Raw genomic sequence first — 40,981 nt, 5'->3', positions numbered from 1 at the left:
AAACTGTCTCGTGGGCTCGGAGATGTGTATAAGAGACAGATGTAATTGGTTACAAATCATGGATGTAAAATTTCAAAACAAAACAATCAATTACGAACTTGCAACGTTTGATGAATTCCAGTTGGATGAGGACCTTGAATTTTGCTGTTACAGACTTCGTATAATGGATTCAAAATCGCCTCTATGGAATAAGAAATCTGCAAAATTATGTTGGGCTGATGTAATGTCCCAAGATGATGTAGTGTATTACCCAATAGATTTTTGTCCTTTCTGTGGTGAACGTTTTGAATATGTTGAAATAAAAGATTAGAATCCTTTATGAGCTACATACTATTTAATTTCAATATCTTATGGTTTGGTATTTGATAGCAATTCCAATTGTTATTGCAGTGATTATCAAACTAGTCATTCCCTATGTCAAGAAAAATTATCTTGATGATACAATGATTTGTGGGATTTGTTGTAGTAAATATAACAAAAAACTATCAGGTTGTCCTAATTGTGGTGTGGGTAGTAAATGAAAAAGATTTGGAGAATTAGAAAATGAAAAGTAGACTTTTGATAATTATTGGAATTATTTTAGTATCTGTAGTGCTGATGAGCTCAGTTTATGCCATGTCTATTCAAAATAGATGTGAATCTATACTTGGAGAAACCCACTATCCACGTCCACTGACTTTTTGGAATTGTTTGGATTATTTGAATATGGTTGATCATCCTCCGCCAAAATTTTCTAGTGTAATGCCTGATTCTGATGTTTCAATAGAACCCGAGCCAGAACCCGACCCAATACCTGACTCTGAATCATTGCAAAGACAAAAACAGAAACAAGCAAAGATTCAAACTCAGAAAGAAATAATGATGGATTACCAGGGAAATCAACATCAGTAGATGCAATTAACAAATATCAAGAAGAGTTTGAGTTAAGTTATTTCTTAGAACAATTTGTAATTCCAAATAAGCAGAATTTTGAAAAAGATGAGGGGATAAATTTTATTGTTGGGCAATGGGGATACCAACCTGAAAAATGTATTTCCTATAATGTCAAGAGCTACTTCAAACCATATGAAAATTATGATCCTTTTTATGTAGAAAAACTCTCTGAATGGGAAGACTCACAGGAATGTGACAGTGTAATCAGCTCTGATTCAAACGGATATGTGATTATGAATACGAATCCTCTGCCGGGCATACTTGAGGAACATCTGACATGTAACAACCCAGGAGAATACAGAATTCTTGTAAGAAATCTCAATGATGAACCTCAAGTGGAATGGGGTTACTATACATGTCAAAGAGACAAGCTTGTTGGAGAACCACAACCATGGATGGAGATTCCAGAATAGAAGATGAAAACTAGACTTTGTGAAAAATGTGGAGCGTTATGGAAAAACTTGATGTAGATCCACCAACAAATATGATTGGTTTTAGATGTCCAAACAGAAATGATCATGATCTTTAAATTCAATATTTTTATTTTAAAAAATATTTGTTAAATTAATAATTCGTGCCTAGAGGGGCTGAAATAGTGTGTAAAATGGTTGACAACTAGTCGGCTCTCCTGTATTTCACTTACTAAAATATATCATCTTAATTGAATACCGTCATTCTACTAGTAAATTCAAGATAATGTATATAGTTAATTTCTAAATATTCTCCATGGAGTTAGTTTTTAATTTTTTGTTGGTAGCAACTGGACTAGCTATGCTTTACTTTGGAGCAGAGTGGTTAGTCAAAGGATCCATCGCCATCTCAAACAAACTAGGAGTAAGCCAGTTGGTAATTGGTTTGACAGTTGTTGCTTTTGGAACATCAACTCCAGAACTTGCAGTGAGTATTTCATCTGCAATGCAAGGATTATCTGATGTATCTTTAGGAAATGTAGTTGGCAGTAATATTGTAAACATTGGAGCAATTTTAGGAATTTCAGCTATAATTAGTCCAATCATGGTCTCAAAATCTGTAATAAGAAAAGAAGTTCCAATAATGATTGGGATTTCATTTCTATTACTTGCTATAGTTTTAGATGGAAAAATTGATTTTATTGATGGTATATTGCTAGTCATTGGAATTATTGTTTTTACATGGTATAGTTATCGTAGTTCAAAAAAAGATACAGACATTGATGAGATTCCAGTTTCTCAAGTACTACAGAAAAATATTTTTTCAAAATCAATTATTTTTATGATTGCAGGACTGTTACTCTTAACTGGAGGATCTTTCCTTACCGTGGAGAATGCAGTAGCAATAGGAGTAAGTTTTGGTATTTCAGAATTATTCATGGGATTGACGATAGTGGCTATTGGAACTTCCCTTCCAGAGTTGATCACATCAATAGTTGCGGCAAGAAAAGGTCATGCAGATCTTAGTATTGGAAATATTGTTGGAAGTAATATATTCAATATCCTGGCAATACTGGGAATTTCATCACTCGTTTCAGGTATTACCGTTAGTGAGAAAATCTTAGTAGACGTTGGAATAATGCTGGCATTTAGTCTTGTATTGATTCCAATAATGCGTAGTGGCTTTTCCATATCTCGAAAAGAAGGAATATTCTTAATCGCAGGCTACATAGGATACGTGATATTTTTGTTGTATAGACAATAAAACAATATAGACGCATCTCTATCAAAATTCATGATTAGTGTTTTCAATGGAATCTATTTGCAAATCACTTCCTCTCCAATAGAGATTCCACTTTTGGCAGTGATGATCAGTTGTGTAACTATGACTATTTTTGCAATTACTTTATGGATAACTTGGAAATCTACAAAGGAAAATACAAGGGCAACTCATGCACAACTATTAAGATCATTTCATGAAGACTTGACAAAGAGATTAGAAAAAAACACAATTCTAAAAACAACAGAGGATTGTGAGAGATACGCCAATGACTATCTAAATACGCTTGATGAAATTGCTTTTCTTACATTGAAAAATAAAATTCCTCTGGAGATAGGAACGTATCTGCGACGTTTCTTTGGTTACGGATTAATCATCATTGATTGGTATGATAAAATGGTTAGTGCTGATTTTGGAAGAATTGCAAAAGCAAATTGGCCAAACAACTTTGAGTATTGTAAGAAATATGGTGTAAAGAAGAACCCTGATGATAAATTACCAAAAATCATGCAGGACTATAATAAAATCAAATAAATTTTAGATAATACTTTCTAAACCAAATATTATTAATGATTGTTAAAAAATAATACCATGTTTAATTTAGAAAAATTTGAAAAATCTTTCCAAACTACCAAGAATAAAAAATTTTCAGAATCTAAAAAAGGAATGGTTTCTTCAGCATTTCCTGATGGTACAAAGGCAGGCGTTGAAATACTCAAAAAAGGTGGTAATGCAATTGATGCCGCATGTGCCACTGCTTTAGCATTAGGCGTGTGTGAACCTCAGGCATCAGGAATTGGAGGACAATCAATGGGGATTATTCACTTTGAAGGGAAAACAATTTGCATAGATGGTTCCACAAGGGCACCTTCTTTGGCACACCCTAGAAAATTTCGAAATGAACTTGAAAGATCATTGGGATACAAGTCAACAACTGTCCCAAGCACTATTGCAGTGATGGGCGTTTTAAATGAAAAATATGGCGTTCTTGAATGGGCACAAATACTAAAACCTGCAATACGAATTGCAAAAAATGGTTATAGAATTACTCAACTTCAACATGATTTACAACAACGAGAGTTAGGAAATTTTGAAAAAATAGAATCAAAATCAGGGGCAAAATATTTTCTTAAAGATGGCATTACTCCATATGATAAGAAAGACCTTTTCATTCAAGATGATCTTGCGGAATTTTTATCATATCTTTCTGAAAATGGATACAAGTCTTTCTATCATGGAAAAATTCCAAAAATTATTGATGCAGACATGAGACAAAATAAGGGATTGCTAAGAGAAGATGACTTGGTTTTAATTCCAAAAATAATTGAACGTGAACCACTAGTTGGAAAATATAGAAACATTACAGTCAAAACATTCCCGCCGCCTGCAGTAGGTAGAATTTTACTTTTGATTTTGATGTTGTTAAATCAACTTCCACAACAAACAATCAAAAATAATAATTTGGATTTTTATCAGTATCTTGTAGAAACATTCAGGAGATCACTTGCATTTAGAACTCAACGTCCATACAATATGGATACCTATAGACAATTTGATGACAAATTATTATTTGATAAAACATTTCTCAAACATTTATCCGAATCTATACTAGATGGAATAAATCTCAATTCAAATCAGGATGTAAAATTTCATGATGAAGATACAACACATCTTTCAGTGATGGATAGTGAGGGAAATGCTGTTGGAATTACTCAGTCTATTGAATTGGTGTATGGTTCAAAGGCAGCAGCAAATGGATTAGGATTTCTGTATAATTGTTACATGTCGTCTTTTGAATATGAAAATATCAATTATCCTCATTATTTACGTCCAAATTCAAGTCCTTGGACTTCAGTCGCACCCACAATTCTATTTAATAAAAATAAACCCTGGATGACACTTGGAACCCCTGGGAGTGATAGAATTCCAACGGTGACTGCCCAATTCATATCATCAATCATTGATTCAGATTTGAGTCCAAATGATGCTATGAACAAAGCTCGAATACATTGCTCTGTTGATGGAAAAGTTACAATCGAAGGTGAAAGATTTGATGATCGTATCATCCCATATTTAGCAGATCTAGGATATGATATAGAATTAAAAGAACCATTTTCATACTATCATGGCGCGATTCATGCCGTAATTAAAAAACAAGGTTCTAAAGGATTTCAAGGGATGGCAGAAATCAGACGAGATGGTATTGCGGAAGGAATGGATTAAAAATACTTCAATCGTTTGTAATTCCAAAGATCATTCTACAAGTGAATTCAATGAAAGCAGACCTACTTTCGAGAATAAGATGAAACAACAATACATTATAGCTGTCTTATCATGAATTCACTGGTAAGTAATGGCGATTCAAATTATTAAGATGAATCCTAGTTGATTTGATTGAGAATAAAATCAATTGGTTGTGTTATTTTAAATTTTGAACAATTTTCATCTGCCTAAATAACTACTTTACATCTAATATCTTCATGAATCAAATCGCATTAGATGTTCAAAGTCAGCAATCTGAAATGGTTGGAAGTGAGTCCAAAAAACCTTTCTCAACTAGTGTTCTTGCTATGGATTTGATTGGTTTATCATAGATCTTCAAAAAAGATGAAGACTTACTTGAAGAACTCAAGTAATCATACTTAATACAAACGGTAACCCTATACTGTGATGTCAAAATTAATATTTGAAAAAACACCAAATTGGGAATCTACAAGTAATTTCATTTAAGTTTTCCATGAGTTATACCAAAAATATCTGGATGAGTTTTAATAAATCTGAGTCTATTACTCTGGAATTTTTATTTTAAATTCAAAACTTTCTTCATCTGATTTAAAATCAGATGTAGTATGTTTTGCATCATTAAACATTTTAAAATAAATCATCCCATTGACATATAGCCAATTATACCCCATGTCGCTGTTTGCACATGTAATTGTCCTTACTCCGTCTCTATCATCATAATACAAGTGATGACCATTTTGTTTAAACCACCTTGACATAGTTTCAGTCATTTCTTCAAATTTTAACATTGGAGAAAATAATTGCATACAAGAAACAGTTGGCTCATATTTTGTTTCTATCCAAGGATCTAATTCTTTTTTGGAAAATCTGTTGTATAATTTCTTCATCTCACCCCGTTGTATTATCATGTCTTGTCGTTTGAAGCACTTTTCAAGAACATCTAGATGATTGGTAATGATATTTTCTGCAGCTTTTGTAGGTGAAATATTATTTTCTTGTGCTAATTTTTTAATTGATTTTATATGATCTCTGGTAAATCGTAAACTGACAACTTCATCTTTAGTTTTAAGAGCCATATTTCAAAATGGGCTTTTTTTGAATAAATACTCTTCTCTGAAAATTATATTTGACGACCAAAATAGTCTGAGATATTTGATATTTGCTTACTTTGTAAGTAAAAGATTACAATTACCGATTTAGATAAATTTGAGTATATTTTCAAATATGTGGTGTAAAATTGGGGGCTCAAACGATGGTTTCTGAAAAAATATGTAAACATTGCAAGAAAGAATTCTCTAATCGAAATAGTGACTACTGTTCTTCAGAATGTGCGGCTGAATCATCTTGAAATTGATTTGTATGCATTGTGGCAAAGCATTTGAAGGCAATACTGAAAAATTTTGCTCTGATTCTTGTTTTAAATCACACATTTCAGATATTTCAAGAAGAACTACAGAAGCAGTAGAGAGTGATCCTGGTCACACTCAAAATCTTTCTAAAGACTGACTTTAAACATTATTCCTGGATACAATAAATTCAATGATTATACAATTAATCATAAGATAAAATTACAATCAAATCGGTATCTTTACAGTTAGTATTACCTAACAATGTGGATGTTAAAATAATACCTTTACACTAAAACTTTGTACATCAATAACATGGTCGAGAAAAAAGAAAAATCACAAAATTCTAGAGAAACTCTAAAGGAAAAACAAGATGGCATTTTAGAAGATGTGACAAAGAATTACACTCAAACTGTTGAACATGGAAAGCAATTGGGAAAGGAATCTTTGGAAAAGTTAAATCAAGTTACTGATAATGCTACTGATTTTCTGAAATCTCAAGATTATCTAAAAACATTAAAAATTAATTCACTAAAACTTAGAGAAAAAGGTTTAGAGCAAAAAAATATACTAAAAAAGAAAAGCCCTAAATTTTATAAAAAAATCTATAATGCATTCTTTTACTTTTTTGAATTAATTGTAGGTAGAATAAAACTTGGTACTCAATATGGTGCATCAAGTCTTGAACTTTTAGAAAAACTAGCTAAACTCAAAGAATTAGGAATCATCACTGAGAAAGAATTCAATGAGAAAAAGAAAAAGATCTTAGATAGAATTTGAATGAATAGTTTGGGTTTGAGATAAAATTGACAGATAAAACAAATCTAACTCCTAGCAACACCCCTACAAAAGACACTATTGTACTTCGAACTCAATTTTTACCTCAAGATATAATGGATGTTTTAGATAAAAAGAAAACATCTTTTTTCGGATCTGCATTACGACGACCAAAATCTGATGAAATAAAAGTTGATATTCCGCAATTGTATTTGGAGCAATTTATTTTTATTTTGGGTCATTATGAAATTGACTTTGATCGTAATGTGTCATACATGATTAAAGTAGATCCTGATGTTGTTGAAGTTTCAATTGGAGATGAAAAATTTCCAATCTCAAATGAATCTGGGACGTGGAAAAAATTTGGCAAAAAAATGAAACAAGGAGTTGGAATTTCAAAACAAGATCTGGAACTTAATGTAGTTGAAAATGCACTCAAAAGTATGACTGATTCAATGTACTTTGATCACAATGGATTGGAAACTACTTTTGCTTACAGTACCCACTCTGATGCAGTAGAAAATTATGTTCAAAGGGTACTTGATGTAAATAAAGACCACATCAGAAGAACTGAAATGACTGATGATGAAATATTTTCAAAACTATCTCAGAAACTCAAAGAAAGTCTAAGACATGATCTGAAAATTAATCGTGAGGAATACGTTGTAACTGAATTTCGTGAGATACTTGTACCAATTTATGAGACAAAGTGTTATGATAAGAAAAACAAGGTTGTAATTGCCAGAATAGATGCTGTAACTGGAAAAATTATCTAGAGTTATGACTGTTGAAGTAACTGATTTTCTAGCATTATTGGCACTGTTGCTTGGAGGTGGGATGATTGGTGCTGGAATTATGAAAAAAATAAAATTTCCTACAATTATTGGTTTTATCTTAATTGGAATGATTGCAGGTCCGTACGGACTGGGTATTGTTGATGATGTGGAACTGATTAATCTGCTGGCAGAACTTGGAATTATTATTCTTCTTTTTGTTGTGGGGTTGGAATTTAGTTTACAGAAATTACGCAAAGCTGGAATCAAACCTATTGTTGTGGGAATGTCTGAATTATCAATAATGTTTTTCCTGGCATATATCGGGGCTTTTTCTTTTGGTTGGACTCATTTGGAGGCACTGTATCTGGCAGGAATTTTATCAATCAGTAGTACTGCAATTTCTCTTCGAATACTGAGGGATCTTAAACTAGTCAAAACAAAAGAATTCAACACTGTCATAACGATTTTGATAGTAGAGGATCTTGCAGCCGTACTACTTTTAGTAATTTTAGGAAATGCATCAGCTGGTGCAGATCTTGATTTCACTGGAGTTGGAATTTTAGTTTTACAGAGTTTAACATTCTTTGTAATAGCGTTGGGCTTGGGCATTAAACTAATTCCAAAATTGCTGGAAAAAATTCATGATTTAGATATTCCTGAAGCGCCATTCATCACTGCATTAGCGCTGGGCTTTGGTTTGGCAGTTGTTGCTCATTTTCTAGGACAGAGTTCTGCAATTGGCGCGTTTATCATGGGAATGATTATTGCATCATCGAAGCATTCTGAACAAATTACTAAAAAAATTCTCCCGCTACGTGATTTCTTTGGAGTGATATTCTTTGTGTCAATTGGAATGCTTGTAAATATAATGGCAATTCCTGAAGTTGCACTGATCTCAATACCTATCATTATTTTAGCAATTATTGGAAAATTTGTAGGCAATTTCTTTGGATCATCTATTGGTGGTCATGACATTCATGGTGCATCTACTATTGGCACAGTGATGGTTCCTAGAGGGGAATTCTCATTTATCATGGCAAAACAGGCAGTAGATGGAGGTTCTGTTCGAGATACATTATATCCAGTTACAATGCTTGTGACATTAGCTACAATGCTGTGTATTCCACTATTGTTGAAGGCATTACCCACCATTGCAAACAGAAAAAGTTACGTTCCAATGAAATTATTAAATCCAATTTTCATTGTAGGTAGATTCTTCAACAAATTAATGAATTCATCAGATGGTGATACTCAATTTAATAAATTACTCAAAGAACATGGTCCAAAATTCTTTGTAAATTTGATGATAGTGATTGCAATTTTAGCAGTTATTGATTACTTTAATGATGATATAGTGAATATTATCAATCAAACTGGAGTTCCTTTGGCCATTGATCCTGAAATATTATTAACTATTGTGAGTATACTGCTAATTGTTTATCCAGTTATTGCAATGCTTGGTAAAATTGAGAAACTAGTTACAAACATATCTGATATTTTATCTACAAAACTAATTCCTGCTGACACTAAACAGTTAGAAGAAAAACCTCTGCATAGATTACTGCGAAATATTTTCTTTACTGGATTTATTTTGGTATTAATTGCTGTAATCCAGCCATACATTGCAGACTTGGAATTGCTACCATTTTTACCATTTATTATTTCAGGTATTGGTCTTGCTATAGCGGTTCTACTAATTGCAGACTCTGTATTTGTATTTCAGAAATTGTCCCATGGTCATATCATGGACAGCTTGATGAAAGATGATGAAGAATTAGAATCTGAATAAATAATAAAATTTTAGGTTACTTTACAGAGAGATTGTACAATAAAATGTCTTTTCTATGACATTCTCTATGGCAATAATCTCCAAAACCCCCTTCAACAAATGTGGTAAATTTTGAGCCTGATTTTACAAATTTATGTAATTTGGGGCGTGATCTTTATCTATCATAAATGGGATTGAATGTATGCAAGCATACATCCTCATAAATTGTAAAACTGGCCGTGAGATAAGCGTAATTACAGAACTCAAAGAATTACGTGAAATAATTGAAATTAACGGTATATGGGGCAAGTATGATATTTTTATTAAAATTAAAACACCGGATCCTAACGGCGTAGAAAAAATTATCCAAAGATTAAGAAATCACCCTGATGTCACTGATACGTTTACCATGCATGTGTTGTATGGTCAAGGTGGAAGTATTGACCAAGAAATTTAATTTTTAATTATTGTAATTTTAATATGTTAAAATTATGGATACATTCTTTTAAAAAATTAGCAATACATGTTAATCACTAATTTTGCCATTGGAACTTTTTTAACAAATGATACTATAGTAAATTATAGGAATAATATTGAAAGCTTCTGATTTATTTGTAAAATGTCTGGAAACTGAAGGTGTAGAATACATTTTTGGTATCCCTGGTGAGGAGAATGCTGATTTTATGATGTCGTTATCTGAGTCTAAAATTAAATTCATTTTGACTCGGCATGAGCAAGGCGCTGCATTCATGGCAGATGTGTATGGGAGACTAACTGGTAAAGTTGGAGTGTGTTTGGCTACTTTGGGCCCTGGTGCAACAAATCTAGTTACTGGTGTTGCAAATGCAAACATGGATAGATCAAGATTACTTGCAATTACTGGACAGACTGATTCTCATCTGTTACACAAAGAATCCCATCAAAATATGGATGCTATTACAATGTTCAAACCAATTACAAAATGGAATTGGTCTATACGTAATCCACAAAACATTCCAGAAATTGTAAGACGTGCATTTAAAATTTCATTAGAGGAAAAACCAGGGGCTGTACATATTGAACTACCTCAAGATATTGCAAAAAAAGATACAGACATTCCCCCAATAGAACCTCAACCTATCTTTAGATCTGGTGCAAATGAAGAATTGATTAAACAGGCTGCACAGCTTATTCTTCACGCAAAAAATCCTATAATTTTTCTAGGAAATGGATGTGTTAGAGAAAACGCTAGTACTCACATTCGTAAATTTGTAGAAAAAACTGGCATTATTGCAATGAATACGTTTATGGGAAAAGGAGTTGTATCTGATGATTCCCCACTTCATTTGCATACTATTGGAATCAAAGACGCAGACCATGCATTACTTGCAATGAAATCTGCAGATGTTGTAATTGCAGTGGGTGTTGATCTTGTAGAGTATAGCCCTAAAAATTGGAATCAGGATTTGAATAAAAAAATCATCCATATTGATTTCACGCCTTCTGAAGTGTATACATATTATCGACCCAAAGTGGAAATAGTTTCAGATATTGAATATGCAATTGATGATATTTTATCTGAATTAGAATCTCAAAAAGAAATACATCCTGAATTAGATATTTTCCCACGAAAAGAAATTCCTGAAATTTTTAAGAAAATTTTACGCGAAGTTGATGAGCGACGTGATTCATTTAATGATGACTTGGCTTTTCCAATAAAACCTGAAAAATTAGTGATAGATGTTAGAAATGCCATGGGCGAACATGACATTGTTTTGTCAGATGTTGGAGCACACAAACTTTGGATTGCTAAAATTTACAAAACATATCAGCCAAACACTTGCATTATTCCAAATGGATTTTGTTCTATGGGGTTTGCATTCCCAGGTGCAATGGCTGCCAAACTAGTTTACCCTGAAAGAAATGTGGTTGCAATGTGTGGTGATGCCGGGTTTTTGATGAACGTGCAGGAACTTGAAACTGCAGTTAGACTAAAGATTTCAATTATTACTGTGGTGTGGTGTGATCGTGACTTGGGTATGATATCTATGAAGCAAAAAAATGAATTTGGAAAAAGTGTCTTTACAAAATTTACCAATCCTGATTTTATTAAACTGGCTGAAAGTTTTGGAGCAGTAGGGTATGTAGTTAAATCCACAGAAGAGTTTCCAAAAATTTTAGATGAGGCTAAAAAAATCAAAGACAAGCCTGTAATCATTGCAATTGATGTGGATTACTCTAGAAATAATGTTCTCTTAAATGACAGTAATTATGAAAATGTATGATTGATTTTATACTGTTATGAACATGTTGATGCTGCTTGTAGTTGAACCGTTTTTGTTGAAAACATTGAATGCTCATTTGACATTATGATGTAATATTCACCTGGAACCAATGTTACATCAAAAGTTCCTGATTCAACCTTGTTGCTTTTGTAATACGTTGATGCATTTTGTCCCTCTTCGAATTTTTTGAAATTTTCTTCATTTAGAATAAAGACAACTATGTTATTTCCAAGTAATGCGTTTGCAATAAATCCTCCTTGGATATTTGCTGTACATTGTAGTGTAAAATAGACATGTGAATATGACTTTGGGGTAACTTTGTAGGTAGAGTCCACAATTGTTTGCCCAGATAGTAAAAGATCCAAGTTTTCTGCACCAAACAATTCAGTTGTTATTGAATTTAGTACATTTTCAAGAGGGTTTTTTGCTGTAATGTTTACCCATCCATCATTTTGTGGTTGGTTTTTTTGAATTTCTGAATTTATTTTATTTCTAACTTCATCGTAAATTGATATTTGTTTGGATGATTCAAATGGAATTGGTATATTCATTCCAAATATTTTAAAATATGCAGTACCTCTTACTTTAATTTCAATCATTCCCTGAGTACTCACTATGGAATTTATGGCTGGAGCAAAACTATTTTTTTGAATATTTTGAAATGATATGATCTCTTTAGTTTCTCCAGGATAGATTGTGGTGTCTATGTTACTATTGCCTCTGCCAATTCTAATATCATTAATCAAAATGTCATAATACAAATCTGGAATGTATACGGGAAGAAAACCATTGTTATTTACATTAAAAATAAAGTTCAAGTTAATTCCTTGAATCAAACTAAATGCTGCGTTAAACCAGTCTCCAGATAATGTATCTAGTCCTACATTTAGTAGATTAGACCAAGTTAATGTCTCCCAGTCTATGCTTTGAAATTCAACATCTTTTAGATTTATGCTCAGATGAGTATACGAATATGCAAATAATATTCCTAGAAATATTATGATTATCAGAATGCTGATGCCAATTAGTTTTATTTTGCCCATGATTTTTTAGACATTTGGTAAATTTAGACTTTTAAGATTTTCAAATCTGTTTGCATTCTAAACTGTGTTGATAACTTTTGAAATTATTAATTGGTATTATTTTCCTGATTTTTCTATGTCTTTTAATTTGTCAGAACAAATCTTAATCTCTTCAACGGTGTGATCTTTTTTTGGCCTATTACATATGGGGCAAAGATCTCCTATGTTGCTGTTTCCAGATGATTTTTCTGTTAAGAGTGGCATTTCTGTATTTCCTCTATTTGATATCTATTGACTTGTTATTTTATTTCAATATTTCGTCTGTCGGGCTTGACTTTATCCCAACATTTTGAACATAATGTTCCATAACAGATAATCTGATTTGTCAAATCTCCACCACAATTATTACAAGAAAATTGAATTTTTTCCATTAACGCAAGTATACAAAATTCACAGTACTTGCTTTGGATTAGAATCTTTGTGTATAATTTTAATTATTAATTGAAATATATTTGGTCATGTACTTGTCTTGATAGGCATAAATAGTCAACTAGTTTTATGATATTATGGGTCTTTCTTCTTCAAATCTATTAGGGCTAAAAGTTTTTCAACCAATATCTATCAAAAATAGAAATTTAGAATTTTTTGAATTTTTCAAATATGAGACAAAATCACTTAGAGATAAACCATTTTTATCAAAATCAGAATTACTTGATGCAATTTCAAAAAGTTCTAAAATTAAACTGGTATCAAAAATTAAAAAACCTCACCTTGTAAAACAATTTGAAGATTTTTTAAAAGAACTAGATAGAGCATTATTTATCAAAAATTCCAAAGATGAAGTTTCTAATATAAAATGGGAAAGAATTGATGTTTTTTGTGGATTGTTGAGATTAATTGAGAGAAGTGATGAAAGAAAAATTAGATGGGCGCTATATCATATATTTGCTGCAAACAATCTAAAAATTTCCACTATTAAGATAACTGAACTTTTAAAAGACTTTAAAATTAAAAATCTTGAAAAAATCCTCAAGAAAATCCTCAAAGATGAAACTTTATCTGGCCTTAATGCACAATTTGACGGAAAAACATTTGTTATCAATCATGAAAAAACTGACAAGATCGTATCTCATTATTTAGCTGATGCAATCGATGAGCCATCTAGACGTTCTCCTGGAGAATTGGAAGAAGAAATTTTAGCTTTAATTGATGAAGGGTCTTATTCTAACCAAGAAGTTTCTCAAGCATTGCTAATTGATGAAGGCCTTATCTCAAGAACTATTGGCAAGCTACGTGAACAAGACAAGATTGTTCTTTCAAGTTTTGGTCAAAGAGGAGCTAGATACTTTACCACAAATTGCGATAATTGTCCATTTGGAACAACAAAGGCATCTTGTAGAAAAGAAGCAATTTCATATATTGCAGAGGCATTTATGCATGATTTCGGTTTGGATCTTTCTGCAACTGACTTTAATTCGGTTGAGACCAATCAGGCTATTCTAAAAATTAAGAGAATTGTAATGATGGCTAGAAAAGAAAAGAATACCAAACTTGAGAGGAATCTTGGTGAAAATCTAGAAACATTACTCTCTAAGGTAGTGGATAAATTCACAGAAATTGAGTCTCCTGAAGAAAAAATTACTCTTCCTGAAATCAAGATGAATGTGCCTAATGATATGTCCAAATTGCCTCTGCTTTACCAGTTAGGGCTCAAAAAAGGTGCACAAGGCGGAATTCATCTCATGGATGAGATGCTACAACTGGCCTCAAAATCAATTCAAAACGATGATAGAGTAAAAATCAAAAAACACGCTCTAGAAGAATCAAACAAATTTCTAAAAAATATTGGACTTTATAAAAAAGACAACAATTGATTTCATGTGGCATTACATCAATTAAGGATATGTTTTATAACGATGAAAGTACTGATTTGTTATGAACTCAGTTCCTATCTTTGCAGTTATTTTAGGAGTTATTTTAATTTCAGGCACTTTACCTTCACAATCGTTTGCAGATGTAATTAGTCCAAGACAACAAATGAAATTAGACTTTACAAATGATCAGATAATTTGTGCAGAGGGATTAGTGAAAATTACTAAAAGTTCTTCTGATAAAGTTGCTTGTGTAAAACCAACTACTGCTGAAAAATTAGCAGAACATGGATGGGCAAAACAACTTTCTGAGAAAAAAGTAGCAGAAATCAAAGAAAAGAAATTGAAAAAAGGTGAATCTGTTGGAACTATCACAAAAATTGTAACATTAAAACAACTTGCTAGCGGTACTACTGCAAAATCTAGCATTTCTGGATATTCGTATGTCTTTGAAGCATGTAGTACTACAAAATTAATTAGAGCACCTGAAATTTTTGTCACATCTGATAGTGAAACTAAATATGTAAAATTAGCAACTCCTCTAAAAGCAAACTCTTGTTATACTAGCTCTGTAAATATTAAAGCTGCAGATCCTAATTCTATTTCTGCAACTCTATTGAATAAAGGAGGAATTTCAGAAAAAATTTCCTCACTTGAATCTCAAATTGCTGATTTAAAAACTAAAATTGCTATTGCAAAAGCAAAAATACCAAAATCAAATGATCAATCCCAAGAGTCTGAAAATATTAGCAGTATCATAACTATGAAAAAAGAATTGAAAGAACTTCAGGATCAACTCAGAAGGTATTTCATGGTTTTATATGTCCCTCCAAGTACCAAAGTATCTAAAATTGATTTCCCAAAATCAATTACAGGACAACCTCTTGAGGGAATGAGTACAAACCTTATTTCAGTAACTCCAAGTGTTGTTGCTCCATCAGGAACTAGTAACCCTGACGTTAAAAGATTCAATGTAGTTTTTGAAGCGTGTGCAGGTATGCAATCTATTAGATTGCCAATAATCACCGTTACATCAGACACCGAAACAGTTGATGTCAAATTAATTGATAGAATAATTCCTGAATCATGTCAAGTTGGCATTACAAGAATCAATGCATTGGATTCTGAATCCATAATACCTACAATTAGTGGAAACTCTGGAATTTCAAAACAAATCCAATCTTTAGAAACTCAGATATCTGAAATGGAAGTTGTTCTTGCTGATAAGAGAAGTAATTTGGGTGATCTAATTTCTAAAAAACTTGATTCTACAACCGAACCAATTGCTCTTCAATTAACTCAAGAAATTAGTGAATTACGAAATGACATTTTAGAAAATAGAGTGAAACTCAATTCATTATTACTCAAGACTTGAGATATACAGATGATATTAGAAAATATTTTTAATTTTTAAATTAAATTGTGGATATTGATATATCGTCAAATAATGCTTCTGCTTTTTTAATTATTTCCTTATCATCAGCATCAGGTTCTGCTGAAATGAGAACCAAATTATTTCCAATTGGAACGCTGATTATCAATTGTTTTGTTCTCCTTGATGCAATATAGTCAATTGGTCCTAGAGCCTCGTCTAATTCTTGTCTCATTTTAAAATCTAATTGCATTTGCATGTATGTCATGGCAATTTTATCTTTATCTAATAGTGGGGATGTTCCTGCTTTGAAACCTCCTGCAATTAGTTTTCCAAGATTGTTAATTACTCCTACATGTCTGATTTTATTCTCCTTTGACAGATTCTTACATGCGATATCTAGTTTCTTGATACCTTCAACTGTAACATCAGACATATTTTTTTAAGAATAGGTCTTAATTTTAAACATATTGAATCATGATCATACTAGATCTTTTATTACTTGACTTAAGTCAGAATTAAGACAGCTAGTTATTTAATTTCTAAACTAGTTCAAAATCCTCTATGCTTATAGTGTTTCAAAATTATGACTAGTCATGCGATGTCCGAATTGTGGAAATCAAGCAAGCTGGCGAGACCCTGATTGTAACAAATGTGATACTACATTACATCACAAAAGTTGTAAAGGGAAAAGTGCTGATTGTAAATGTCATCAACTTAATGAACAGGCATGGACTAAGAAAAAGGCCCCGCCGTCATGATACATGGGTATAAAACCAATTAAAAAAAATGAGAAAATATAATGAAAGTTGCTTTAATCTATAATGAAAATAAGATAGATCCAAATGATGTAATCAATGTTTTTGGAATGACTACTAAAGAACACTATAGTCTAAAAGCTGTTGAAAGAGTTGCTCAATCATTAGAAAAGGGTGGACACACTGTCAAGGTAATTGAAGGTGATATTCATCTAAATGAAGAATTAAAAGAATTTATGCCAAAAGTAGTTGCAGGTGAAAACCCTGGCATGGTGTTTAACATGGCATATGGTATACAAGGTCAGAACAGGTACACACACATTCCTGCAATGATGGAAATGCTTGGAATCCCATACATCGGTTCCGGTCCAGCAGGTCATGCCATTGTTCAAGATAAGGTAATGACCAAAATTGTTTTACAGAAAAATAAAATTCCAACTCCTGGGTTTTGGGTATTTCGAACTCCAGATGATACACATGATGACTTGGTATTTCCTGTGATTGTAAAACCAAAACTAGAATCTACTTCTATGGGGATGGAAGTTGTAGATAATTGGGATGACTTGAGAGCTGCAGTTAAAGTACAAATTGAAAAATTCCAACAAGATATTTTGGTAGAACAATTCATTTCAGGACGAGAATTTGCTGTGGGTTTATTGGGAAATAAACCAAACATAGAAGTTTTACCAATAGTTGAAATTAATCTTGATCATCCTGATCAAATACAAACTATTGCTGATAAAAAGAAAAAAGGTGGAGTTGAAAAAACATGTCCTGCAAAGTTATCAAAAGAAAAAGAGGCTGAGATGAAACAAATGTGTATCGATGCATTTTCGTCTTTGGGATTAAATGATTATACTAGAGTTGATTTTCGAATGGATAAAGATGAGAATCTTTACATCCTTGAATTAAATTCAATGGCTAGCCTTGGAACTGGTGGTTCGTTTTATCATGCTGGCAAAACTGCTGGATATACGTATGAATCTCTCGTAAACAAAATTTTAGATGTTGCAGTAATTCGCTACTTTGGCTCCATTACTCAACATATTGATGATGAAGTTGATTTAACTCAACCATTACGTGTTGTTGCTAGGACATATTTGAGAAGTCATTTACAGAGTCTAAAAGAAACTCTGAAAGATTATGTCAATCTCAATACCCACGTATACAATATTGAGAATGTCAATCAATTAGGATCTAAATTGTCAAAACGGTTGTCTCATCTTGGATTTAATGAACAGATTTACAAACAATCCGATGTTGGAGACTTTCGTTATTTTAAGAATCATTCTGATTCTCATAATGATGTTTTGTTCATATCTCATATGGACACTCATTATGGACCAAGTGATTTGATAACATATTCTGAAACTAGTGATAAGATTGTAGGTTCAGGCGTTGCTGAAAGTAAAGGTGGATTGGTAGTGATGTTGGGTGCATTACATGCATTAAGATTTTCAAAAAGACTCAAAAAAATAAAATGTGGTATATTACTTACAACTGATGATAGTTTAGGTGGACGACATAGTAGTAGCTTAATTGAAGAAATATCAAAACAATCAAAATACATTCTTGGATTAAAATCTGGAAGTATTGATGGAGGAATTATTACAACCTGCTATGGTCGAAGTGATTATCAAATACGATTTACCACAACTGGCGATGAATCAACTTCTAACATTCATGGCATAATTCCTATATTGGCAAAAAAATTAGCTGCCATTGATAAGATTTCAAAAGATGAGAAGAACTATCGATTAAGTACAACATCTGTTGTAGCTCAAGGTTCTCATGGTCATACTCCAAACTATGCTACAATATCCCTGACATGCAGTTACAAAACAGAAAAACTTGGAGAATTACTAGATTCAAAAATTAAGACTGTAATGAAGAAACGCGAAACTAGTTCTAAAAAACTAGATGTTGCAGTAAACAAAATTCAAACGAGACATCCTGTATTGGAGGAGCCTTCTGATACTAAATTCTACAAGTTGGTAGAAGATTTGGCTAAAAAGCATGAAATTAAAATTAAAAAACATGCTCAATTACTATCTTCGGACATTAGTAATGTCCCCATTAGACTTCCTGCATTAGATGGATTTGGACCATTAGGAAATCGTTATCGTTCATCTAAAGAATACATTATTCATGATAGTATTGTAGAAAGATCAGCTTTATTGGCATCTGTTATCTTCAGGTGTGCACAGAAATGAGTTTAGAATATCAATTAGCCGCACTTGCAGCATTAATTGGGCTTTCAGGATTTTTTAGTGGATTGGAAGTGGCCCTTGTTGGTACAAGTCAAGCTACTATAGAGCGATTGGTAAAAAATAAGACCAAAGGTGCAAAGGCTCTTCAAAAATTACATTCCAATCCAGGCTGGATGATGTCAAGTGTAAATCTTGGAAATAATTTAGTAAATATTGGTTCTGCATCTCTTGCAACTGTTGTCGCTATAGAAATTTTTGGTGATAATGGAATGGGAATTGCTGTTGGAATTATGACATTTTTAATTATCATTTTTGGTGAAGTTACTCCTAAAACCTATTGCAATGCAAATGCAACAAAAGTTGCGTTAAGGTGCAGTGGGGTTCTATTAGCTTTTAGTTATGTGCTTTATCCAATAGTTTGGATACTTGAAAGAATTACTCGGGGTATTATCAAACTTACTGGTAGTGGTTATCGACCACCTGCATTGACTGGTGAGGAAATTAAAGGTATTATTGATCAAGGTCACCGAGATGATGCATTAGAAACGTCTGAACGAGATATGGTTCACGGTGCATTGGACTTTAATGATAATGTAATAAGATCTGTAATGACGCCGAGAACTAGGATGTTTACATTACAAGGAGATGTAGAATTGTTTGATGCAGCAGATACAATTCATCAAAGTGGTCATTCTAGAGTTCCAATTTATGATAAGGATCGTGATGACATTATTGGTATTTTACATGTACGCGATTTACTAAAACATCTGAAAGATAGTGAACTACAACATAAAAAAATTAAAGATTTTGTTCGTGATCCAATTTACGTATCACAAGAAAAAAAGATGAGCACTCTTCTCAAAGAAATGCAAGCAAAAAATACTCACATGGCAATAGTTGTTGATGAATTTGGAGGAGTCGAAGGTATCGTTACTTTGGAAGATCTCATTGAAGAGATTGTAGGTGAAATTCGAGATGAGACTGATTTTAACATAAAACTCTATGAGAGAATTGATGAGAATACAATAATCACAAATGGTGATATAGAAATAGACGAGGTCAACCTTGCATTTAAAACAAACATTCCATATCCTGATGATTATTCAACATTAAATGGATTATTACACGAACAACTTCATGATATACCAAAAGTTGGGGATGTTGTGAAAATTAGCTCTCTATCAATTAAAATCGAGCAAGTAGAAAAAAACAAACCAACATCTATTAGAATTCAGCGAATTTTAGATGAGGTGTAACTGAATTGAGGGATAAAATTGGAATAGTTATCAACAGACTTGTCTATGGCTTTACTTTTGCATTTTTATATCAAATTGTTATTGGAATCGCAACATCATTACTTTCATTACCTCTGACAGGAAATATTCAAGATCTCATATCTGGAGTTGAACAAATTGAATCTCAACAAGGTCCTTGGCTTGTTGGTTGGTGGATAATCTCGACAATAATCATCACTGCAATGGCTTTACTGATTATTAGATACAAAAAATTTCTTTCTCCATACAAAGGTGAAAAAAATATTGATATTCCTCCAAAAATTACTGTTGTTACTGCAATAATTATTGGTGCGTGCATCTCTTTTCTATTTTTCTTACTTGACACTGTTATTGGTTTGATTGTGCCTGCAGGTTCACAGACTGATGTAAATGCAATATACCAATCTGCAATCATAGGGGATTTCACACCTCTAATGGTAAGTTTACTTTTTTCAATCATAGCTGGATTCATTATTGTTGGAGTAGCAAGCAAAACCTCCAAAGTCAAAGAAATTACAAATGATCTAGGATTGCAAGACATTGCTGGTATTATGGGTGGCATTGTAAATAAAACTAAAACTCAGAAAACAACCCTTTCTGATACCATAGGTCATCGCCCTGGGGCTTTAATCCATGTTGGAGAACAAAAAGTAGATAAAGTTACTGTAAATTTAATTGAATACGACTCTGAAAAAATTAACGAAATTACTAATGCGTCGTTTGAAGAATGCTTAGAATCTAAAAACAAACCCAATGTTTCCTGGGTGAATATAATTGGAGTCCATGATCCAAATATAATTAAAACTTTTGGAGATAATTTTGGTATCCATTCTCTCCACCAATCAAACATTATGAATACTGAACTAAGACCTTCTGTTGAAATATTTGATGATCATATTTTGATAATGTTGAAAATGCCACATTATGACACTCAAACAGGAAAATTGGATTTAGAACAAATATCCATTGTATTGGCTGAAAATCATCTTTTAACTTTTCAAGAAATTCAGGATGACTTTTTTGATGAGATTAGAAAAAGATTACGAGAAAATTCTGGTAGTATTAGAAAACTAAAAACAGATTATCTTGCTTATTCTCTTATCGATGCTATCATTGATAGTTATTTCTTGGTGTTAGAAAAAATTGGTGACCTAACTGAGGATCTAGAAGAAGACTTGATGCAAAATCCTACACCTGAAACAATGCAAACCATTCAGACACTAAAACGTAGAATGATTGCATTAAGAAAAGCAATCTGGCCCGGACGAGAAATCATTAATTCACTAGAGCGAGATTCTACAGTTTTGGTATCTGATAATACTAGGACATATCTTCGTGATGTCTATAACCATACTATCCAGGTAACTGATTCTATTGAAGGGTTGAGAGATGTGATTGGCGGTATGCTTGACACCTATCTATCCAGTGTAAGTAATAGGATGAATGAGGTCATGAAGACTTTGACCATAGTTGCAGCAGTTTTCATTCCTATCACGTTCATAGCTGGTATCTATGGAACTAATTTTTCATATGTGCCAGAATTGGAATGGGAGGGGAGTTATTTTGTTATGCTACTTGCCATGGCGACCATATCTGGAATAATGCTTGCCTGGTTTAAGAAAAAGAGATGGTTTTAATCTGAATTTCTATAAAACAACTCATTTTTTTCCAAAGTCTTTCAACAAATTGAGGCTAAATTATGACCAATAGGACACTACAAAGAACATATGAAATCCTTGAAGGTACAACTGATGATGGAGTCACCAAGGCTTTTCAATTTTTTATTATTGCTTTAATCACTGTAAATGTTATTGTAGTCATTATTGAAACAGAAGTATCTGTTTTAGATGAGTACGGTTATCTCTTTACTCCTTTTGAAGTATTCTCTGTTATTATTTTCACTGCAGAGTATATTGGAAGAATTATTGTTTGTAAGCTAAACCCAAAATATCAAAATTCAAAATTTGGTATACTGAGATTTGTATTTACTCCTATGATGCTAGTTGATTTAGCTGCAATACTTCCATTCTTCTTGCCATTTGTAGTTGCGGATACTCGCTTCATTAGAATAATTAGACTTTTGAGATTGTTTAGACTCTTCAAGCTTGCAAGATACTCTGATCCAATGCAAACTTTGGGACAAGTATTCAAATCAAAGGCTGGAGATTTAGCAGTTGCATTTTTCATTTTATTTATTGTGTTGATATTTGCATCTAGTTTGATGTATCATGCAGAACATGAAGCACAACCTGAAGTTTTTTCTAGTATTCCTGCATCTATGTGGTGGGGAATAGTTACTTTAACAACGATAGGTTATGGTGATGTTTATCCAATAACTATACCTGGAAAATTAATTGCAGCAGGTGTTGCTGTAATCGGAATTGCAGTTTATGCAATTCCCACAGGAATTATGGCATCTGCATTTACTGAAGAACTTAGAAAAAAGAAGGCATCCATTAACAATACGTGCACTCATTGTGGAAAGGATATATCACTTGATTAGAGAAAGAGTTAGAAAATGAACATTGAAAAAATAGAGAATTCGTTTAAACCAACTTCTGATAAAAAATGCTCTGTGGCAAAAAAAGGAATGGTTTCATCTGCATTCCCTGCTGCTACAAAAGCGGGAGTTGAAATGCTTAAAAAAGGAGGCAATGCAATTGATGCAGCATGTGCCACTGCACTTGCATTAGGTGTGTGTGAGCCTCAGGCCTCTGGAATTGGAGGTCAATCTATGGGTATTATTCATGTTAATGGAAAATCATATGCCCTTGATGGGTCTAGTCGTTCCCCGTCTTTAGCTAACTCGTCTGTTTACACAAAGAAAAAAAATCGCCGTTTGGGATACAAAGCAACTACTGTTCCAAGTACTTTATCTTTGATTGGATTTCTTCATGAGAGATACGGTAAACTAGAATGGCAAAAAATAGTAGCCCCGTCAATTCAGATTGCCAAAAAAGGATACAAAATTACTCAACTCCAACATGATTTACAAGAAAGAGAACTAAAAAATTTTCTTTCAATCAAATCAAAATCTGGCGCAAAATATTTTTTAAAAGATGGTATTGTTCCATATGATGTAGGAGACAGATTCATTCAAGAAGATCTATCTGAAACGCTTAAAGCAATTTCTAATTATGGCTATCAAATTTTCTATCATGGTGAAATTGCAAAAAAAATTGCTCTTGATATGAAGAATAATGGAGGTTTAATTCAAGAGGAAGATCTGTCATATATTCCTGAACCTCTAATTAGAAAACCAATCAGTAGAAAATATAGACACTTGACTGTTGTTACATTACCTCCGCCTGCAGCCGGAAGGACTCTTTTACTTACATTGATGATGTTAAATCATCTCCCATCAAAGTTTTTGCGCAGTTCCAAATTAAGTTCATATCATTTTGTTGCTGAAACTTTTAGAAAGGCATTTCTGCATAGAATACAGCGACCATTTAATCGTCACACATATGATCAAATTCAGGATAAATTACACTTACAACGAAGTTTTGCAAAACAAATGGCTGATTCCATTCATAATTCTATGGATGCAACATTACCTATGATTGATCCTGATTTTGGAGGTGAGGATACTACTCATCTTTCAACTATGGATAATGAAGGAAACGCTGTAGGTATCACACAATCTGTAGAATTGGCATATGGTTCCAAAGCAGCAGCCGATGGATTGGGATTTTTATACAACAACTACATGTCTGCATTTGAATTTACTAATCCAAATCATCCTTACTATATTCGTCCTAATTCAATTCCTTGGACTTCAGTTTCTCCCTCACTAATTTTTAATAATTCAAAATTATGGATGGTGGTTGGAAGTCCTGGTAGTCAGAGGATTTTTTCTACTATTACTCAATTTCTTTCACGAATAATTGATGGTGATCTTCCAATGAGTGAAGCAATTGAAAGACCGCGATTTCATTGTTCAATTGGAGGTACAGTAAGTATTGAAGATGGCGGATTTCGAACTGAAATAATTGATTATCTTAAAGAAATGGGCTATGAAATTTCTGTAAAAGATAGATATTCATTTTATCATGGTGCCATTCACGCTACAATGAAACTTCAGACTCAGGAAGGCTTTCATGGAGTAGCTGAAGTAAGACGCGATGGAACTGCAGAGGGGATAAATTGACTAAACTACCTGTGTTACTATCGATACCTCATGGAGGAACGCGAAAACCTTCTGAACTTGAAGGCCATCTGTCCATTACAAATAAGGATCTATTTGATGATTCAGATCCTTTTGTAATAGAACTTTATGATTTGGGAGATAAAGTTCAACGTGTAATTAAAACTGATATTGCAAGACCATTTGTGGATCTTAATCGTTCTATACAAGACATGCCTCCAAATAATCCTGATGGATTGATTAAGAGTAAGACATGTTATGATAAACCAATCTATACAAATGGAAAAGAACCTGATGATTCACTAAAAACAATGCTTATTGAAATGTATTATAATCCATATCATAAATCAATTCAAAAAAGTATCGATGAATTAGATTTACAATTATGTTTAGATTGTCATTCAATGGCATCTGTTGCTCCTTATTTCTCTCCAGATAAAACACAATCAAAAAGACCCTTGTTTTGTATTTCTAATGATGATGGAAAAACAGCTTCTCAGGAAATGATGGAATTATTAGCTGATTCTATATCTAAATCATATTTTGTTGATAGATCTGACATATCATTAAATGATCCGTTTCATGGCGGCCATATTACGAAAACATATGGGAATAGACCTCTTCCTTGGATTCAAGTTGAGATGAATAGATCATTATATTTGTCATCTCCATGGTTTGATGAAGATGCTCTTACTGTAGATGTTAATCATCTTCAAAAACTAAACAAACAATTTGAAAATTCACTTGATTATTTTTTTCAAAAATTTAAGTAACAAATTAGAAATCTTATTAAAAAATCACACATATTTGTTCGAATTTACTCTGTTGAATCTCAATTGATTTAATTCAGATTTAACACAAGTATTACTTTCTTTAATTATGGAATCATCAAATGATGTTTTATGAATGAACTAAAAATTGCAGATCAAGAAAAATTCTTGAACAGCATCATGAATATTTCAGGAAACATCCGATATGTTATGGTTTATGATTTGCAAGGAAATGCAATACATAAACGAATTATGGATGGAATCACTGATCATCTTACTGAGAGAGAAAATATAACTGCATTACAACACACCATTGAATCGTGGAATTTTAGAACTTCACTTTCAGAAAAAATTGGCAATACCCAGTATACTTTACAGGTATATGATAATTTGATAAGAGCAATTTTTCCATTTGGTAGTGATATGCTTCTAATTGTAACTTTGGATAATGTGGGCGAACCTGATGATATTATTCAAAGAATTCAAACTATATTATCATGATGGGATGACCCTGGACATATTTTTTAAAAAATCTAACCCGTCTCATTTTTAGCTTTTTCTTTTTTATTATTCTCACAAAGTATTTACATGATTTAAGATTAAGTGTAGTGAACTTTTGAACTCTCCTTACTTTGTCTTAATGATTTTAGCTGTATTGCAAATTCCATTAGCGTTTGCACAAATTGGTGATTTTTCAATTGAAGATGAATTTACAAAATATTTTTTTGAAATAGAAAATATTTCAAGTAATTTTGGTATAGAAGTTTCCTTTTCTGACTTGATTTTATATTCCATAGGAATGGTGGTATATGGTATTTTCATTTGGAATTTCTATCGATTCATTGCAAGACGTGAAATGATTCCTATTGGACTAGACAAATATCAAACAGATGGCAAAAAAATTACATCGATAATTGCATACGTTGTCAAATATGTAGTAGTTTTCCCGCTGGTGGTTTTAGTTTGGTTTGTAGTCTATTCTACATTCTTGTTTTTTATGGCTCCAGATCTTTCTATAGAATTGGTGTTTCTTGTAGTGATTTCTTTAGTTGTGACAGTAAGAATATCTGCATATTATAAAGAAGATCTCGCAAAAGATTTTGCAAAACTAATTCCATTTGCCCTGTTAGGTATTTTCCTTACAAGCAACATCTTTTTCACGGCTGATCAAGTGCTTGAACGACTCGATAATTTTATTCCCTTTTTAGGAAAAATAGCGGGCTTTGTCATTTATGCAATTATAGTTGAGGCGATTTTGCGTATTTTATTCTTAATAAAAAGAAAAATTCTTCCTGTTGCAGAAGAAAAATTAGAAGAATCAATTGAAAAACAAATCAATGAAAAAATTAAAGTTCATGTAGAAAAAATTGAAGATAAACACGAAAGTCTTGAGAAAAAAATAGAAAAAGAGACTACTGAGATTGAGAAAAAAATAGAGAAAGAAACAGATGAGATTGAGAAAAAAATACAACAAAAGGATAACGATGTTGAGAAAAAATTGAAAAAAGATGACGTGGATACAAATAGTGATGGAATTCAAAAATAATATTGGCAACAGGTTCGACTAAAGCAGTTTATGCGGCACTTTTTGGAAATCTTGGAATAGCAATTACAAAATTCATTGCCGCAGCCATGACTGGAAGTGCTTCAATGTGGGCAGAATCATACCACTCTGCATCTGATACTGTTAATCAAATATTGCTACTCTTGGGAATTAGGCTGAGTAAAAGGCCTGCAAATGAATTGCATCAATTCGGTTTTGGTAAATCCCAATTCTTTTGGTCATTTATCGTAGCTACTATGATCTTTGGTATCTCTGGAATTTTGTCATTACAACAAGGATTTTCATCTTTACTTGGAGATGCACATCATTTTGAAAATCCAATGATTAACTATATTGTACTTTCAATCGCATTTGCCTTTGAAGGAAATGCATTAAGAATTGCAATAAATCATTTTAAGGCGCCAATCATTGCACGTGGAAAAAAAGTTAGATTGTCAACACTATATTCTGAATTTAAAAATAGTAAGGATACTACTCTTCTAACTGTAATAGTTGAAGATACAGCAGCATTGATTGGTATTTCAGTTGCTGCTGTTGGAATATTTCTTACTGATATAACTGGAAATACTGTTTATGATGCAATAAGCTCCATAATCATTGGGGTTCTCTTAATGTCCTTTGCATTTTTCTTGGCAAAAGAGAATCGGGGACTTTTGTTAGGTGAATCTATTTCTCCTAAAGACAATGAACAAATTCTAAGTATTGTGAACACAATACCTGAAGTACACAAGGTGGTGGCTATGAAGACAATGCATCTTAGTCCTACTGTTATCATTGTTGGAATTGAAGTTAATCTAATTGACGGATTAGATACTGATAAGATTGAAACAATTACTGATCAAATTGAAACTAAAATAATGACTATAATACCAAACTCTAAAAAAGAATATATTTTTGTTGAAATTCAAAGATAAATTTTAGTATTTTTTCATAAAGTGAATTCAAATGAAGGTAGACCCATTTTTGAAAATTAGATGTAGAACAATAATGGCTGTCTTATCACGAATTCACTGCAACATAATAGATATTCAAATTATTAAGGTAAATTCTAGTTGATTTTATTCAGAAGCAACTCAATTTCCATTTTATTTAATTTACAAATAACCATTGTAGTTGCATGATAGAATTAATTGAGATTTCAGTGTATTTCTTTAATTGGTTTAAAGAATCTATTAGATACAAAATTGGAAAAACTTTATTTCCACTGGAGGATACTAGGGCTCATGTATAGCACAATTCTGGTGCCTCACGGAGGTACTGATGCAGGAGACCAGGCACTAAAACATGCTAAATACATCGCAAAAAATTCTTCTGCAAAAATTGTTATTCTAAACGTAATCATGCCTTGGTCTAACCCTTTCTTTGAGGAATTACCTGATGATGATAACTCCACACATGATCAAATAGAATCTCTTCTTTCAAATGTAAAAGATAATGTTAGGAAATTCTTAGCTGAACGAGTTGCACAATGTAGAGCAGATGGCTTGAAATGTGATGGGATTTTTAGAACTGGAAATCCTGCAAATTCAATCATAAAATATGCAAATGAAGAAAATGTTGATCTTATAGTGATGGCTAAAAAGAAAAAATCTACTGCTGATTACATATCTATTTTTAAGATAGGGGGAACTGCAAAAAAAGTACAAGAAAAGGCAGACTGTTCAATTTTACTTGTTGAAACATAGGTTTGTAAATTTTAGATGTTGGTTTTTTATTGTTGGTAGATTTTGATTCTAGATTTTTATACTGAGTTTTCATATTAGAACTATGCTTGATAATTTTCCAGATATGGATAGATCCGTTTCAGCAATTAAAATTCTTGAAGGTGATAGAACTCAAGAATTTAAAGAATTGGCTTCTGCTTTGGGGATATCACAATCTTCTGAAAGTTGGAAGGAGCTTGTAATGGATTTTTGTTTAGAGTTTAAAGATTGTTTTACAATAATAACTGACAAACAAGATCCTGAAGAATCTGAACGTGACCCTATTGTTCATTGTTTTATTCTAATGAGACAACTAGGAAAGGGAAAATCTAGTATGAGGGAAGTTACATATCTTCAAAACATTGCAGATACTTTGGCCAAGGAATTCAAACTTATTTACACTCATACAAAATAATTTAAAACAAAATTATATTTTAAATAAAAGTTATTCAGGTATCTGTGTTTTTTCTTCAAGCATGTCTACAGCCCATTCAAGCAATTCATGTTTTTGATGGGCCCATCTGTAATGTGCTGCTGCATGTTTGTCACTTGCAGACATTTCAGGATATGAACAAAACTCACATTCATCAGATACTGCAACTAGATGCTCTATGATTTCTTCTTTGTGCTTTGCAAGATGGATTAACCATAATGTTCGTGTGGCAACTATTGGATTTCCGTGTTCACAATAGGGGCATTTGCTTTGAATAAACGTCATTTTGTTCTGTAAAGAATATGTTATTTCCAGTATAATAAATAAAATGAATATTTCTTGAATTTCAAATATTTACTACATCAGTCTTCTTCATCTGTATCTCTGAACAATTTTCTTCTTTTCTTCTTTGTTGTAGTCATATTGTATGGGTTAATCTCAATTTCATCATCATCTATCTTACGTGTTAATCATGATCATTGCAGTGTATTGAATGACATCATTTGATAATATGGTTGTGGATAGTTTGATATCTTTAACTTCTCTGTCTTGCACACATGCATTGATTAAATTATCTAATTCTGATTTATCTTGAGATTGTATGATTTCAACTTTCAATTATGCACACCTGTCATTTGTATTCATCCAGAATACTGTTTCTAAATTGAGGTTTGTTGATTCTTACATAATCTTTGATAACTGCTATTGTTGTAACAAGTGAATTTTTTACATTAGTTAAAGTTTGATGTGTTTCAGTACTCATTGCAAACCAAGGACCCATGTATGCATTTGTAAATATTTTATCATTATCAGTTTGTTTCATGATCTTATATCTTATTTTGATTAATAACTTGCAAAGAAATTATCTTAATCTATTACAAAGTAAACAAGATGACTTCATCCACAATAAGGTTAACTACACCGTGCTTTAAATAGCAAAAACCGTCTATGTGTCTCTGGGTTGTTCATAGTCTTTTTTTACAATTAATTTATCAAACCCTTCTTCTTCTGTTGGGATTTTTGTCTATAAAACCTGAAATTTAATAATCTATCTGGAGATATTTTGATTGATAACATTCTACAAGTGAAGGTCATCCAATAAACATTATTTTAAGAAATAGTTATTTTTTTAATGAATAGCTTTTATTCAAGCAATGATTAATCAACATATTGAATAAATCGATATTATTAATTCCATTTTTGTTATTGTTGTTTGTAGGTGTATCTTTTACCTATGCCGAAACTATTCTTCCAGATTGGATAAAAAATATCGCCCTTTGGTATGGCCAGGGTATTGTCTCTGAGCAAGAATACATTGACTCTATCAAATTTTTGATTAATAACAAAATCATATTTTTAGATGTTGATGAAAAAAACATCCTACTTGATCCTAGCATAACCTCAACTGATGTGATAGTTACAAAACCTAGAATAAACCAGTGTTCTGTATTGTATCAGTCGTACAAAAATATTGGAAGTGCACAATTCGTATCAAAATACGCTCATGTAAATTTCATCAATACTTGTGTGAAACTTTACCAAGATCCAATTTGGAAATATCAGGGAGATGATAGAGTTGATAAACTACATGAAAAATTCCTAGAGTTTGATATTAAATCAAAAATTGGAAAACCAAAACTATCTTTTGAACCTAGTGTAAATATTCTATCTACAACTGATATTGGTCAAGGAAAATTTGATGTGAAATTCAATATTTGTGCAGGGGATAAATCTATTGACAAAGCCAAAGTTTTGGTCCAGTCTAAAATAGAATCTATTCAAGTTGGTTCAAACAAAGATATCCCACAAAATGTGTGTAGAAACTATGTAACTCAAATACATGCAAACAATGTTGCAAATATACAAATCACAATTTTGGAACAAGTTTTAGTGGATTGATTAGTATTTTTTAGATTTGATTTCCTTCTGAATAAAGTCAACTAGTTATTCAGTTCCTAATTCCTGACAACTCTCATGTGATTAAATAACAACTTTCTACTTTCTACATTCATGAAACAAATTACCATGCAACCCCAAACACAACCAGCTAAATTAGTTGAAAGTGACGCCAAAAATGCTCTTACAACTAATCCTTCTGTAGATTGGACTGATTTTGCAGGGTTGTCGTGGATATTTCTAGACCATTCGTTTGAAGATTATGCTTAATTGATTAGGAGGAATGAGGAGAAAATTGTCCTCTCTTCTTATGTTTTATTCACAATACTTTCATACTATGAAAATAAATGAGCTTAATTAAACAAATTATGATTTCTACTAAACCTCTCTCTGCAATTGCTTTGTCTCTTCTAATTCTTACTGGTAGTATGTCGTTAGGAGGGTTTTCTAATGTTGAAGCTCAAACATCTAATCTTTTTGTTTCTGCTGATAGTTCTGTATTCAATAACAAAATTTCAGGCCCTCAAGTTGTTCAGGTAGTAATTCGTGATCAAAACATCAGTAATACTGGTGAGGGAAAGGGTGAACCTGATGTCACAGTAAATGGAAAAGATTTGCGTATGGTTCAATCTACCGATGGAAATTGGTATGGTTATTTCTCTGACAGGAAACAGGCTCAAATAGCTGATAGTACAGTTGGCCTAACTGGTAAAGGGCTTGACTTTGGTACTTTTTGTTCAAGTAATACTTCAATTTTAGGAGTATCTGTTTCAGATACTGATGGAATTTCAATTCCTATCAGTGGGGCTACAGTTGGTGGGGAAAATGGCCAAAATCCACCTAATGTTATATCTCAAGATTGTTCTTTGAGTTTACCTTATTCTAAAAAAACGATTAATGTTGTAAGACAAGCAAAGGAGATGAATCCTGGAAATACAAAAGTGAATCTTGGACAGATTGGTATTGCATCAAAAGATCTCTGGCCATTTATCCAACTGTATGATTTTTCAAAAGGTGGTAACGTTATAGTCCAATACAATAAGGGTGGGGGTGCTCAAAAAACAACTCTAACGTTTGATTCTGCAGAAAAGTCAATCACACACGAGTTAGACCGAAGCTCCTATCCTAGATCATCTGATGTAAATCTCAAAATAAAAGATCTTTCTTTAAACATTGATCCTACATCTGTTGATTCTTGGTCGTTTGGAACTTCTCCTGCAAGTCCTTCTACTTTTTACATGCTTTATGGAGAGTCTGGAACAGCAAACTCTGATGGAACTGCAGGTGCTGTAAATCTTGTACCGCATCTTACTCCAATGATGTTCAAGGATAATGGAATTCTTAAGATAAATCCAAATGTCCAGGGACAAACAAATGTACTAACCATCAAAGACAATAGCCATTCTCAAACAAATGGTAATAGTGAAATAGATATTTCGTTAACCTCCTCAAGTGCGGGCTCTATTCCAGTTGGTAAGCAACCTGTAACAATTACTGAAACTTCTCCTAACAGTGGAATATTTACCACCTATGACCCAAACAATGATTCTGTTTTAATCACAACGCAAAATGCTCAAAGAGGAACATCAGCCTCTATAGACTATAACAAAAAACCCTTGACTCTTCTCATAGGATTTGGAAAAGCCACTTTGTCCCTTGATGAACAACTCAAAGGAACCGAGTGGAATTCAGGTGAAGAAATGCCGGTAATACTAATTGACTCTGATGCAAATAAAAATAATTTAGCAAAAGAAGACCTTGATCTTTTCAATCCTTCATACAAATCAATTCCTGCATTAAGTACTGGAAATCCATATACTTTGGGTGAGAGTGGCTCTGAATCAAACAGTAGGATTTCTGCATCATTTTTAGATGGATTTGTTTTAACCTTGACCGCCCCTGGTAAATTTACTCTTTCAGGCACTAATGTAGGCACAACATCCTCTGTAATGGTTGAAAAATTCAGTGATAGGGCAAGAATTGACCCTGTGAATAATTCTGATTCGGATGCTCTAGTAATTGATCTTAAAACTAATCTGAACAAACTTTATGATTCGATAAATAATCCATTTGATTCTACAACAAATTTCCGAGGTGTAAACATGTTTAATTTTGATTTACGTTCTCTTAACAACACTATCAATAATTTTGATATTTACTTGCTAGTTGGAACAACTTCTTCTCCTCTTCTTGATTCATCAGGAAATCTTGCTCCTAATGTGACGGCAATTAAAATTGCGTCTGATACATCTTTACAAAATTTAATCAATTTGAATTCTACTTTACAGGTAGCAGACCCACAACTATTACATTCTAATTTGTTCTCAAGTTCATTTTCAGGAAATGAACAAATAGGATTGATGTTTTCATATTCAAAAATTCAAAAGATGGGAACAGAAACAAGACCTATTGTTGCTGACTTTTTCTCTTATGGGTTGATAAATGATGGAAGAGAAAAACATGAAAGAATTGCAAATCAAATTGTTCGTGTGGAGGTAGAGGAATTATCAACTAATTCTGGAAAGTTTAGAGGAAGCCTTGAATATATTATGTTGAATCAATTGAATATTTTTGATTCAAAAACATATGAAAAAATAATTCCAATTGATGATGAGCCAATTTTCCTAGTGATTGATGAATTAAAGGGAAGTAATTCTCCACGAATTAGCTATAACGACTTGGGTTCTGACGGGGTCTTTACTACAATTTCAGACCAACAAGATATTCTAACTCACATGGGACTTGTTGTTCTTTCTGTAAAGACATTCAAGCCTGGTGATATTGTGGGCGTCGCTTTATCTGATAAGGATCTTAATACCGATTCTGATTTAATTGAAATTTACACTGTAGTTGATCCTTCAAAGTATCCAAATGATCCTGCAGTAGATGCAGTAGGTCTTCCTAATTTAGGATTGACTGATGATAATCAACCGTATGGACGATTATTTGCAATTACATTTGATGATGAAACTTGGTTAAAATCATCTGTCTCTAAAAATGGAAAATCCTGCTCTCCAATTTCTGGAAGCGATGGATTGGCTTCAACTGGTTTTACCTTAGTTGAAACTGGAGCAAAGACGGGTGAGTTTACTGGGGATTTTAAAATTCCATCACAATACTGTTCGAGAAATAGTGGAGGTACAATCAAGGTGACAACTGGTGTTGATATTGGTGCCAGATATTATGACTTTAGAGGACTTTCAAGTCAAGCTGCAGTTACCAGTGCAAGTGCTGCTGTTGGTGCAACAAGTGGAAGTGTCCAACTTGATAGAACCAGTTATCCTGTTCCAGTCGGTTCTGTTTCTGACTTTTTTAATTCAGGCAAGTCTACATCAACTAGACCAAACAGTTTATCGATTTTTCCATTTCATTTAACAGCAATTATCAAAAATGGAGACATTAATGCAATTGATTCAGGTGAAGAGATTGGACCTAAAAACACCATACTGCATGTTAGAATCCATGACAATGACTATAATTTATCTCCAAATGGAGAAGATACAATTTCCCAAAATATTCCGGGCACTACTAATGGACCAGTCAAAGTAATTGTAACACGAGGAAGTTCAAGTTTACTTTTGGCCACAGCAGGTGGTGAGGATGTGCGTGCTGGAGTGATTACATCTGGAAAGGATACAAAAAGTGGCGTTACAAGAGAACTTGGACCAATAGTGGAGACTTCTTCTAGTTCTGGTGTTTTCCAATTTAGTTTACCGATTAGATATGTTGATGGCCCCTCATCTCTCAAATGTCCAATTACTCCTGATTCTGGATTTACAAAATTAGATAAAACTAAATCTGGAGTTTTATCTAGATTTGATGTATCTCCTTCAACTGGCAATTACTGTATTTTGCAAGGAGATGTAATTACAGTAGAGTACTCTGATCAAACTGATGCATCTGGCTCTAAAAGAATTGTAACTGATTCGGCCGCATTTGATCTTAGAATAGGTTCGCTACAATCTGATACACAATCTTACGTTATTGGACGTGATGCGATAATTACATTAGTTGATCCTGATCTGAACTTTGATTCTAAAAAAGCAGAGACACACTCCCTTGATATTCTAGAATGGAATTCAGGTAATGTCAAGACTACCATGGGGAAGATGGGTGGGGCTGTCACAAAGAATGGGCTATTATTTGACTCACAACCATTTGGATTGCGTGAAACTGGTGATTCAACTGGAGTTTTCCAAACTGTAATTAAAATCCCTTCTGAAATAAATGGAAAATTACTTGATAGAGGTGAATCAATCAAACTAACATACACTGATTGGGGAACAGCAGGCTCTGATTTTGTAGGAAAGAATGATCAAAAAATAGAAACAAAGTTTTTCACATCCAACTTTCAATCTTCAATCTCTTTAGATAAGAGAATCTATACGTGGACTGACAAAGTCTATATCACTATTGTAGCTCCTGATCATAATTTTAATACAAATAAAGTAGATGAGATAGGTTCAAAATCTACAAATGAGATAAAAATTTCAACTCGAGCAAACAAACTCACACAATACAAACTTGCTGAAACTGGTGGTGATACGGGAATTTTTACCGGCGAAGTAATCCTAACTGGATTCAAACATGACGCTGATGGAAATTCAAGAACTGGGGACATCGATGGATTTGATACAAATCCTAGAACTGAACCAAAATCTGGGGGTGGTCCAACTAATGGTTTCTTGGAAACTAAAAATGATGATGGACTTACTGTATCATTTCAATTTACAGATAGAGAAATATCTACTGCATCTGCATTGATTAGATGGAACATTGGAGATATAGAATGGGTTCAAGGTGCTTCATCTGCCAATGGAAATGGAATTATCCGAGTAGTAGATCCTGATATGAATCTCAATCCTAAAACTGTAGACACATTTTTGATTGACATGTGGTCTGATTCAGATCTTGGTGGAATTGATCTTACTGTGACTGAAACAGGCCCTGCTACTGGAATCTTTGAAGGTTCTGTCACGTTTTCATCACGAGACCAATCATCTGGTCATAAATTACGCGTAAATGAAGGTGATTATGTTACTGCAAAATATGAAGACAATACTTTGCCAAAACCATATTCAAGAACAGATGAACTTAAAATTACATCTAGTACTACTGTTGGTCCTGTAGTTCCTCCATTGGAGCGTGCACCTGTAGCAAATCCGCGGGTTGTTGATTCTTTTGGAAATTCTGTTAGTTTGATTAATGTGGATACTCAAGTTCAAGTCTCTGCAAGTATAGTTAACAATAATGTTGGAACTCAGCCTTTTACTTATTTAGTTCAAATTCAGGATTCTTCAAAGGCTGTAAATTCTCTGTCTTGGATTACGGGAACTCTCTCAAAAGGACAGATATTGTCTCCATCTGTATCTTGGACTCCTGATGCCCCTGGAAAATACACTGCAACAATTTTTGTTTGGGATAATCTAAAAAGTCCTGCAGCAATTAGTCCAACTATTGATTTAGAAATAATTGTTTCATGATACTTTAATAGCACTAAATTCTATCTGATCTTATGAACAAGAATATTTTTGTTGTATTTTTCACTGTTTCAATATTATTGCTAGGTACAATATCTGGTCCACTTACTCTAATTCCTGCTGATGCATTGAAAGGACAAGGTGTTCCTTCATCACAATACGGCTCTGCAACAAAAGGAATTGTTTGTGGCGATAGGTTATGTTCCGAAGTAGAACCGGTTGAAAAGAAAATAGAAAAGAAAGTAGAGAAAAAAGTTGAGCCAAAGGAACAAGTCAAAATTGAAAAGAAAGAATCTGAAAAAAAGAAATTAGATGACAAAGTAACATCTGAACAAACAAGATACGATGAAACATCATTACCTCCAAGAACAATTAAAACTGGAACTGTTACATCTATACAAGATCCCGGCCAGGGACATGAAAATCATCAATTAGCATTAATCCTTCCACCATCAGAAAAAGTATATCGTGGATTGTTTACATTTACTTCCTCTGAAGATGTACAACTAGTAGCACTTCATGGACCGTTAAAAGAAGGTGAAGATAAAGGTCAAGCAATCTGGTCTCCTGATGGAAAAACAAAATATGCATTAACTTTTGTTCCATTAAATGCTAAAGCCGGGACTTGGCAATTTGCTGGAAATGCTTTAGCAGTACATACTATGAATGAAGATCCATTTACTGTCTCATATTCAGTTGCATATAGGGAGAGAACTCTTTCTGATACTGTAAAAAGTGAAACCATTACATCTGTACAAGATCCAGGCATAGGACATGAAAATCACCAATTAGCAATTATTTTACCTCCTAGACCATATGCCTATTTTGGAACATTGGGATTCTCAGCATCTGAAGATGTACAACTAGTAGCACTTCATGGTCCATTACAACCAGGACAAGGTGCACATGGTCAAGCAATCTGGTCTCCTGATGGAATTACAAAATATGCACTAACTTTTGTCGATAAAGAAACTGCAATGGGTACTTGGCAGTTTACTGGAAATGCAGTTGCATTACACACAATGAAAGATACTCCATTCACTGTAAGTTATTCAATAGCAACAGGACAATAAGCCTATTTTGATAGCATCTTTTATTAATAATAAAATCTAAAATTTATTGAAATCAAATAACATGAAATTCCAACTCTTACTTCTAATCGTAGCATCATTATCTGTACTACTCATATCACAAGTCGCCGAATCATCATATGCTGATGTAACATCTCCATCAAAACAAGTCAAGATAGGTATTGATAAAACAGAAATTATTTGTAAAGCACATCTAGTTAAGGTATATAGAATAAATGCCGATAGCATTGATTGTTTTACTCCTACAACTGCTGAAAAATTAATCAAGTCTGGCATTGCAAAAGATATTCCTAAAGCAAAATTAGATGCAAAAAAATCCTTTAGAGAAAATACTCCTATTGGAACAATTAATGGATTAGACACAGTAAAGAAATTCGGTTCTGAAGGAAAGTTTACTTCTACACCTAGAACTGTAGAATATCTTTACATCTTTGAAGCATGTGCAAATGAGAAAACAGTTCGTGTTCCAGAAGTACTTGTTACCTCTGATAGTGAAGCCAAAACAGTAAAACTAGCAAAAAAAATTCAAGCTAACACTTGCTATACAAGCTCAGCATCCATCAAGGCAATTGATCCTAAATCCATTTCAGGAGTACTGACAAACAAAGGAGTCATCACTGATAAATTAACAGAATTAGAAAATAATGTTTCTCAACTACAAGGACAATTGTCTGTATTGAAAAAGAGTTTCTCTGGTGTGATTCCAAAAGATTCTGCTCCTCTTACTGATGACACTAAAGTTATGATATCTACCACTAGTGATGAAATTGTTAAACTGCGAGCAGAATTGAATCTTGCAAAAGGGGAACTTAACAAATATCTGTACACTCTACATTCTCCACAATTACCTGCATCTCAATTTACAAAGCAAAAATTGACCTTTACTGGAACTCCAATTGAAGGAACATCTGCAAAAATTCTAACTGTATCCAAACAAACACTTGGAAATACTGATACCCCTGATACCGTAACTGGTGTGAAATTATACAATGTAGTTTTTGAAGCCTGTTCAGGAAATGATGTTTTACGAGCCCCAGAAGTTAGAATATCATCTGATAATGAAGAAAAAACCATTAAAATTGCTGAGAGAATAATTGCCAATTCTTGTCAAATGTCTGCCGGTAAAATTAACGCACTAGATGCAAATTCCATATCCTTACAAATTGCAAACAGAGCCGATGTTTCTGCTAAGATTATTCAACTTGAATCAAACATTGGAATACTTTTAGATGAACAGGTTCAATATCAAAACGAACTAAACAAACTTGTTGTATTGAGTGTAAAACCTGCCAATTATGAAGAAAAAGTTACTGAACTTTCTAGTAAGATAATTGACTTGAGAAACCAGATGAGGGATTTGAAATTCCAATTATATGGTAATTTGTATGAAGTATACAAATGATAATGTGTTGATTAATTTCTAAATAATTTAATTATTCATTGTTCTATTGGATCTTAAGTTAGCCTAATTTTGATATTGTTTATAATATCCTTCCATTTTATAATCATTAATGACAAAAACAATTCTAGCTATTTTTGCAGTTGCTGTTCTTTTAACAGGAACTATTGCAGGACCTACTGGCTTTATTCAATCTGCTGATGCTCTAAAGAGTAAAGGCACATCTGCATCTAATATCAACTCAAACAAAGTTTGTGGTGATAGACTTTGCTCAGAACCTGCAAAAGAGGTTCCTACAGAGAAAAAGAAGAAAGAAGAAGTCAAGACAGAAAAGAAAACAGAATCTGCCGAAAAAGCTAAAGAAGTTCCAAAAAAAGATACTAAACCTGAAACAATGGAAGCAGCTAAAACAGTTGCAACTCTTAAAGTTCCAAAGACTGTTACTGGTGTTTTAACATCCGTACAAGATCCAGGCCAAGGACACGAGAATCATCAACTAGCTATCGTTTTACCTCCTTCTGATAAAGTATATCGTGGATATCTAACTTATACTGCATCTGAGGATGTTCAGCTTGTAGCATTACATGGTCCATTAAAAGACAGTAATGTTAAAGGACAAAAAGTTTGGAGTACTGATGGAAAAACAAAGTTTGGTTTAACATTTGTAGATAAAGAAACTTCTGCAGGTGTATGGCAATTCTCAGGAAATGCTATTGCAATTCACACAAAGAATACTGAACCATTCACTGTAAGCTATTCCGTAACTTATACTGAACACATTGCAGATGGTGAAAAAGTCATTAGAAAAACTATGACTTCTCAACAAGATCCTGGAGTTGGACATGAGACACATCAACTAGCTCTATTACTGCCTCCAAGAGAAACAGCATATTCTGGACATCTCACATGGGATGCATCAGAACCAGTGCAACTTGTAACATTGATTGGCCCTCTGACTAAAGATCAAGTAATAGGTTTGCCAAGTTGGACAGCAGATGGTGAATCATACTATGCACTATCTTTGGTACCGACAAAAGCAGCTGGCTCTACACAATTCTCAGGTAATGCTTTCGGACTTCATACAATGAACTCAGAACCATTCACTGTAAGCTACTCTCTAGTACTTACAAAATAATCTTTTTTTATTTTTTATTGAACTAAAACATTGTTTTAGTTGGGTGTTATCTTTAATTCAAATAACAACTCTATAGTAATCTAATCTTTCAGGGTTTAACTTTTGAACAAATTCAATTTTATCTTCTCGATTGATTCTATTCTGAATCACTTCACGTAATTGCAATCCTGTTAAATAATCATATTTTCTTTTTTTAGTTTCTTCTCTAAACTTTTTTCGCATGGAAGGACCTGCACCATGTCCCCAATATCCTGCCTTGATGGCCAATGGTTCTAGAAAAATGGTGTTTTGTTTTCCATAATTTTCATCATTAATTTTATTTGGAATGGAATATCCTTCAAGAGGTCCTCCTTTTGCAAATCCAATTATTTCTCCAGATTCCGTTCCTAATCGCAGTGTAATTAGAATCGTTTCGGGGTCTTCTAATGATTCAAAGAACGAGACCTTTTTGAATTGTAAAGGATCTGGCAACTCATCAAATATATCAAACAATGTTTCTGCAAATTCACGATCACAAACTTGTTCCTCTATAACTGATATTAATTGCAACGCTCCTTTTGAAATTGATTTTTTTATTTCTAATTCTTTTTCTCGCAACTTGACAAAACTTGAATAGTTTTCTTGAAATCTCTGTTGCATTGATTTTGGTAATGATTTCATAACTTTATCACTCATTTCGTTTTCTTCATTTAACAATGTCTCAAAATAGGTTATACTGCGTTGGACGATATACTCTGGATCCCATCCTAGAGAATGTGAATTTTTTTTTGCCAATTCCATTGCATCTAAAAAATCACCTAAAGCATATGCTCCGATTCTATCTGCAACTGATAACAACCATCCTAAATTGGAATAATGATTTTGTTTTTGTATTTCCATTGTGTATTTTGATTTTTTATAATATTGAGCAATCATGGGTTCTACTTCTTTTTGTTTTATATTCCAAGGATGAGAAGTACGTAGAATTAATGCTGCAACAAGATTAACATCAACATCTATTTTGTTCAGTAAGCTTTGGAGTTTAAAATCAGTTGTTACAAATTTTGATGCTATTACTTC

The 40,981-nt window shown here is 32.9% G+C and carries 39 protein-coding genes and 1 pseudogene (1 of these 40 only partly in view); 32 read left to right on the top strand and 8 right to left on the bottom strand.

The genetic code is table 11. From position 1 onward, the window contains the following. The 7 genes and pseudogenes from ACW9W4_RS10030 to ACW9W4_RS10000 all read left to right on the top strand — a co-directional run. A pseudogene (locus ACW9W4_RS10030) lies at window positions 1-310 on the top strand (hypothetical protein); the annotation flags it as partial. Window positions 311-350: 40 nt separating this feature from the next. Further along, window positions 351-521, top strand: a complete 171-nt coding sequence (locus ACW9W4_RS10025) for a hypothetical protein (protein WP_457762314.1) — start codon at window positions 351-353, stop codon at window positions 519-521. A gap of 22 nt (window positions 522-543) precedes the next feature. Continuing rightward, window positions 544-891 carry a hypothetical protein gene (locus tag ACW9W4_RS10020; RefSeq protein ID WP_457762313.1) on the top strand — a complete coding sequence of 116 codons (348 nt, stop codon included), beginning with the start codon at window positions 544-546 and terminating at the stop codon, window positions 889-891. A gap of 275 nt (window positions 892-1,166) precedes the next feature. Next, the gene (locus tag ACW9W4_RS10015) at window positions 1,167-1,346 is read left to right on the top strand and encodes a hypothetical protein (RefSeq protein ID WP_457762312.1); all 180 of its coding nucleotides are present in this window, start codon (window positions 1,167-1,169) and stop codon (window positions 1,344-1,346) included. A 334-nt stretch (window positions 1,347-1,680) separates the two neighbouring features. Further along, complete coding sequence (locus tag ACW9W4_RS10010) at window positions 1,681-2,607, top strand: calcium/sodium antiporter (RefSeq protein WP_457762311.1); 927 nt, start codon at window positions 1,681-1,683, stop codon at window positions 2,605-2,607. Between the two features lie 30 nt (window positions 2,608-2,637). Continuing rightward, window positions 2,638-3,156: a hypothetical protein gene (locus tag ACW9W4_RS10005; protein ID WP_457762310.1), complete on the top strand. Its 519-nt coding sequence runs from the start codon at window positions 2,638-2,640 to the stop codon at window positions 3,154-3,156. A 57-nt stretch (window positions 3,157-3,213) separates the two neighbouring features. Continuing rightward, the gene (locus ACW9W4_RS10000) at window positions 3,214-4,845 is read left to right on the top strand and encodes a gamma-glutamyltransferase family protein (RefSeq protein ID WP_457762309.1); all 1,632 of its coding nucleotides are present in this window, start codon (window positions 3,214-3,216) and stop codon (window positions 4,843-4,845) included. A gap of 563 nt (window positions 4,846-5,408) precedes the next feature. On the opposite strand, the gene ACW9W4_RS09995 is transcribed toward ACW9W4_RS10000, so the two are convergent. After that, window positions 5,409-5,942: a hypothetical protein gene (locus tag ACW9W4_RS09995; protein WP_457762308.1), complete on the bottom strand. Its 534-nt coding sequence runs from the start codon at window positions 5,940-5,942 to the stop codon at window positions 5,409-5,411. 268 nt (window positions 5,943-6,210) lie between these two features. Here ACW9W4_RS09995 and ACW9W4_RS09990 point away from each other — a divergent pair, with 268 nt between their 5' ends. From ACW9W4_RS09990 to ACW9W4_RS09965, 6 genes are all read left to right on the top strand, one after another. After that, the gene (locus ACW9W4_RS09990; protein WP_457762307.1) at window positions 6,211-6,372 is read left to right on the top strand and encodes a hypothetical protein; all 162 of its coding nucleotides are present in this window, start codon (window positions 6,211-6,213) and stop codon (window positions 6,370-6,372) included. Window positions 6,373-6,527: 155 nt separating this feature from the next. Then, window positions 6,528-6,992, top strand: a complete 465-nt coding sequence (locus ACW9W4_RS09985) for an SHOCT domain-containing protein (RefSeq protein ID WP_457762306.1) — start codon at window positions 6,528-6,530, stop codon at window positions 6,990-6,992. A 26-nt stretch (window positions 6,993-7,018) separates the two neighbouring features. Further along, entirely contained in the window at window positions 7,019-7,765 is a 747-nt protein-coding gene (locus ACW9W4_RS09980; RefSeq protein ID WP_457762305.1) for a hypothetical protein, read from the top strand. 4 nt (window positions 7,766-7,769) lie between these two features. After that, the gene (locus ACW9W4_RS09975; protein ID WP_457762304.1) at window positions 7,770-9,554 is read left to right on the top strand and encodes a cation:proton antiporter domain-containing protein; all 1,785 of its coding nucleotides are present in this window, start codon (window positions 7,770-7,772) and stop codon (window positions 9,552-9,554) included. 181 nt (window positions 9,555-9,735) lie between these two features. Next, a complete protein-coding gene (locus ACW9W4_RS09970) occupies window positions 9,736-9,990 on the top strand; it encodes an Lrp/AsnC ligand binding domain-containing protein (RefSeq protein WP_457762303.1) in 255 nt (84 codons plus the stop codon). A gap of 136 nt (window positions 9,991-10,126) precedes the next feature. Next, the gene (locus tag ACW9W4_RS09965) at window positions 10,127-11,797 is read left to right on the top strand and encodes an acetolactate synthase large subunit (protein ID WP_457762302.1); all 1,671 of its coding nucleotides are present in this window, start codon (window positions 10,127-10,129) and stop codon (window positions 11,795-11,797) included. Window positions 11,798-11,811: 14 nt separating this feature from the next. Here the strand turns inward: ACW9W4_RS09965 and ACW9W4_RS09960 are convergent, their stop codons facing one another. Both ACW9W4_RS09960 and ACW9W4_RS09955 read right to left on the bottom strand, forming a co-directional pair. Next, window positions 11,812-12,840 carry a hypothetical protein gene (locus tag ACW9W4_RS09960; RefSeq protein WP_457762301.1) on the bottom strand — a complete coding sequence of 343 codons (1,029 nt, stop codon included), beginning with the start codon at window positions 12,838-12,840 and terminating at the stop codon, window positions 11,812-11,814. A 96-nt stretch (window positions 12,841-12,936) separates the two neighbouring features. Next, window positions 12,937-13,083 (bottom strand): hypothetical protein, encoded by a 147-nt coding sequence (locus ACW9W4_RS09955; RefSeq protein WP_457762300.1) that lies wholly within the window; start codon window positions 13,081-13,083, stop codon window positions 12,937-12,939. A gap of 302 nt (window positions 13,084-13,385) precedes the next feature. On the opposite strand from ACW9W4_RS09955, the gene ACW9W4_RS09950 reads away from it, so the two are divergent. After that, window positions 13,386-14,693, top strand: a complete 1,308-nt coding sequence (locus tag ACW9W4_RS09950; RefSeq protein ID WP_457762299.1) for a hypothetical protein — start codon at window positions 13,386-13,388, stop codon at window positions 14,691-14,693. A gap of 61 nt (window positions 14,694-14,754) precedes the next feature. Beyond that, a complete protein-coding gene (locus tag ACW9W4_RS09945; protein ID WP_457762298.1) occupies window positions 14,755-16,065 on the top strand; it encodes a hypothetical protein in 1,311 nt (436 codons plus the stop codon). 40 nt (window positions 16,066-16,105) lie between these two features. Here ACW9W4_RS09945 and ACW9W4_RS09940 read toward each other — a convergent pair whose 3' ends face one another. Next, window positions 16,106-16,498: a DUF6659 family protein gene (locus ACW9W4_RS09940; RefSeq protein WP_457762297.1), complete on the bottom strand. Its 393-nt coding sequence runs from the start codon at window positions 16,496-16,498 to the stop codon at window positions 16,106-16,108. 366 nt (window positions 16,499-16,864) lie between these two features. Here ACW9W4_RS09940 and ACW9W4_RS09935 point away from each other — a divergent pair, with 366 nt between their 5' ends. From ACW9W4_RS09935 to ACW9W4_RS09885, 11 genes are all read left to right on the top strand, one after another. Continuing rightward, window positions 16,865-19,033: a M20/M25/M40 family metallo-hydrolase gene (locus ACW9W4_RS09935; RefSeq protein ID WP_457762296.1), complete on the top strand. Its 2,169-nt coding sequence runs from the start codon at window positions 16,865-16,867 to the stop codon at window positions 19,031-19,033. Further along, window positions 19,030-20,286 carry a hemolysin family protein gene (locus ACW9W4_RS09930; protein ID WP_457762295.1) on the top strand — a complete coding sequence of 419 codons (1,257 nt, stop codon included), beginning with the start codon at window positions 19,030-19,032 and terminating at the stop codon, window positions 20,284-20,286. Before ACW9W4_RS09935 ends, ACW9W4_RS09930 begins: the two co-directional genes overlap by 4 nt. 5 nt (window positions 20,287-20,291) lie before the next feature. Further along, window positions 20,292-21,941, top strand: coding sequence for a magnesium/cobalt transporter CorA (gene corA, locus ACW9W4_RS09925; protein WP_457762294.1), 1,650 nt, complete (start codon window positions 20,292-20,294; stop codon window positions 21,939-21,941). A 62-nt stretch (window positions 21,942-22,003) separates the two neighbouring features. Then, the gene (locus tag ACW9W4_RS09920; RefSeq protein WP_457762293.1) at window positions 22,004-22,807 is read left to right on the top strand and encodes an ion transporter; all 804 of its coding nucleotides are present in this window, start codon (window positions 22,004-22,006) and stop codon (window positions 22,805-22,807) included. Window positions 22,808-22,822: 15 nt separating this feature from the next. Continuing rightward, window positions 22,823-24,454, top strand: coding sequence for a gamma-glutamyltransferase (gene ggt / locus ACW9W4_RS09915; protein ID WP_457762292.1), 1,632 nt, complete (start codon window positions 22,823-22,825; stop codon window positions 24,452-24,454). Continuing rightward, complete coding sequence (locus ACW9W4_RS09910) at window positions 24,451-25,224, top strand: N-formylglutamate amidohydrolase (RefSeq protein WP_457762291.1); 774 nt, start codon at window positions 24,451-24,453, stop codon at window positions 25,222-25,224. Before ggt ends, ACW9W4_RS09910 begins: the two co-directional genes overlap by 4 nt. 129 nt (window positions 25,225-25,353) lie before the next feature. Continuing rightward, complete coding sequence (locus ACW9W4_RS09905; protein ID WP_457762290.1) at window positions 25,354-25,722, top strand: hypothetical protein; 369 nt, start codon at window positions 25,354-25,356, stop codon at window positions 25,720-25,722. A gap of 115 nt (window positions 25,723-25,837) precedes the next feature. After that, the gene (locus ACW9W4_RS09900) at window positions 25,838-26,767 is read left to right on the top strand and encodes a hypothetical protein (RefSeq protein ID WP_457762289.1); all 930 of its coding nucleotides are present in this window, start codon (window positions 25,838-25,840) and stop codon (window positions 26,765-26,767) included. Window positions 26,768-26,769: 2 nt separating this feature from the next. Further along, entirely contained in the window at window positions 26,770-27,699 is a 930-nt protein-coding gene (locus tag ACW9W4_RS09895) for a cation diffusion facilitator family transporter (protein WP_457762288.1), read from the top strand. Between the two features lie 309 nt (window positions 27,700-28,008). After that, window positions 28,009-28,470, top strand: a complete 462-nt coding sequence (locus ACW9W4_RS09890) for a universal stress protein (protein WP_457762287.1) — start codon at window positions 28,009-28,011, stop codon at window positions 28,468-28,470. An 82-nt stretch (window positions 28,471-28,552) separates the two neighbouring features. Then, on the top strand, window positions 28,553-28,903 hold the full coding sequence (locus ACW9W4_RS09885; RefSeq protein ID WP_457762286.1) for a hypothetical protein: 351 nt from the start codon (window positions 28,553-28,555) through the stop codon (window positions 28,901-28,903). A 30-nt stretch (window positions 28,904-28,933) separates the two neighbouring features. Here ACW9W4_RS09885 and ACW9W4_RS09880 read toward each other — a convergent pair whose 3' ends face one another. From ACW9W4_RS09880 to ACW9W4_RS09870, 3 genes are all read right to left on the bottom strand, one after another. After that, a complete protein-coding gene (locus tag ACW9W4_RS09880; protein ID WP_457762285.1) occupies window positions 28,934-29,206 on the bottom strand; it encodes a hypothetical protein in 273 nt (90 codons plus the stop codon). Between the two features lie 174 nt (window positions 29,207-29,380). Further along, window positions 29,381-29,539 carry a hypothetical protein gene (locus tag ACW9W4_RS09875; RefSeq protein WP_457762284.1) on the bottom strand — a complete coding sequence of 53 codons (159 nt, stop codon included), beginning with the start codon at window positions 29,537-29,539 and terminating at the stop codon, window positions 29,381-29,383. Window positions 29,540-29,552: 13 nt separating this feature from the next. Then, a complete protein-coding gene (locus tag ACW9W4_RS09870) occupies window positions 29,553-29,744 on the bottom strand; it encodes a hypothetical protein (RefSeq protein ID WP_457762283.1) in 192 nt (63 codons plus the stop codon). 347 nt (window positions 29,745-30,091) lie between these two features. On the opposite strand from ACW9W4_RS09870, the gene ACW9W4_RS09865 reads away from it, so the two are divergent. The 6 genes from ACW9W4_RS09865 to ACW9W4_RS09840 all read left to right on the top strand — a co-directional run bounded on the left by ACW9W4_RS09865 (window position 30,092) and on the right by ACW9W4_RS09840 (window position 39,922). Beyond that, window positions 30,092-30,820, top strand: a complete 729-nt coding sequence (locus ACW9W4_RS09865) for a plastocyanin (RefSeq protein ID WP_457762282.1) — start codon at window positions 30,092-30,094, stop codon at window positions 30,818-30,820. Between the two features lie 111 nt (window positions 30,821-30,931). Beyond that, window positions 30,932-31,087 (top strand): hypothetical protein, encoded by a 156-nt coding sequence (locus ACW9W4_RS09860; protein WP_457762281.1) that lies wholly within the window; start codon window positions 30,932-30,934, stop codon window positions 31,085-31,087. 77 nt (window positions 31,088-31,164) lie between these two features. Next, window positions 31,165-36,300, top strand: a complete 5,136-nt coding sequence (locus ACW9W4_RS09855) for a hypothetical protein (protein ID WP_457762280.1) — start codon at window positions 31,165-31,167, stop codon at window positions 36,298-36,300. A gap of 32 nt (window positions 36,301-36,332) precedes the next feature. Continuing rightward, the gene (locus tag ACW9W4_RS09850) at window positions 36,333-37,370 is read left to right on the top strand and encodes a hypothetical protein (RefSeq protein ID WP_457762279.1); all 1,038 of its coding nucleotides are present in this window, start codon (window positions 36,333-36,335) and stop codon (window positions 37,368-37,370) included. A gap of 46 nt (window positions 37,371-37,416) precedes the next feature. After that, on the top strand, window positions 37,417-38,790 hold the full coding sequence (locus ACW9W4_RS09845) for a hypothetical protein (RefSeq protein ID WP_457762278.1): 1,374 nt from the start codon (window positions 37,417-37,419) through the stop codon (window positions 38,788-38,790). A gap of 109 nt (window positions 38,791-38,899) precedes the next feature. Further along, window positions 38,900-39,922: a hypothetical protein gene (locus ACW9W4_RS09840; protein ID WP_457762277.1), complete on the top strand. Its 1,023-nt coding sequence runs from the start codon at window positions 38,900-38,902 to the stop codon at window positions 39,920-39,922. Between the two features lie 57 nt (window positions 39,923-39,979). Here the strand turns inward: ACW9W4_RS09840 and ACW9W4_RS09835 are convergent, their stop codons facing one another. Beyond that, window positions 39,980-40,981 carry the 3' portion of a hypothetical protein gene (locus tag ACW9W4_RS09835; RefSeq protein ID WP_457762276.1) on the bottom strand. It continues 318 nt past the right edge of the window, so only the last 1,002 of its 1,320 coding nucleotides appear in the window; its start codon lies beyond the right edge, outside the window; the stop codon is at window positions 39,980-39,982.

This window comes from Candidatus Nitrosopumilus sp. bin_7KS, from assembly GCF_054095835.1.
This window is presented reverse-complemented; position numbering and strand designations above follow the sequence as displayed.

Coding starts and splice junctions, on each gene's coding strand:
- ACW9W4_RS10000 (WP_457762309.1), top strand. CDS start 3,214: ATGTTTAATTTAGAAAAATTTGAAAAATCTTTCCAAACTACCAAGAAT.
- ACW9W4_RS09960 (WP_457762301.1), bottom strand. CDS start 12,840: ATGGGCAAAATAAAACTAATTGGCATCAGCATTCTGATAATCATAATA.
- ACW9W4_RS09975 (WP_457762304.1), top strand. CDS start 7,770: ATGACTGTTGAAGTAACTGATTTTCTAGCATTATTGGCACTGTTGCTT.
- ACW9W4_RS09940 (WP_457762297.1), bottom strand. CDS start 16,498: ATGTCTGATGTTACAGTTGAAGGTATCAAGAAACTAGATATCGCATGT.
- ACW9W4_RS09955 (WP_457762300.1), bottom strand. CDS start 13,083: ATGCCACTCTTAACAGAAAAATCATCTGGAAACAGCAACATAGGAGAT.
- ACW9W4_RS09870 (WP_457762283.1), bottom strand. CDS start 29,744: ATGAAACAAACTGATAATGATAAAATATTTACAAATGCATACATGGGT.
- ACW9W4_RS09905 (WP_457762290.1), top strand. CDS start 25,354: ATGAATGAACTAAAAATTGCAGATCAAGAAAAATTCTTGAACAGCATC.
- ACW9W4_RS09920 (WP_457762293.1), top strand. CDS start 22,004: ATGACCAATAGGACACTACAAAGAACATATGAAATCCTTGAAGGTACA.
- ggt (WP_457762292.1), top strand. CDS start 22,823: ATGAACATTGAAAAAATAGAGAATTCGTTTAAACCAACTTCTGATAAA.
- ACW9W4_RS09860 (WP_457762281.1), top strand. CDS start 30,932: ATGAAACAAATTACCATGCAACCCCAAACACAACCAGCTAAATTAGTT.
- ACW9W4_RS09840 (WP_457762277.1), top strand. CDS start 38,900: ATGACAAAAACAATTCTAGCTATTTTTGCAGTTGCTGTTCTTTTAACA.
- ACW9W4_RS09985 (WP_457762306.1), top strand. CDS start 6,528: ATGGTCGAGAAAAAAGAAAAATCACAAAATTCTAGAGAAACTCTAAAG.
- ACW9W4_RS10020 (WP_457762313.1), top strand. CDS start 544: ATGAAAAGTAGACTTTTGATAATTATTGGAATTATTTTAGTATCTGTA.
- ACW9W4_RS09935 (WP_457762296.1), top strand. CDS start 16,865: ATGAAAGTTGCTTTAATCTATAATGAAAATAAGATAGATCCAAATGAT.
- ACW9W4_RS09890 (WP_457762287.1), top strand. CDS start 28,009: ATGTATAGCACAATTCTGGTGCCTCACGGAGGTACTGATGCAGGAGAC.
- ACW9W4_RS09950 (WP_457762299.1), top strand. CDS start 13,386: ATGGGTCTTTCTTCTTCAAATCTATTAGGGCTAAAAGTTTTTCAACCA.
- ACW9W4_RS09930 (WP_457762295.1), top strand. CDS start 19,030: ATGAGTTTAGAATATCAATTAGCCGCACTTGCAGCATTAATTGGGCTT.
- ACW9W4_RS09880 (WP_457762285.1), bottom strand. CDS start 29,206: ATGACGTTTATTCAAAGCAAATGCCCCTATTGTGAACACGGAAATCCA.
- ACW9W4_RS09995 (WP_457762308.1), bottom strand. CDS start 5,942: ATGGCTCTTAAAACTAAAGATGAAGTTGTCAGTTTACGATTTACCAGA.
- ACW9W4_RS09850 (WP_457762279.1), top strand. CDS start 36,333: ATGAACAAGAATATTTTTGTTGTATTTTTCACTGTTTCAATATTATTG.
- ACW9W4_RS09855 (WP_457762280.1), top strand. CDS start 31,165: ATGAGCTTAATTAAACAAATTATGATTTCTACTAAACCTCTCTCTGCA.
- ACW9W4_RS09970 (WP_457762303.1), top strand. CDS start 9,736: ATGCAAGCATACATCCTCATAAATTGTAAAACTGGCCGTGAGATAAGC.
- ACW9W4_RS09885 (WP_457762286.1), top strand. CDS start 28,553: ATGCTTGATAATTTTCCAGATATGGATAGATCCGTTTCAGCAATTAAA.
- ACW9W4_RS09945 (WP_457762298.1), top strand. CDS start 14,755: ATGAACTCAGTTCCTATCTTTGCAGTTATTTTAGGAGTTATTTTAATT.
- ACW9W4_RS10015 (WP_457762312.1), top strand. CDS start 1,167: ATGAATACGAATCCTCTGCCGGGCATACTTGAGGAACATCTGACATGT.
- ACW9W4_RS10025 (WP_457762314.1), top strand. CDS start 351: ATGGTTTGGTATTTGATAGCAATTCCAATTGTTATTGCAGTGATTATC.
- ACW9W4_RS10005 (WP_457762310.1), top strand. CDS start 2,638: ATGATTAGTGTTTTCAATGGAATCTATTTGCAAATCACTTCCTCTCCA.